53 protein-coding genes, 1 tRNA gene and 1 other RNA gene are annotated in these 55150 nt (G+C 48.4%); 11 read left to right on the top strand and 44 right to left on the bottom strand.

Going from position 1 to position 55150, the window contains the following annotated elements; all coding sequences use genetic code 11:
- Positions 1-295: 295 nt before the first annotated feature.
- Both ACFPYJ_RS23335 and ACFPYJ_RS23330 read right to left on the bottom strand, forming a co-directional pair.
- Entirely contained in the window at positions 296-1657 is a 1362-nt protein-coding gene (locus ACFPYJ_RS23335; protein ID WP_379190632.1) for a sensor histidine kinase, read from the bottom strand.
- Positions 1635-2375 carry a response regulator transcription factor gene (locus ACFPYJ_RS23330; protein ID WP_379190631.1) on the bottom strand — a complete coding sequence of 247 codons (741 nt, stop codon included), beginning with the start codon at positions 2373-2375 and terminating at the stop codon, positions 1635-1637. The genes ACFPYJ_RS23335 and ACFPYJ_RS23330 overlap by 23 nt, the downstream gene beginning before the upstream one ends.
- A gap of 154 nt (positions 2376-2529) precedes the next feature.
- Here ACFPYJ_RS23330 and ACFPYJ_RS23325 point away from each other — a divergent pair, with 154 nt between their 5' ends.
- Positions 2530-3213, top strand: a complete 684-nt coding sequence (locus ACFPYJ_RS23325; RefSeq protein WP_379190630.1) for a hypothetical protein — start codon at positions 2530-2532, stop codon at positions 3211-3213.
- Between the two features lie 280 nt (positions 3214-3493).
- Here ACFPYJ_RS23325 and ACFPYJ_RS23320 read toward each other — a convergent pair whose 3' ends face one another.
- The 4 genes from ACFPYJ_RS23320 to ACFPYJ_RS23305 form a co-directional block, all read right to left on the bottom strand.
- Positions 3494-4495, bottom strand: a complete 1002-nt coding sequence (locus tag ACFPYJ_RS23320; RefSeq protein WP_379190629.1) for a type I glyceraldehyde-3-phosphate dehydrogenase — start codon at positions 4493-4495, stop codon at positions 3494-3496.
- 117 nt (positions 4496-4612) lie between these two features.
- Positions 4613-5176: an NADPH-dependent FMN reductase gene (locus ACFPYJ_RS23315; protein WP_379190628.1), complete on the bottom strand. Its 564-nt coding sequence runs from the start codon at positions 5174-5176 to the stop codon at positions 4613-4615.
- Positions 5177-5928: 752 nt separating this feature from the next.
- Positions 5929-6984: a hypothetical protein gene (locus ACFPYJ_RS23310; protein WP_379190627.1), complete on the bottom strand. Its 1056-nt coding sequence runs from the start codon at positions 6982-6984 to the stop codon at positions 5929-5931.
- A complete protein-coding gene (locus tag ACFPYJ_RS23305) occupies positions 6974-7549 on the bottom strand; it encodes a sigma-70 family RNA polymerase sigma factor (protein ID WP_379190626.1) in 576 nt (191 codons plus the stop codon). The genes ACFPYJ_RS23310 and ACFPYJ_RS23305 overlap by 11 nt, the downstream gene beginning before the upstream one ends.
- Positions 7550-8019: 470 nt before the next feature.
- Between ACFPYJ_RS23305 and ACFPYJ_RS23300 the strand changes: the two genes are divergently transcribed.
- The 3 genes from ACFPYJ_RS23300 to ACFPYJ_RS23290 all read left to right on the top strand — a co-directional run bounded on the left by ACFPYJ_RS23300 (position 8020) and on the right by ACFPYJ_RS23290 (position 11283).
- On the top strand, positions 8020-8937 hold the full coding sequence (locus tag ACFPYJ_RS23300; protein ID WP_379190625.1) for an aldo/keto reductase: 918 nt from the start codon (positions 8020-8022) through the stop codon (positions 8935-8937).
- Between the two features lie 152 nt (positions 8938-9089).
- Entirely contained in the window at positions 9090-10037 is a 948-nt protein-coding gene (locus ACFPYJ_RS23295; RefSeq protein ID WP_379190624.1) for a DNA-primase RepB domain-containing protein, read from the top strand.
- Between the two features lie 178 nt (positions 10038-10215).
- Positions 10216-11283, top strand: coding sequence for a CapA family protein (locus tag ACFPYJ_RS23290; RefSeq protein ID WP_379190623.1), 1068 nt, complete (start codon positions 10216-10218; stop codon positions 11281-11283).
- A gap of 137 nt (positions 11284-11420) precedes the next feature.
- Here the strand turns inward: ACFPYJ_RS23290 and hflX are convergent, their stop codons facing one another.
- From hflX to ACFPYJ_RS23270, 4 genes are all read right to left on the bottom strand, one after another.
- Positions 11421-12698, bottom strand: coding sequence for a GTPase HflX (hflX, locus tag ACFPYJ_RS23285; protein WP_379190622.1), 1278 nt, complete (start codon positions 12696-12698; stop codon positions 11421-11423).
- Between the two features lie 517 nt (positions 12699-13215).
- The gene (locus tag ACFPYJ_RS23280; protein WP_379190621.1) at positions 13216-13626 is read right to left on the bottom strand and encodes an ester cyclase; all 411 of its coding nucleotides are present in this window, start codon (positions 13624-13626) and stop codon (positions 13216-13218) included.
- Positions 13627-13682: 56 nt separating this feature from the next.
- The gene (locus ACFPYJ_RS23275) at positions 13683-14030 is read right to left on the bottom strand and encodes an ester cyclase (RefSeq protein ID WP_379190620.1); all 348 of its coding nucleotides are present in this window, start codon (positions 14028-14030) and stop codon (positions 13683-13685) included.
- Between the two features lie 154 nt (positions 14031-14184).
- Entirely contained in the window at positions 14185-14739 is a 555-nt protein-coding gene (locus tag ACFPYJ_RS23270; RefSeq protein WP_379190619.1) for an NADPH-dependent FMN reductase, read from the bottom strand.
- A gap of 294 nt (positions 14740-15033) precedes the next feature.
- Here ACFPYJ_RS23270 and ACFPYJ_RS23265 point away from each other — a divergent pair, with 294 nt between their 5' ends.
- The 3 genes from ACFPYJ_RS23265 to ACFPYJ_RS23255 all read left to right on the top strand — a co-directional run bounded on the left by ACFPYJ_RS23265 (position 15034) and on the right by ACFPYJ_RS23255 (position 16722).
- Positions 15034-15801, top strand: a complete 768-nt coding sequence (locus ACFPYJ_RS23265; RefSeq protein WP_379190618.1) for an ArsR/SmtB family transcription factor — start codon at positions 15034-15036, stop codon at positions 15799-15801.
- A gap of 254 nt (positions 15802-16055) precedes the next feature.
- Positions 16056-16319, top strand: coding sequence for an AbrB/MazE/SpoVT family DNA-binding domain-containing protein (locus tag ACFPYJ_RS23260; protein WP_379190617.1), 264 nt, complete (start codon positions 16056-16058; stop codon positions 16317-16319).
- A 1-nt stretch (position 16320) separates the two neighbouring features.
- Positions 16321-16722, top strand: a complete 402-nt coding sequence (locus tag ACFPYJ_RS23255) for a type II toxin-antitoxin system death-on-curing family toxin (protein ID WP_379190616.1) — start codon at positions 16321-16323, stop codon at positions 16720-16722.
- A 35-nt stretch (positions 16723-16757) separates the two neighbouring features.
- On the opposite strand, the gene ssrA is transcribed toward ACFPYJ_RS23255, so the two are convergent.
- The 11 genes from ssrA to ACFPYJ_RS23200 all read right to left on the bottom strand — a co-directional run bounded on the left by ssrA (position 16758) and on the right by ACFPYJ_RS23200 (position 30203).
- Positions 16758-17122: a transfer-messenger RNA gene (gene ssrA / locus ACFPYJ_RS23250) on the bottom strand.
- 195 nt (positions 17123-17317) lie between these two features.
- On the bottom strand, positions 17318-17797 hold the full coding sequence (smpB, locus tag ACFPYJ_RS23245) for an SsrA-binding protein SmpB (RefSeq protein WP_379190615.1): 480 nt from the start codon (positions 17795-17797) through the stop codon (positions 17318-17320).
- Between the two features lie 217 nt (positions 17798-18014).
- Positions 18015-21134, bottom strand: a complete 3120-nt coding sequence (rnr, locus tag ACFPYJ_RS23240; RefSeq protein ID WP_379190614.1) for a ribonuclease R — start codon at positions 21132-21134, stop codon at positions 18015-18017.
- A gap of 236 nt (positions 21135-21370) precedes the next feature.
- The gene (gene secG, locus ACFPYJ_RS23235) at positions 21371-21607 is read right to left on the bottom strand and encodes a preprotein translocase subunit SecG (RefSeq protein WP_379190613.1); all 237 of its coding nucleotides are present in this window, start codon (positions 21605-21607) and stop codon (positions 21371-21373) included.
- A gap of 122 nt (positions 21608-21729) precedes the next feature.
- Positions 21730-22503 carry a sugar phosphate isomerase/epimerase family protein gene (locus ACFPYJ_RS23230; RefSeq protein ID WP_379190612.1) on the bottom strand — a complete coding sequence of 258 codons (774 nt, stop codon included), beginning with the start codon at positions 22501-22503 and terminating at the stop codon, positions 21730-21732.
- A gap of 209 nt (positions 22504-22712) precedes the next feature.
- Positions 22713-24008, bottom strand: coding sequence for a phosphopyruvate hydratase (gene eno, locus ACFPYJ_RS23225; protein ID WP_379190611.1), 1296 nt, complete (start codon positions 24006-24008; stop codon positions 22713-22715).
- Positions 24009-24112: 104 nt separating this feature from the next.
- Complete coding sequence (gene gpmI, locus ACFPYJ_RS23220; protein ID WP_379190610.1) at positions 24113-25651, bottom strand: 2,3-bisphosphoglycerate-independent phosphoglycerate mutase; 1539 nt, start codon at positions 25649-25651, stop codon at positions 24113-24115.
- Positions 25652-26404 (bottom strand): triose-phosphate isomerase, encoded by a 753-nt coding sequence (gene tpiA, locus ACFPYJ_RS23215; RefSeq protein ID WP_379190609.1) that lies wholly within the window; start codon positions 26402-26404, stop codon positions 25652-25654.
- 33 nt (positions 26405-26437) lie between these two features.
- The gene (locus tag ACFPYJ_RS23210) at positions 26438-27619 is read right to left on the bottom strand and encodes a phosphoglycerate kinase (protein WP_379190608.1); all 1182 of its coding nucleotides are present in this window, start codon (positions 27617-27619) and stop codon (positions 26438-26440) included.
- A 436-nt stretch (positions 27620-28055) separates the two neighbouring features.
- Positions 28056-29060 carry a type I glyceraldehyde-3-phosphate dehydrogenase gene (gap, locus tag ACFPYJ_RS23205; RefSeq protein WP_379190607.1) on the bottom strand — a complete coding sequence of 335 codons (1005 nt, stop codon included), beginning with the start codon at positions 29058-29060 and terminating at the stop codon, positions 28056-28058.
- Positions 29061-29153: 93 nt separating this feature from the next.
- Positions 29154-30203, bottom strand: a complete 1050-nt coding sequence (locus ACFPYJ_RS23200) for a sugar-binding transcriptional regulator (protein WP_379190605.1) — start codon at positions 30201-30203, stop codon at positions 29154-29156.
- A 226-nt stretch (positions 30204-30429) separates the two neighbouring features.
- Here ACFPYJ_RS23200 and ACFPYJ_RS23195 point away from each other — a divergent pair.
- The 3 genes from ACFPYJ_RS23195 (at position 30430) to sda (ending at position 32010) form a co-directional block, all read left to right on the top strand.
- Positions 30430-30504 (top strand) — tRNA-Arg (locus ACFPYJ_RS23195).
- Positions 30505-30866: 362 nt separating this feature from the next.
- The gene (gene clpP, locus ACFPYJ_RS23190; protein WP_379190634.1) at positions 30867-31448 is read left to right on the top strand and encodes an ATP-dependent Clp endopeptidase proteolytic subunit ClpP; all 582 of its coding nucleotides are present in this window, start codon (positions 30867-30869) and stop codon (positions 31446-31448) included.
- Between the two features lie 241 nt (positions 31449-31689).
- Positions 31690-32010 (top strand): sporulation histidine kinase inhibitor Sda, encoded by a 321-nt coding sequence (gene sda / locus ACFPYJ_RS23185; RefSeq protein ID WP_379190604.1) that lies wholly within the window; start codon positions 31690-31692, stop codon positions 32008-32010.
- 64 nt (positions 32011-32074) lie between these two features.
- Here sda and ACFPYJ_RS23180 read toward each other — a convergent pair whose 3' ends face one another.
- The 9 genes from ACFPYJ_RS23180 to ACFPYJ_RS23140 form a co-directional block, all read right to left on the bottom strand.
- Complete coding sequence (locus ACFPYJ_RS23180) at positions 32075-32857, bottom strand: SIMPL domain-containing protein (RefSeq protein WP_379190603.1); 783 nt, start codon at positions 32855-32857, stop codon at positions 32075-32077.
- A gap of 162 nt (positions 32858-33019) precedes the next feature.
- Positions 33020-33289, bottom strand: a complete 270-nt coding sequence (locus ACFPYJ_RS23175) for an HPr family phosphocarrier protein (protein WP_379190602.1) — start codon at positions 33287-33289, stop codon at positions 33020-33022.
- Between the two features lie 103 nt (positions 33290-33392).
- Positions 33393-34322, bottom strand: a complete 930-nt coding sequence (gene whiA, locus ACFPYJ_RS23170) for a DNA-binding protein WhiA (RefSeq protein ID WP_379190601.1) — start codon at positions 34320-34322, stop codon at positions 33393-33395.
- Between the two features lie 7 nt (positions 34323-34329).
- Positions 34330-35316, bottom strand: coding sequence for a gluconeogenesis factor YvcK family protein (locus tag ACFPYJ_RS23165; protein ID WP_379190633.1), 987 nt, complete (start codon positions 35314-35316; stop codon positions 34330-34332).
- Between the two features lie 5 nt (positions 35317-35321).
- Entirely contained in the window at positions 35322-36209 is an 888-nt protein-coding gene (gene rapZ / locus ACFPYJ_RS23160) for an RNase adapter RapZ (protein WP_379190600.1), read from the bottom strand.
- Between the two features lie 89 nt (positions 36210-36298).
- Positions 36299-37249, bottom strand: a complete 951-nt coding sequence (locus ACFPYJ_RS23155) for an ROK family glucokinase (RefSeq protein WP_379190599.1) — start codon at positions 37247-37249, stop codon at positions 36299-36301.
- A 192-nt stretch (positions 37250-37441) separates the two neighbouring features.
- The gene (gene trxB, locus ACFPYJ_RS23150) at positions 37442-38389 is read right to left on the bottom strand and encodes a thioredoxin-disulfide reductase (RefSeq protein WP_379190598.1); all 948 of its coding nucleotides are present in this window, start codon (positions 38387-38389) and stop codon (positions 37442-37444) included.
- A 36-nt stretch (positions 38390-38425) separates the two neighbouring features.
- A complete protein-coding gene (locus ACFPYJ_RS23145; protein WP_379190597.1) occupies positions 38426-40168 on the bottom strand; it encodes a tetratricopeptide repeat protein in 1743 nt (580 codons plus the stop codon).
- Positions 40169-40454: 286 nt separating this feature from the next.
- The gene (locus tag ACFPYJ_RS23140) at positions 40455-41405 is read right to left on the bottom strand and encodes a ribose-phosphate diphosphokinase (protein WP_379190596.1); all 951 of its coding nucleotides are present in this window, start codon (positions 41403-41405) and stop codon (positions 40455-40457) included.
- A gap of 81 nt (positions 41406-41486) precedes the next feature.
- Between ACFPYJ_RS23140 and ACFPYJ_RS23135 the strand changes: the two genes are divergently transcribed.
- On the top strand, positions 41487-41732 hold the full coding sequence (locus ACFPYJ_RS23135; RefSeq protein ID WP_379190595.1) for a hypothetical protein: 246 nt from the start codon (positions 41487-41489) through the stop codon (positions 41730-41732).
- Positions 41733-41743: 11 nt separating this feature from the next.
- Here ACFPYJ_RS23135 and hisIE read toward each other — a convergent pair whose 3' ends face one another.
- The 14 genes from hisIE to ACFPYJ_RS23065 form a co-directional block, all read right to left on the bottom strand.
- Positions 41744-42445, bottom strand: coding sequence for a bifunctional phosphoribosyl-AMP cyclohydrolase/phosphoribosyl-ATP diphosphatase HisIE (gene hisIE, locus ACFPYJ_RS23130; RefSeq protein WP_379190594.1), 702 nt, complete (start codon positions 42443-42445; stop codon positions 41744-41746).
- Positions 42442-43200: an imidazole glycerol phosphate synthase subunit HisF gene (gene hisF, locus ACFPYJ_RS23125; protein WP_379190593.1), complete on the bottom strand. Its 759-nt coding sequence runs from the start codon at positions 43198-43200 to the stop codon at positions 42442-42444. Before hisF ends, hisIE begins: the two co-directional genes overlap by 4 nt.
- A 28-nt stretch (positions 43201-43228) precedes the next feature.
- Complete coding sequence (hisH, locus tag ACFPYJ_RS23120) at positions 43229-43849, bottom strand: imidazole glycerol phosphate synthase subunit HisH (RefSeq protein WP_379190592.1); 621 nt, start codon at positions 43847-43849, stop codon at positions 43229-43231.
- Position 43850: 1 nt separating this feature from the next.
- Positions 43851-44450 (bottom strand): imidazoleglycerol-phosphate dehydratase HisB, encoded by a 600-nt coding sequence (gene hisB / locus ACFPYJ_RS23115; RefSeq protein WP_379190591.1) that lies wholly within the window; start codon positions 44448-44450, stop codon positions 43851-43853.
- 35 nt (positions 44451-44485) lie between these two features.
- Positions 44486-45772: a histidinol dehydrogenase gene (gene hisD, locus ACFPYJ_RS23110; RefSeq protein ID WP_379190590.1), complete on the bottom strand. Its 1287-nt coding sequence runs from the start codon at positions 45770-45772 to the stop codon at positions 44486-44488.
- A gap of 85 nt (positions 45773-45857) precedes the next feature.
- Positions 45858-46535, bottom strand: coding sequence for an ATP phosphoribosyltransferase (gene hisG, locus ACFPYJ_RS23105; protein ID WP_379190589.1), 678 nt, complete (start codon positions 46533-46535; stop codon positions 45858-45860).
- On the bottom strand, positions 46532-47797 hold the full coding sequence (locus tag ACFPYJ_RS23100) for an ATP phosphoribosyltransferase regulatory subunit (RefSeq protein ID WP_379190588.1): 1266 nt from the start codon (positions 47795-47797) through the stop codon (positions 46532-46534). The genes hisG and ACFPYJ_RS23100 overlap by 4 nt, the downstream gene beginning before the upstream one ends.
- A gap of 242 nt (positions 47798-48039) precedes the next feature.
- The gene (locus tag ACFPYJ_RS23095) at positions 48040-48522 is read right to left on the bottom strand and encodes an acyltransferase (RefSeq protein ID WP_379190587.1); all 483 of its coding nucleotides are present in this window, start codon (positions 48520-48522) and stop codon (positions 48040-48042) included.
- Positions 48523-48529: 7 nt separating this feature from the next.
- A complete protein-coding gene (gene ppaX / locus ACFPYJ_RS23090) occupies positions 48530-49186 on the bottom strand; it encodes a pyrophosphatase PpaX (RefSeq protein ID WP_379190586.1) in 657 nt (218 codons plus the stop codon).
- A gap of 9 nt (positions 49187-49195) precedes the next feature.
- Entirely contained in the window at positions 49196-50221 is a 1026-nt protein-coding gene (gene lgt, locus ACFPYJ_RS23085) for a prolipoprotein diacylglyceryl transferase (protein WP_379190585.1), read from the bottom strand.
- Between the two features lie 81 nt (positions 50222-50302).
- A complete protein-coding gene (gene hprK, locus ACFPYJ_RS23080; protein ID WP_379190584.1) occupies positions 50303-51241 on the bottom strand; it encodes an HPr(Ser) kinase/phosphatase in 939 nt (312 codons plus the stop codon).
- Between the two features lie 283 nt (positions 51242-51524).
- A complete protein-coding gene (locus ACFPYJ_RS23075) occupies positions 51525-52646 on the bottom strand; it encodes an ABC transporter ATP-binding protein (protein ID WP_379190583.1) in 1122 nt (373 codons plus the stop codon).
- A gap of 99 nt (positions 52647-52745) precedes the next feature.
- Positions 52746-53891: a PucR family transcriptional regulator gene (locus ACFPYJ_RS23070; RefSeq protein ID WP_379190582.1), complete on the bottom strand. Its 1146-nt coding sequence runs from the start codon at positions 53889-53891 to the stop codon at positions 52746-52748.
- A 126-nt stretch (positions 53892-54017) separates the two neighbouring features.
- Positions 54018-54959, bottom strand: coding sequence for an MraY family glycosyltransferase (locus ACFPYJ_RS23065; protein WP_379190581.1), 942 nt, complete (start codon positions 54957-54959; stop codon positions 54018-54020).
- Between the last annotated feature and the right edge of the window lie 191 nt (positions 54960-55150).

The following is a 55150-nucleotide window of genomic DNA, read 5'->3' as shown; positions in this document are numbered from 1 at the left end:
TCGACCTTTTTATTTTTAAGTATACAGGTCTTCCATTAAGGCGTGTCTACTAAATAGTCTAACTGCAAAATGAGCCTTATTGAGCTCAAAGCAGGCATTTATAACTGGAAATTTCCAGTATAGCACTCGTTTGAGCATCTGAAGCCCGAAATAGCTGTAAAAAATCCAGTATAGCGCAGCCTCTCCCCTTATTAAAGGAAAAGGGTCAGCTGTGAAGAATGGTTAATAGGGTTAATTCTACATGGTGGAAGTCAGGATGCGCCTGCTCTGCAAAACCGCCCTTCCCTGTCTCCATTCATACTGCTGCGGGAAATCCAAGCGAGAAGATCGCTCCTCCCTCCTTGCGGTTGCCTGCTTGAATCCGGCCTCCGCATCGTTCAACGATCGCCCGCGATATGGCGAGCCCAAGCCCGGTCTCGCCGTCCTTACCCTTCACAAAACGATGAAAGAGATGAGGAAGCAGTTCCTCCGATATTCCGCTCCCATCATCGGACACCATGATTTCAATTCGGCCTTTGCTGATGCCGGCATGAATATAAATATGATTATTCGCATGCCGGATGGCGTTGGAGGCAAGATTAAGCAGCGCTTGAAGCAGCTTGTCCCGGTCTGCGTGAATCGTCAGCGGTTCATGCTCATTATAGTGGGGATGCAGCTTTATTTCTTTTTTGACGAGCATAGGATTGATACGTTCAATCGTCTCCATCAACAATTCCTTCAAACTGATAACAGACGGCTGATAAATATCTTCCTCGCTGTCGAGCTTTGCTAACAAAGTTATTTCCGTTACAATATTTTTCAGCCGGCCGCTTTCGCTTAGAATAATATCCAGACCTTTGCGGATTTGCTCCCCCTCAAAAACACCGTCCCTGATCCCTTCCGCGTATCCTGAAATGGACATTAACGGCGATTTCAGCTCATGCGAGGCATTTTGGAAAAATTGCTTCTGCGCATGGTTGAACCGGTTCAGCTCCCCCGCCATTTCATAAACCGTTTGAGCTACGGAACCGATCTCTCCTCCTGCTTTTACGAGGTTCACGTTCGAGAATTGGCGTCCTTTTACTTTCGTTAATTCTTCTTTTAATTTCATTAACGGTTTGATCAGCTTTCTCGTTATCACATGGCTGAGCACAAGCATTAGTACGCCGCCGACACCGAATACAAGCAGCAGCCGGTCAAGCAGCGCCCGCTCGATTTCTCTGATTTTACTGACCGGCGTGAGGAGCGTTAAAGTCCCTTGAGGCACAGCGCTCACATTGACTAGGAACCGCTGATCTGTGCCATTCCATATTTGCTGCAGATCTGTTGTTTGGACTGCATCTGCTCGAGAAGATACTTTAATCGCTGCAGCATGGAGTGATATGGCTTCGCCCGTCTTCACATCATTGCCCTTGGGATCGGTAACAATGGCAGACATGCCTACGGCAGCAGGCGTTACAGCCGCCGTAATTGTGGGCAGTACTGCACCCGTTGCAGGACGGATTGTCGCCTCCTGCTCCAATGTAGCCGTAAGCGCAGCTCCCATCTTCTTCATATCTTCCTTCTGCGTACCCATGAAGTGGTCAAGCAGGACAAAGTGGATGAGGACCGCGGTGATGGATAGGACAAGCACCAGGGCCGCGCCGAATGCCAGATTAATTTGATGGACGAGTTTCATCTTCATGCACGCTCCGTTCCATTCTCATTCGATAACCATGACCCCATACGGACTCAATCGGCAGATGATCGATTTTTTTGCGTATCCGTTTAATCAGATGATCCACAGCACGGTCGCTTCCGAAATAATCATCGCCCCAGACAAGCGTCAGCAGATCCGATCGGGTAAACGCCCGATTCGGCTGCTCGATAAAAACTTTAAGCATGGCAAATTCCTTGCTCGTCATGTCCACTTCTTCGCCCTGCCAAAATACACGCCGCTCCTCAGGTATCAATTGCAGCTCGCCGATTTCAATCCGGGATAAATGCACAGCCGGATCCGGAACAACGTCTTCCGGCTGATTATATTTATACCAACGCTGAAGCTGCCGTTTGATGCGTGCCACCAGCTCGCGTGGACTGAACGGCTTTACCAAATAATCATCGCTCCCCAGCTCCAAACCTAATATTTTATCCACTTCCGTATCTTTGGCAGAAATCATGATGATCGGCACCTCGGCTTCATTCCGAATCCGTCTGCACAGCTCATAACCGTCCATTCCAGGCAGCATAATATCAAGCACCCATAAGTCAGGGGGATGGGTCTTCCATAACTCCCATGCTTCCTCAGCACTCTCCATGCCGATCGTTTGATAGCTCTCCTTCTGCAAATAAACCTCGACCAAATTACGTATATGCTGATCATCGTCCACAATGGCGATGCGATAATTACTGTTCACCCGGGCTACCTCCTGATTAGATCTGCTCTAAGTATATCAATCCGCCGATTGCTATGGGGCTATGCCATTGTTTTTCCACAAATACACCAATGTTCTGCCATACCCGTGCTGTACTGTTAATCAGGCAAGACAAACCCATTAGGAGAGTGATACCATGAACCACAAGCTGATTATCTCTAGAGTTGCCCTGTCGTCCGCGTTGTTAATGTCCGCCGTTGCCGCCCCGGCAGTTTCAAATGCTGCAAGTACAGCGCCAATGGCCAAATATGAATTGGCTCCCAAGCTAATATCCGCTCAAGCTGGTGCAGCGGCTCCGACTAGAGCCATACCTCTTGTTAACAGCTTTACTAACCCGCTTGAACTAGCTGAGAAATATGCTCCTGACACCGTGGACGACTGGAAACAAACCTTAGATCAATATGAGAAAGCAATCGGGCCAGTCATGAGCGGCGTCTATACAGCCGTCGAAGCGAAGCCTGTTCATCCGGCCGATCCGTCGATCTCCACGTCCGCCGCCTCGTCGATATCGATATCCGCTGCCCCAATCAGAGCTTCAATCATTAAAGCAGCTCCAGCAGCCGAAGTGTCAGCCATAAAGATAAAGGCCGTTCCTATCACGTCCGGCACACAGCAGCAGCTTCAAACACTCAGCAAGACTGACCAAGTAACAACAGCGGTAGTCCGTGCAGCCGATGATTCGGAGCTGGCCTTTATCCGGGCGGAAATCGGGCTGGCAAAGGCCGTTGAATCCAAGGATGCCGCAATTATCAAACAATCGCTGGGCAAGCTGCTGGTGCAGTACAAGCAGCAAATCGCCGAATGGGAAGCGGCTGAATAACCCTGCGGACAGCGTATGATGTTCAATTTCAAGCAATAAGAAAATAATAAAGGGAAACAGGTCCATCGCCTTTTTACGGCTGTGGGCTTGTTTCCCTTTTGTCGAATCGCTTATCTGCTGCGGGCTCACGAACAAATCGGCTCGAAAACATCCCGAATGAGGTTTGAATGGAGTCCGATCCCCCGATAGCGGAGCCCCGCTTCCGATCTCTCGTGCTGCAGCCGGCGCTGCACAAAAAAAATGTCTATCAGCGAAACACCCGCTTGATAGTCCTTTGTCATTAGGATTGGTTAGCCAGATAGGCCGCAACCTCAGCCAGCCGCGAAGCATAGCCCCATTCGTTATCATACCAGGCGGCGACAGATAAGATCTCGCCCTGCACTTGGGTTAGAGGAAGGTCGATTATTGAGGAATGGGAATCGCCTACGATACGCGAAGACGCCCACTCGCCTTCTAAGACGTCCAGCACTCCCTTCAACTCTCCTTCTTTAGCCGCACTGCGGAATAAATCGTTTACCTGCTGGATAGAACACGGCTGTTCCGTAATCAGGTTGAGCTCTGCAATGCTTCCGGTGCGGGTCGGAATCCGGTATGCCTTGCCCGTTATCTGCAGATCGTTCCAGATGAATTTGAGGGCCTTGGCCGCCCCCGAGGACGAAGGAATAATGTTCTCCGCCGCAGCCCATGAATCCCGGCGGTCCTTCATCGGCTGGTCCGTCAGTGACTGCGTGTTGGTATACGAATGAACGGTTGAGAACAACCCGTATTTGATTCCGAAGTTCTCTTTAATTAATTTCACTACAGGAGCCAAAGCATTGGTCGTACAGCTCGCCATGCTGATGATTTTATGCTTATCCGGATCAAAACTGTCCAGGTTGATGCCTTTGAGCAATACCGCATCACAATCTTCAAGACTCTTGCTCGGTCCGCTGACAAGCACCCTCTTGGCACCGCGGTCCAAATGAATTTGAGCAACCGGGCGGGTAACGGCTCTGCCGGTACAGTCGATGACCAAATCCACGCCTAGAGCCTTCCAATCGGGGACTTCCTTGGACGAATTGATGTACCGAATTTCACGGCCGCCAATGACCATAGCACCCTCTTGTCCGGAGACCTCTTCGTGCCATCGCTTATAGTTCGTATCTACTTCGAATAATGCCGCAAGCGTTGCTTCGTCTTTAATATCCGATATCGATACCGGGACAAAGAGATTGTCCTGCAAGGCAACCCTGAGCAGCTGCCTGCCAATACGCCCAAATCCAAAAACCGCAATTTTGCCCATAGTTACCCTCCGTCGTAAGATGTGTGATGAAGCTTCAACAGGTTTAGTCTACTAAATATATCCATATCCGTCTATGATTCTTCCCTTCTACTCTTGAATCCTTTCTACTCTTGAACTTTACCCCTCCAAAGCAGGAACCTGATCGATCCAGTGGATGAACTGCTGCACATAACGCTGCAAATACTTGCGGGTTGTCTCGTCCGTCAGTTCACGGCGTTCCGCGTCCACCTTGTCCATCACTTGTGAAATGTACATTTTTTGAAAAGGCAGCACATACGCCTGTGCAGCCTCCAACGTTTGTCTGATCTGCTGCTGCGACAAGATCGTGCCTTTGACTCCCGGAGTGGCTCCTACCAGCCCGGCCGGCTTTCTGAGCAGTGCTGCGGTTTTGGTTGGGGTCGATGCCCAGTCCAGAGCATTCTTCAATACACCGGGAATGCCCGAGTTATACTCAGGGCTAACAATGAGGATGCCGTCAACACGCTGAATCGCTTCACGGAATAAACGGACGGGCTCAGGACCATCCCCTCTGTCCAAATCTCCGTTGTACAGGGGAAGTTCCGCTATTGATATCTGCTCATATTCAACAGAAGCCTCAAGCTCGGGTATAGCCTCTGCAATCATGCGATTAAATGAGTGTTCTCTTAAGCTTCCTACAATCAGTCCAATCTTCTTCGTCATTGCCCTTCCTCCATTTCTAAATAGGTTTTGATCTAATTAAGATCGGATGAAATAATCATAAATCTCTAGGTATAATCCTATTAATATCTTTAATTAAAGACAAGTCGGTAAAAAAACGATGATGCTTCAGAATAAACTTGTTAAGCAAGCCCGCTCAGACACTCCCTTGACTTCATTTTATTATCTTTATTTTAAGATAAACAATATTGAGATATATGTCAACATCAATATTCCACTTTTCTGACCTTTTCTTTTTCAAGCTTCCAAGGGATTTTATAAATGCCGTTAATAATTGCCATCATACATACACAAGGGAAGAAAAAAAGTTTGAAGAACTTCATGCGCGCCAAACGTTCTGGGTTCGGAAAGATTTTGTTGAGTTAATCGAACAGGAGAGTGATGGAGCTCGAGGCGAAAAGACAAGGGTAATGGTACGGTGAACCGTATTACAAATAGTGGTAAAGCGGAGCGGAAATATTGGTAGAAACATGTATGTTAAACAAAGGTGCTGTAACTCATGGACTTACCTAAAAAGAAAGTGAAGTATTGAAAACAAAGGAGTAATCTGTTATTGAGTGACATAAAAAAGAGGGGATGCAGTGCATCTCCTCTTGCCAGATCTAGTACGTTTTATTGGGTCAATTGCTTCAATCGAAATGTAGCCAGTTTTGTTTTTTTGAAGGTGTGCTTATTACGCATATCTACAACTTTTGCTTCGGCGTATCTCTTCAAAATGCATGCGCCTTGACTTGTTATTTCTTCGATGGTGTTTCAGTTTTGTGTTCAATAACTCGTAATACTTTTGGTTCAATAGCTTTTGACAATTGTTCATGTGAACGATTGTTTTTAGGAACATCACCATTATTTTCACCTTGAATTTGTAAATCAGCCTGTGTTTTTGCAATGACATCGATCACTTGTTGTTTAGAGATATTTTTAGATGCTGCAATCTCCACAACAGATTTACCTTTTGCTAATTCTTGTTTTAATTCTGTTGGGCTAATTTTTAGTAAAGAAAACAGTTCTGCATTATTTAAATAGGCATCAGCAAAATAATCAGGCTTACCATCTCTAGAGAAAAAACCTTCTACTTTAATGTTTGAAGGTGTAGTCTCACCTCCGATCAGAGAAACACTGATTGTATTGCCCTGAACAAATACCTGGTAGAACGGCGTTTTTGATCCCTTTTTGGTGTAATTCAACATAAACGTTTTTTGATCCGGGTTCTCCATTTGCTCCATAGCAAACTCGTACTCTTCGATGTTGCCATACATTTTATCAATGAGATAATCTACCTTTGCCTTGATTTCCTGATCGGTTAAAGCAATGAGCGGCTTCACCTTAGGCTCCCAATTCTCTTGAATCACGTGTTCAATCACACCCGTAATACTGTTTGTATGAAGGGTGAACTTTTTACCGGTTCCTCCTTTTTCCTGCAGTATGATGCTTGTTTGGACACCTTGAACGTTACTTGCATCGATAATCTCAAACGATTTTGTATCTGGAAATGCGCTATACAGCTTCTCAAGTGCTGCATTGCCAACCTTATCCTCTTTGACTTGTTCAGCAGTCATTGGTGTTCTGGTAAGCATTTCAATCAGGGTGGGGGCAGCAAATGCTGCGGTTGGAATCAAAAGCGCAGCAGCAACTATTCCACCAATTAATCGTTTTTTCATGTTTTTTTCGCTCCTTTTTGGCTGCAAATATTGAGAATAGGAATGTTCTATACGTTTGGAAATGGCCGGAGGGCACTCCATAGTTTCTGCCTCTTTGTGCAGATGTTCACGGATTTTGCGTTCAATAGTCATTGATCTTTTTCATCCTTTCCGTGGGGGAGATTCCATGAGTTTTTCGAAGCGCCTGGAGGCCAGCGTGATATCTGGACTTGACTGTACCCAGCGGAATATCGAGCAAAGTCGCAATTTCCTCAAGAGTATAGTCGTGAAAAAAGCGGAAGATAATCACTATCCGCTGTTTGTCGGTCAGTTTTCGTATTGACTGTGATATCATTTGGTTCGTCTCATCCATCAAAGCAGTATGTAGATCCCAATGAGACTCTTCCCGAGAGAAGGCACGGATGCGTTCAAAAATTCGGAATCTCCTCCAGCTCTTGACCCGAAATCGCTGAACTTGACGAATTACCAAGCCGTGTAACCAGAAGTGGAAAGGACGGTTCGTATCGTAGTTAGCAAGTGAGGTCCACATTTGCATATAGATCTCATTCATGACATCTTCCCGATCCTGCTGATGATCCACCAGAAAGGAGACTGTCCGGTAGATGTCCTGGTAGGTGGCATCATACATCGTATGAAACGCCTGTTGATCACCATCTTTCATTTTTTTGAGTAATTGGTACATATATTCATTTTGCATTCAGAGGGCCCTCCTGAGTAAGCAGCTTACACACTATATTGTCCCTCTATCAAAAAAAGGTTCGGTTCTTTATTTTTTTTTTTCAAAACGCGTATCTCTGAAACGGGCACCATAAGTAAAGCAGAAAATGGGCCATGTAATGGTTGAAAGAAAATCATTGGAAGGAACAAGAAGAAGATTATCGGTCACGCGTACGATGTAAGGCCTAACGTCTCCATCTTTAATGGCTTCTAGGATGTCTTCTTGTCGAAAACATTAGCCGGACTTACAAAATAAGTTCACACAGCGTCTATTACGATAACAATGACTAAATCCGATAATAAATCCCCAGGTTTCGTATCTTGTAAACTACCGCACATGTGTGTCACAATCAGTATGGATACACCGAACATCCATGTGACGTTTACATATCATGTGTCCAATTGTTACATCAAGTGACCCCATTAACAAAAATTAGGAGGACATAAACCATGAAAACGATGAAACTTGGAAGCAGCACCTTAGAAGTGCCGGTTCTTGCAGTTGGCTGCATGCGCATTAATTCGCTGGACAAAGTCGAGGCGGAGCGTTTTGTTCAGACCTCATTGGAAGAAGGTTTGAATTTCTTCGACCATGCCGATATTTACGGCGGTGGAAAATGCGAGGAAATATTCTCGGATGCCATCCAAATGAATGCGAATATTCGCGAGAAGATCATTCTGCAATCCAAATGCGGCATTCGCAATGGCATGTTCGACTTTTCCAAAGAACATATATTAGAGTCGGTTAACGCAATCTTGAAGCGTCTGAAAACCGATTATCTCGACATTCTGCTTCTGCACCGCCCGGATGCGCTCGTAGAGCCGGATGAAGTCGCTGCAGCATTCGACCTGCTTGAAACCTCTGGAAAAGTTCGGCATTTCGGCGTTTCCAATCAAAATCCGACCCAAATCCAGCTGCTGAAAAAGTCGGTCAAGCAGCCGCTCGTCGCAAATCAGCTGCAATTAAGCATTACGAATGCCACCATGATTTCGAGTGGCATTAATGTCAATATGGAGAATAATCCCGCCGTGAACCGGGATGGCAGCGTGCTTGATTATTGCAGACTGAACGATATTACCATTCAGCCTTGGTCGCCTTTCCAATACGGTTTCTTCGAAGGCGTATTCCTCGGCAGTGATAAGTTCCCGGATTTGAATGAAAAAATTGATGAAATCGCCAAGAAATATGAAGTCAGCAACACCACTATTGCCATCGCGTGGCTCTTGCGCCATCCTGCACACATGCAGCCGGTCACCGGTACGATGAATATAGAACGATTAAAGGATTGCTGTAAAGCAAGCGACATTTATCTGACACGTGAAGAATGGTACGGCATCTATCGTGCGGCAGGCAACGTGCTTCCATAAACGCTTCCGTTCATTCGGATGTCTTCCTTTAACGTGTACACATGAAATAAAGCAGCGCATATAGGCCGCAATAAGCAACCTCCAGTCTTCATTGACCGGAGGTTGCTTTATTTTGTAACCGTGATCGGTTCAGGGCAGTGAAGCTTTTAAAAATGGGTACCCTGGATTACACTTGTGACTTCTCTCCAGAATATGATTGTGTAGCAAACAAACCAATGCGTGACGCTAGACTAGAAGAAGGATGTGGTTTCATGGAACAACGTTTGACCAAATATTCCAGCCTGATGCGACGGAGTTCTAGCCAAGCACACTATTTTATCAAAAAACTGGGCTGCAGGGAGAACGAACATCTCCATTTTATTTTAGTTAATGACGCTAAACACACTAATAACAGCTCCAGCACATCTTCTAATCACAAACAAGCGATGACGCTGCAAAAGCCTCTTAACCTCATGGAAAAACTGGTGCCTCAAATCAAGCTCATTTCCAACAACAACAACAAACCTGTCCATTTGCTCAGTCAAAATGCAAGAGGTTATGCTGTTTTTATGGAGATTAATTACCGGGAAACGAAGGATAGCGATTTCAAAAACATCCGGGCACAGTTTATCGATGTCGATCTGAACAAAATTTCAGCATATGCAGCCACCAGAGAACAAGCCAAGCAGACCCTCAAATCACTCCAATCCAACCCTTCCGAGCAGATCCTATCGACTACAATTAAACGAAATAAACAAGGACAATTCCACCTTCTGGCTCATCGAACCGAACAGCGAGTCGCACAATTGAAGCAGCAATTCCTTAAGAAGCATTGGAGCCGCATCAAGAATGCGATGATTATCGAAACCAAAAACGGATATCACATTTATTGGCCCATTCAAAACGGATCCATAAGCAAATTCGTTCCTATTCAGAAAGCATTAGCCCAAAAATTCGGTTCCGATCCCATGATCACAAATCTATCCAGAGTCATGCGCATACCTGGCTTTTACCATATGAAAAATCCTGAAAAGCCCTTTTTGGTCCGGGTTAGCCAATGGGGAAGGAAAAAACCGTTCACGCAGCAGGAACTAATAACTGCACTTGCTTTAAAGCCCTGACTTATGCTTGTATCATTTACATCATCCCTGCTGTCAGGAAGAGCATATGAAAACCCGTGCCGCATGCGGCCGGGTTTCCATATCGTCACCAGTGATGTCCTCGTTCAGCGCTGTTCCAATCCCGTAGCCGGTTATGCACCAGGTACATCCGCACAACATACCATGAGGTAAAAACTTTTTGTCCGGAAAGGATACAGGTAAATTGTCCATGGAATTCAAGCTGGCTGCGACAGGAGATATCTTAATGATCGGCCCCCTCCTAATGTCAGCCAAACAATCAAATGAAAACAACTTTGCCTTTGAATCCATATTTCATAATGTCGCTCCCTTGTTTAAAGAGGCCGATTTGGTGATTGGCAATCTGGAGACGCCGCTCGCAGGGAGAGAGGCTCATTACACGCAGGCGAACCCCCGTACAGGCTTCTCGATGTTCAATTGCCCGGACGAATTGGCTTCCGCTTTAAAAGAATCAGGTTTCCACGTCCTGACTACAGCCAATAATCACTGCATGGACCGCGGCACGAAGGGTCTGGCCCGCACGCTGCAGGTCCTCGACGAACACGGGCTTGCGCATACCGGTACGTATGCATCCGATCCGGGAGACGAGAACCATCTGATTTTGGATATTAAAGGCATCCAGGTCGGAATAGCCAGCTATTCGAAGGGAACAAACAAAAACCCCCTGCCTTCCGATATACGATGGATGGTAAACCAAATCGATCCCGCCAATCACAGGAAAACCGCCGATCATATACGCAGGCTGGCCAGCAAGGTCGATGTTGTCGTGGTTTGCCTCCATATTGGAAAGGAATGCCGTCATGTTCCCTTGACGCAATCGCGGCGGTTGGTTAACTTGCTGCTGGCTAGCGGAGCGCATATTATTTTGGGACACCATCCTCACGTCATCCAACCGGCCTTCATCACCAAGGACAACCGCTTTGCCATTTACTCGCTTGGCAATTTCATCTCCACCCGCCTGTACCGTAATCCAGCTACCAACTGCGGTGTCATCGCCCAGTTAACGGTCAAAAAAGAAACAGACGGAAAGGTTACCGTTGAATCCAGCTTTACCCCTACCTGGTCAACCCGGCTTAAAACAGCCAGCGGGGTGAAATATCGCATTTTGCAGATTCATCAAACGCTGTTGAACCCGGAACCAGGCCAATCCCCCTCCGATCGGAAATTGATGCGGAAAGTATGGAAACAAATCAAACCGCTCTTAGCGCTCAGGCGCTCCTCGTCTTGAAGAGACATCCAGAACCCGGCCCCTGCGGCCGGTTCTTCCAGACTTGGCGAAGGCACACCTTAAACGTACCCCACACACAGCCGGTTCGTCATCTTGGCCATCACATTTCAGCCCGATCTGGAGCGCTGTCGCTTGAATTACTCAATCTCCGCGGGCTCTGCGAACAAATGCTGGTATTTCTCATAGTCCGCTTTCTTGCATTCCATCATTAGCCGGGTTCCGTTTGGCTCATAGTTCGTTGCCTGGACATGCCCGTTGGCGTTGAAATAGGAGACTAAACGGCCTTCTGTGAAGGGAATGACGACCTCGCACTGCACATAATCCTGAAAGATCCGATCCTTCACAAGCGTAATCAGCTCTTCCACCCCCGTATCTTGCTTAACCGAGAGATACACCTTGTCTTCATCCACCAGCGGGTATCGTTCGCCGGTCAGATCGGTCTTGTTGTATGCATAAATCATAGGAATATGATCGGCGCCCAGCTCCTTAAGCGTCGCATTGGTCACTTCGATGAGACGCTCGTATTCCAGATTGGAATAGTCGACCACCTGTACCAGAAGATCGGCCTCCGCTACCTCTTCCAGGGTTGAACGGAATGCTTTGACCAGATGATGCGGCAGCTTGCTGACGAAGCCGACTGTATCGGTAAGCAGAAACGACTTGTTGTCCGGCAGCTCAATACTGCGAACCGATGTCTCTAACGTGGCGAAGAGCATATCCTTGGCCAACACCTGTTTGTTTGAATCAGGCATGTAGTGGTTCAGAATCGCGTTCATGAGACTCGATTTGCCCGCATTGGTGTAACCGACGAGACAGACAACAGGCACGCCGGTTTTTAGCCGCTGTTTACGCTGAACCTGACGCCGTGCAACGAGCTTCTCGAGCTCGGTCTGCAGGGCGGAGATTCTCTCCTCGATGCGCCGGCGGTCGAGCTCCAGCTTCGTTTCGCCCGTTCCTTTGTTTTTCATGCCGGAACCGCCGCCTTGACGGCCGAGCGATTCGCGCAGGCCGACGAGCCGCGGGAGCATATATTGCAGCTGCGCGACTTCCACTTGCAGCTGAGCTTCGCGCGTTTGGGCCCGATCGGCAAAGATATCGAGGATCAGAATCGTTCGGTCAATGACCTTTTTCTGCAGCGCGCTCTCCAAATTGCGGATTTGGGAAGGGGACAGCTCATCGTTGAATATGACAGTCGAAGCGTCTACCCCCTGCACAAGCGCAGACAATTCCTCGATTTTACCGCTTCCAAGGTAATGAGGACCATTGATTTTGGCTGCCTTTTGGGTCAATTCCCCAACCACCTCAATGCGGCAGGCATCAGCAAGATTACGCAGTTCCTCCATTGAGTAGGCAAAATCAGGCCGATCCTGTAAGTTAACGCCGACGATAACGGCTTTGTTGTTCACGTGTTCCATATAAGAATTCCTCCTTCGATTGTGGCACAATCATTAAAATCACAAAAAAACGCACTGGCGCTCTGGCCTGTGCGTCTCGTTTACGAATAGAGGAGCCTGGATCATACCCAAATGGAAGCCGAAGCTTCCCGCTTAACGGGCAAGGAGGTCATCTCGGGCAGCGATGAGGAAAGAAACCCGCCATGTCGGCGAGTAACATCGATGCGCATCCGAAGTTATTATCCCTAAAGGCACCGCGAGACCGGAACCTGCATCCCGGTTCATCTCGCGAGTTATCATGCATATGGGTTACCTTTAATGGGACAGACCTATCCTGAGTCCTCTGCACACAGGCAGAGCCTTGGCGCTATTCAATTAGCCGCGCAAAGTTCTAACTCGGATAAAATCTATCACATGTAACCCTCCGTTCCGGTATAAGTAAAGTCATTCTAACATAGGTCTTATCGAAATTGCAATCAACTGGAAAATCCATTCCCGGTTTTATGGATAACGATTGGATTCTGCAAATCCTCAGGAGTTATTTGGCTAGAATTTGGCTCCACATCGTCACCAAATCGATCCAACCACGGTGTTCGGCAATCCTGCCATCGACTACGCGATATTGACGGTACAGCGTGACATCAATGGTATTGCCCGTAGGCGCGCTCCCAAAAAACATGCCTTCGTGCGTACCTTTCCCAGTCATTCGTACAAGCACCTTCTCCCCTTGGGCGATAACCTCTTCCACGGCGTAGCGTTTATCGGGGAATGCCTCCAATATTTTTCCGGCAAACTGTTTCAGGCCTTCTTTGGATTGGTACGAGTGCTCCTGATAATCGGCTGACAGAAATTGATCGATAACATCCATATCGCTTTGGTTCCAAAAGCTTCGATAAACGCGGTTACCGTCTCCGTATTTTGCTGCTCCGTCATTTTCATGATCAAACATCTCCTTCGTTTTGGCGGTTGTTTGGCTGTTTGGCCGTTGTGCGTACCTGATTGAAATTACCTAGCCTGAATTTGTGGCAAAAGCGTTCCTGTATCAAACCAGCCGTGATGTCCGGCAATCTTACCGTCGACTACGTGAAATTCGCGGAATTGAGTGATCTTCACGGATTTGCCCGTAGGTGCATGGCCTGCAAACATACCGGTATGTGTCCCTGTTATCATGACTCTTGCGACTACCTTCTCCCCTTGAGCTAAAATCTCGTCCACGGCGTAATGGCGATCCGTAAATGCCTCCGCGATTTGTTCGGCAAAAAATTGATCGGTACGATCCAAATCGCCCTGATTCCATAAAACCTCGATAAACGCGGTCACCGCTTCAACATTCTTCTGTTCCACCGTTTTCATTCAATACAACTCCTCTGTTGGTTGTCTATTTGGCGATGCTTCTCGCCCGCTTGTCGGCATACAAACCGTAATCATTCATACTTAGAGGCGCCGATTAAGCTTATAAGTTACTATTAGGTCACATATAGGAGAAAAAAAACGACTATTCACGCTTTCATTTCGCTGCCGCGGCTGCACCGATAGCAAGCATCCGGGTCAGTTCCACGAAATTGCCAACCGCACCTTCGATCCTTCCTCTCATTCCCCCAGCTAACGGAGCACCATCAGGACCAAAACTATTGGATCCATATCCGATGGAAATCCACTCCGGACAGTTAACGCCATGCAGATTGCGCACAATACTCTGGAGATGCAAGAGCGAGCTTACTCCCATCGGGCCGCCTGCGGAACTGACGGAAAGCACCGATTTACCCGAAACCTGGCCTGCGCTTATATAATCCAAGGCGTTTTTCAACACGCCCGAAACGGAGCCGTGATATTCAGGTGTCGCAAGGACCAAACCATCTGCGTCTGCGACCGTATCCAGTAAATGCTGGACGTTCGGATGAAGCTCCTGGTTATCGGGCGTAAAAAAAGGCAGCGGCAGCTCCTGCAAATCGACGAAAGTGACCGATAAGGATTGGGCTTTCAACAGACTTTCAACATAACGAAGAAGGATTGTACTCGTAGCGGCTTTGCGGTTACTGCCAGCGATCAATGTCATTTTCATGGTAACATCACCTTTCACTCTACTAATATTGGATGGGCCTTGTGGTCTTTCCAGAATGATCCTCATGCAGCTCTTCCATAAGCTGACCTCGTGAAAACATGTCAAGGACACATGACAAATCCTCGCACCCTCGGACGGACAGATCTATAAGTCGCCGGCTGACAAACAAATCTGTTTGTGATAACATGTGACTATATTGTCACTCTTACTGTTTTTATAATATGTTACCTATTGGTAACATGTCAAGGGGCAAAAGAAAATTTCCAATCATGCTGGTAGAAGGAGGTGTTCCGATTGGAAAATGAAATATTCAAGGCACTGGCCGACCCTAGCCGCCGCACGCTTTTGGATCTGCTTCACGCATCAGATGGTCGAACGCTGAACGATCTATGCGCTCCTTTGCAAATGTCAAGATTCGGCGTCATGAAGCATCTTAACCTGCTGGAGGAAGCCGGCCTCATTACCACGAGAAAAGTAGGCAGGGAAAAGCTGCATTACCTGAATGCCGTACCCATACGCCAAATCTACGACCGTTGGGTGAGCAAATACGCCGAGCCCTGGGCGATCGAATTAACATCCATCAAAAATGAACTGGAGCGTGAAACGAATATGGAGAATAAACCTCGTCATGTACACCGGATTGCCATTAAAGCAACACCCGAGCAGGTGTGGCAGGCCCTCACAGATCCGGCCAAGACGTCGAAGTTTTGGTTCAATTGCTCGATCCGATCCATCTGGGAAATCGGCTCCCCTTTCGAACTATGGAATCAGGAGGGGAAGAAACAAGCGGAAGGCATCATTCTCGCCATGGATCCTCCGCATAAGCTGGTGATGAGCTGGAACCTCCTCTCCCACCCAAACACGGCCGGCGAGTCCGCCTCACGCATTACTTGGGAGATCGATACTCATGCCGAGCTTCACGGCGTAACCCTCGTAACTGTCGTGCATGATGAATTCGAACAGGCGCTTAATACCGCAAAGGTTCTTGAAAATGGTTTGCCGATTATTCTATCGGGAATGAAGACATTCCTTGAAACCGGGACGACGCTCGCTGGCAGTTAGATATTGTTGAACGGGAAAAAGGCGCTTCTGCAGAGAAGCGCCTCTTCGCGTTATTTTAATCAAGAGCAGCCGGGGATCTGACAGTCCATGGTCAATCACCATTACACCTTGAAGAACGCTCCACCATTGGTGTAGTCACAGTTTTGATGTCACCCGAGCAGACGCCCTGTCCTACTTGAAACAAGCTTTATTATTCTTCAAAGCATATGTATAATTGTTATAACAGTTGAATAGTATAATAAGGAGTGAATCAAATGGGTAAGGTGATAGAGATGGAACGTAAAGTAACAAAGTTCGGCAATAGCCTTGGTATCACGATGACAGAAGCATTAAAGCAAATCGGCCTTGAACTTGGTGACACTGTGCATATTGATGTAAAAGAAACAGATGGAGAAATTATCATTCGCAAAGCAAATAAAATCGAGTTACCTGCTGGTATTAGCCCCGACTTCTTAGAAACCCTCTCACAAGTCATGGAACAATATGACGATACTTTAAAAGGGCTGAAGGATCGCTAGGATGGAGATCCGTTATTTATCTGTACAAGAAGTTATTGCGATTAATGTAGCTATGATTCAAAAATATAGTCCTGGTGAACACGTTGGAGTCAAAGAAAGCGGCTTACTGGAATCAGCTGTTCTACGTCCACGTTCATCCGCCTTTGGTGATGATGCCTATCCTTCATTATTCGATAAAGCCACTGCTTTTTTTGAATCGTTAGGAATGAATCATCCCTTCCAAAATGCTAATAAGAGAACGGCCTTTGCATCTCTTGTTATCTTCCTACAATTGAATGGATATCGATTTATCATGAATCAGAAAGACGCTGAAGATATGACGGTTGATATGGTGAATCACAAATATTCTTTTCAAGAACTCTCTACTCTCATAAAAGAACACTGCGTGGGTAGAAAGGAATAGTAAAAACCCGACCTCATGCGGTCGGGTTTCTCATTTGGTGGAGGCGAGGGGATTTGAACCCCTGTCCGAAGACAACGCCACACAGGCTTCTACGGGTGTAGTCACAGTTTTGATGTCACCCGAGCAGCGCCCCGTAACCGGCTATGCGTTGGGTCAGCCTGATTATCTTCTTCAGCTAGCCTCAGGCGGAGACTAGACAGCGTATCCCACTATAGTTGAGCCCCTATCCCAGTCACATGGGCGATGCTGAGGAGGAGCACGCTAACAGGTTATTAAGCTGCTAAAGCGTAGGTTTGTTGTTGTTTGCCGTTTAATAGGCTTTAGCGTTGATGAAGTGGACGCGTCCCCACTACCCGCAACCCATGCTCGTACTATCCCCGTCGAATCCATAAACGCCCCCAATATCGCATAAACAGGCAAGTATTGCATCCCGTTTAGCAGTCAGACGCTCTGTCGACTTAACCAGCCTAATGAAGCAATTGCCGGTTGAAATGGATCGAGCACTAAGTTGTACTGCTTGTTCTTTACTGCTTCATAAGTATAGCACAAGATCCGCTGCTATAGCCTACTATCTTGTTGGAAGCGATGGCACCGATTACCGTGCAACCTTCTGCTTCTCACGAAGAGCACGCTGAATGTCACGCTGAGCATCCTTCTTGGCTGCACTCTCGCGTTTATCAAATTGCTTCTTCCCTTTACCGAGTCCGATCAACAGTTTTGCATACCCATTCTTCACATAGATCTTCAGGGGAACAATGGAGTATCCTTCTTGCTTGGACAAGCCGAGAAGCTTATGTATCTGAGCGCGATGCATCAGCAGCTTGCGAGTACGTGTAGGGTCCGCCGGATTACTGCGGTTACCTTGTTCAAACGGACTAATATGCATGTTATGGATGAAAATTTCACCGTTTCGAATCGTGGCGAAAGCGTCGCCTATATTCGCTTTACCCATTCGAACCGACTTAATTTCACTGCCCATCAGCACCATACCCGCTTCGAACGTATCTTCGATGAAATAGTCATGGGAAGCTTTCTTGTTCTGGGCTAGCTGTTTCCCTTCACTCTTCTTAGCCATGCTAAATCACCTCTTATCCTTTGTAGATTAAACGCGTCGGCAATAGCCATTAATCACTATTCCCGTACCTGTAAAAAAAGCAATGGACTCCTAACAGGTTACGTCAGGAATCCATTGTAACAACTTTGTGAAGCGAAATCAAGATTTCTAGAGAGGATACGGCATAAGCCAAAAATCCATGGCTCAGTGTAAACATCTTCTAGGCGTTACCTGACTCTTAAGTCCGTTTCTTTCTGACAAAAGCAGCTGTCGAATTACCGCCGCTCTTCTTCTTTTTGCGGGCTACAGAGCTTCCGCCCGTTTGACCCGAATTAGCTGCACTCGCAGCGCTGCTCTCAGAGGTTTTTTTGGATCCGGAGGAGCCTCCATTACCTGTATTGCCGGACTGTCCTCCACGGCTGGAACCGCTGCGTCCTGACCCTCCTGAACTGCTGCCGCCAATACCGCCGCGTCCGCCGCCGGAGCGCCCGCGACCACTGCCGCCGCTTCGATTACGACCGCTTGAACGATCCGGATCTTCGCCGTCATCGATAATGCCGCCTGTTCCGAGAATCGGAAGTCCCCACATATCTTTACGAACCCGAGGGGTAGCCGCAGGTTGTGTCTCACCTGGATTCGCACCGGATTCTCCACCAGAACCTTCGCTTTCATTGCCAAGCAATCGGTTCAAATTGTAATCATCCTCCGGCTTCCATGCACGGGCATCGCGGGCACTGCGTTCCGAACCCGCTTCGCCTCCGCGGGTTCCCGTGTTAGGCGTACCGCCATTTTGGCTCGGCTTATCGCCTTTGCGCCTGCGCGTGCCTTTGCTTGGCTCGCTGCCGCGTCCGCGCGGCCCTGTCGCAGCGGCGATCCCGCTGCCGCCTTGCTCACCGCCGCTGCGCACCGCACCGCCGGCTGCGCCGCTGCCGCCGCGCTGGCCTCTGCGGCGTCCCGCGCGCTCGCCTCCGCTGCCCTGCTCGCCGCTCTTCGCTCCGCGCTCGCCGCCGGCGCCCGGCGATCCGCCGCTTCGCCCGCCGCGCGCTGCGCTGCCTGCGCGCTCACCGCGGCCGCCTCGCGCACTGCCGCCGCTCCGCTCACCGCGCCCGCTGGCGCTACGCTCGCCGCGTCCGCTGCGGCCTCCGCTCCGCTCCCCGCGGCCCGCTCGCGCAAGCCCCAGCTCGCGACCGCGCTTTGCGCGCTCCACGCTTTGCGCCTTCGTCTCCGCAATCGCAAAATCAATCGTATGCTCATCCATGTTCACGCGCTCCACGCGGATTCGCAGCTCATCGCCGATGCGATACGCCTTCGACGTCCGCTCGCCAAGCAGCAGCATATGCTGCTCATGGAAATGGTAATAATCATCCGCAAGCTCGCTCAGGCGAATAAGCCCCTCGACGGTGTTCTCGAGCTCAACGAAAATACCGAAGCCCGTTACACTGCTGATAATGCCTTCGAATTCCTCGCCGACCTTATCCAGCATGTACTCACATTTCTTCAGCTTCTCCGTATCGCGCTCAGCTTCAACCGCTACACGCTCGCGCTCGGAGGATTGCTGCGCAATATCCGGCATCCTGGCTGCCAAAGCTTCGATGCGCGCCTCAGACAGCGTCCCGCCATTCTCAAACACCTCGCGCATAACGCGGTGAATGACCAAATCGGGATAACGCCGGATCGGCGAAGTAAAGTGAGAGTAGAACTCAGCGGCAAGTCCGAAATGTCCAAGACTTTGCGCATCGTACTTCGCCTGCTTCATGGAACGCAGCATGACCGTAGAGATAACCGTCTGCTCCTTCGAGCCGCGAATATCCTCCAGCAGAGTCTGGAGGGCTTTCGGATGAATTTCCATTCCGCCTTTGCCTTTAATCTTATAGCCGAAATTAGCGGCAAACTGCACGAAATGAAGCAGCTTCTCCTGATCAGGGTTTTCGTGAATCCGGTACAGGAACGGCACCTTCAGCCAGAAGAAATGCTCAGCTACCGTTTCATTCGCCGCCAGCATGAACTCTTCGATAATTTGCTCTGCTACCGACCTCTCCCGCTTCACGATATCGACTGCTTTGCCTTCAGCATCGACGATAACCTTGGATTCCACAAAATCAAAATCAATCGCGCCCCGCTTCATCCGGTGCGAACGAAGACGCATCGCAAGCTCTTCCATCAGATTGAACGTATCCACCAATTCGGCGTATCGTTCCATAACCTCCGGGTCTTTATCGGCTACGATTTTACGGACGTTCGTATAGGTCATACGCTCTTTGGTCCGAATAACGCTCGTAAATACATCATGCCGCACACGCTTCAATGTCGCTCCGTCAAATTCCATCTCGCAGGACATGGTCAAGCGGTCTACCTGCGGATTAAGCGAGCAAATTCCGTTCGACAGCCGGTGGGGCAGCATCGGAATAACCCGGTCAACCAGGTAGACGCTGCAGCCGCGGCGGTATGCTTCTTGATCAAGCGCCGAATTCTCCCGCACATAATAGCCTACATCGGCAATATGTACGCCAAGCACGTAGTTGCCGTTCTCCAGCCGCTCGATATTGACGGCATCATCGAGGTCCTTGGCATCCTCGCCATCGATCGTCACAATTACTTTACCGCGCAGATCACGGCGCCCCTGGCGGATAATCTCATCCTCCGTGATCGCGTCCGGCGCAGCTTCCGCTTCCGCCATCACATCGTCAGGGAAGCCCTCCGGAAGCTGATGCTTGCGGATAATGGACAGGATATCGATCCCCGGATCATCCTTATGACCGAGTACCTCAACGATTTCTCCTTCTGCCGCAGCATTTCCCTCCGGATACGTCACAATGCGCACGACGACCTTTTGACCGGAGACGGCGCCTTTAAATTGCGCCTGGGGAATAAAGATGTCGCGGTTAATCCGTTTATCATCCGGCAGCACGAAAGCATATGTCTCATGATTATCGAATGTTCCGACGATTTGCGTGACAGCACGCTGAACGATACGGACAACCTCGCCTTCCATCCGCCCTCCCGCTTCACTCCTTGATGTAACCTTCACGAGCACAATATCACCGTTCATCGCGCTCTTCAGATCATGCGCTCCCAAATACACATCCGGATGCTCTTTATCTTCCGGAAGCAAGAAGGCGAAGCCTTTTGCATGCGCCTGGACACGCCCGCGGAGCAGATTCATTTTCTCAGGCACGCCATATCGGTCATTGGGGGTGCGAAGGATTTTCCCTTCATCCTCAAGTGTGTTCAATAGAATTAAAAATGCCTTATATGATTCGGCATTGCCCCCGCCAAGCTTTTTATCGAGCTCCTGATATGTCATTGGCTTGTACGCCGAATCACGCATAAACTCGAGCAGCTGCTGCTCTGTTACCATTACCTCTCACCTCATGTACCGCGTTGCCGTCTTTATATGTCTGATGCAGCAGTCGGTTGATAGATTACTATATACCATATAGTATACACGAAACTGACGGCCACCATCCGCAGACGCCCCTTAAAATCGTAAAAACACATCTTTCCTTAAAAATCCGCTCTTAGTCATATTATTCCAACTTTGATGAGCATAAAAAAAAGCGGGACTCAGCCCGCTTTCATTCCGAACGTTTCGATTTAAGTTTTTACCAGGTATGCAACAATCAGAGCAGTCACGAAAAAGCCAATAGCGACACCGATTGTCAGACGCTGCAAAAATAAATCCAATCCGCGTGCTTTCTGTTTACCGAACAAGTGTTCAGCACCGCCGGAGATAGCACCCGACAACCCCGCGCTCTTTCCTTTTTGAAGAAGAACAACAGAGATCAAGCCCAACGCGAAAATGATAAGCAAAATTTTAAATGCAATTGCCATAGTTCCACCTCCTGCACAAGGAGCAAAGTTATCGTTCGCCGCTGCCTTGTCAAGAGAGGACAAGACCTAAAAACAGCATTTTTATTGTATCATAGCTTCCATCCAATTACAAGATAACTCCATTAGATGAAGCCATTCTCACGGAAGAACTCCAGGCAGATCTTCGCGCTCTCAAGCGACGAAGTCGGGAACTCCTCCTGCTCGACGATGAAATATTGAACACCCGCCTGCTCTGCAACTTTAAGCACGCTCTTCAAGTCAACGACACCTTTGCCAACTTCCGTATCGCGGCGGCCATTGCCAAAGTCCTTAAAGTGCGCAAGCGGCACACGGCCTGCATACCGGGTAATGTAGTCAACCGGCTTTTGTCCACCCATATGAATCCAGCCCAGATCAAACTCCGCGAACAGATATTCAGGCGAGACACGTTCAAGCAGCAGGTCCAGTGCAGGCTTGCCGTTCACAAGCTTAAGCTCAAAATCATGGTTGTGGTAGCCATATTGAAAGCCGGCTGCCTGTACTTGTTTGCCAGCAGCCTCCAGCGTGCGTGCCAGTTTATTGATATCTTCATCCGTTGGGTTCTCCGGCAGCGGAGCCCATGGCGTAACGATGTATTTCAAACCAAGCTCCTGCGCAAATTCAATTTCTTTGGCAAAATCAGAAGCCATCTTGTCCTGGTCACCGAAATTAAGACCCACATGAGCGGAAGGCGCTTCAAGCCCGAGCTCATCTAACAGCGCTTTCAACTCTTTGGCCGGTGTACCATAATATCCGGCGAATTCAACCGCTTTATAGCCCATCTCAGCTACTTTACGAATCGCGCCTATGAAGTCCTTCTCCGCTTGATCGCGCAGTGTATACAGTTGCAAACCAACAATCGGTTTAGCCAATGACATTCACTCCTAACAGGTTTTTAGCAAATAGGTTACTAAAAAAAGGGAGACATCGGGTCTTGCGCCCCGTTCTCTCCCCTTATTATATCGAACGCCCAACCGGAAACTACCTCCACTTTTGGGACATTCTTTTGTCATTTTGGCGTTCGAACGGTTAGCTTCCTGTATATGACGATACATTTGCTGCCTGTTCATTTGCCAAAATTGTGCTCTTACTTGCTGAAGTTTTTCAGGTTGTAGAATGCGCTTTTGCCTGCATAGATTGCAGTGGAACCCAATTCATCTTCGATGCGAAGCAATTGGTTGTATTTTGCAACGCGGTCCGTACGGGATGGAGCGCCTGTTTTGATTTGACCTGCATTAGTAGCAACTGCGATATCGGCAATTGTGCTGTCTTCGGACTCACCGGAACGGTGGGAGATAACAGCTGTGTAACCAGCGCGTTTAGCCATTTCGATTGCATCAAATGTTTCAGTAAGCGAACCGATTTGGTTTACTTTTACCAAGATGGAGTTACCAACGCCTTTATCGATACCATCAGCCAGCCGCTCAGTGTTTGTAACGAACAGATCGTCACCAACGAGCTGTACTTTGCCGCCTAGGCGGTCAGTGAGCAGTTTCCAGCCTTCCCAGTCATCTTCGGAGCAGCCGTCTTCAATCGTGATGATCGGGTATTTGTCAGCCCATGATGCAAGCAGGTCAACGAATTCAGCGGAAGTGAACGATCTGCCTTCGCCTTCAAGGTGGTATTTGCCGTCTTTATAGAACTCAGTGGAAGCAACGTCCATGCCGAGGAATACGTCAACGCCTGGTTTGTATCCCGCGCGCTCGATAGCGGAGATGATTGTCGTGATTGCTTCTTCATTGGAACCAAGGTTAGGTGCAAAACCGCCTTCGTCGCCAACTGCCGTGTTCAGGCCTTTGTCTTTCAGAACCGATTTCAGGTTGTGGAAGATTTCAGCGCCGATACGAAGCGCTTCTTTGAAGCTTTCTGCGCCAACCGGCAGAACCATGAACTCTTGAACATCAATGTTGTTGTCTGCGTGCTCGCCGCCGTTTACGATGTTCATCATCGGTACAGGAAGCGTCTTAGCGTTGAATCCGCCAAGGTATGTGTAAAGCGGTACATCCAGTGCGTCAGCAGCTGCGCGTGCAGTTGCCATGGATACCGCCAGAATTGCGTTAGCGCCCAATTTACCTTTGTTGTGCGTGCCATCAAGCTGGATCATTGTGCGGTCGATCAATACTTGGTCAAGGGAATCAAGACCAATGATTTCCGGTGCGATTACCGTGTTTACGTTGTCAACGGCTTGAAGAACGCCTTTACCGAGGTAACGGCCTTTGTCGCCGTCACGAAGCTCAACTGCTTCGTACGCACCAGTGGATGCGCCGGATGGAACGATTGCACGGCCTTTGCCGCCGGACTCCAAAATGACTTCTACTTCTACAGTCGGGTTACCGCGGGAATCAAGCACTTCGCGTGCATAAACATCAGTAATGATAGACATGTAAGAAACACTCCTTCGATTATAGTTTATCGGTATATAGCAAGCGTTAACGGCATTAACCGTTTAGCGCATGAATCATTCATGAGATACAAGTTCAGCTTTAGTTATTCAGCAATGAGCGTTGTGCCCGTCATTTCTGCCGGTTTTGTAAGCTCCATCAGGGAAAGAATCGTCGGTGCGATATCGGCAAGAATGCCGCCTTCACGCAGTTCTGCACCCTGTTTGGTTACGATAAAAGGAACGGGATTCGTCGTATGAGCCGTGAATGGACGGCCCTGCTCGTCGATGACCATATCAGCATTACCATGATCGGCTGTAATCAGACATACGCCGCCTTTGGCAAGCACAGCTTCTACGACTTTTCCGAGACACTCGTCAGTCGCTTCTACCGCCTTGATCGTTGGCAGCAGCATGCCGGAATGCCCAACCATATCCGGGTTCGCAAAGTTCAGGATTATCGTATCCTGCGTTCCAGCTTCGATCTCTTTCACAGCTGCAGCCGCTACTTCATACGCACTCATCTCAGGCTTCAAATCATAGGTAGCCACCTTCGGTGAAGGGATCAGAATACGGGTTTCGCCTGGCAGCTCCACATCACGTCCGCCGCTGAAGAAGAACGTTACATGCGGGTATTTCTCTGTTTCAGCAATACGAAGCTGTTTCTTGCCGTTCTGCACGAGAACCTCGCCAAGCGTGTTGTCCAGGTTCTTCGGCTTGTAGGCTACATAGCCGCCAACCGTCTCGCTAAAGAGAGTAAGACATACGAAGTACAAGCCCTTGGGCGCCTTCGGTCCACGGTCAAAGCCGCGGAAATCTTCATTCGTGAACACTTGCGACAGCTGGATGGAACGGTCCGGACGGAAGTTGAAGAAGATAACAGCATCTTCGGATTCAACGACTCCGACAGGCTCGCCGTCTTCTTTCACAATAACAGTCGGCATTACAAACTCGTCAAATACCGATTGCTTGTAGGATTCAACAACGGCTTCAATCGGATCCTTATATTGCGGGCCTTCGCCATAAACCATAGCGCGGTACGATTTCTCCGTACGCTCCCAACGTTTATCGCGGTCCATCGCATAATAACGCCCTTGAACCGTTGCGATTTTACCAACGCCGACCTCAGCTATTTTCGCCGTAAGCTGCTCCAGATATCCCTTTGCGCTGTCCGGTGAAACGTCGCGGCCATCGAGGAAAGCATGAATATAAACTTCGCTCAGCTCTTCCTTCTTAGCCAGATCAAGCAAAGCGAACAGATGTCCAATGTGGCTGTGAACACCGCCATCGGATAGAAGTCCGTAGAGGTGAAGCTTCTTGCCGTTTGCTTTGGCGTGACGAACGGCGCCAACCAGTGTTTCATTGTCATAAAATTCACCGTCGCGAATCGATTTGCTGATGCGCGTCAGATCCTGATATACAATACGGCCGGCACCGATGTTCAAATGGCCAACCTCGGAGTTGCCCATTTGACCTTCCGGCAAACCTACCGCTTCACCGCAAGCGGTGAGCGTTGTATGCGGATAAGCAGCCCAATAACGGTCATAGTTCGGTTTGCTGGCTTGCGCTACCGCATTGCCCGTTACATCGTTACGAAGACCAAAGCCATCCAAAATAATCAGTGCGACCGGTTTTGGAACTGACATTTACTTCGCCCCCTCGACCAGCTGAATAAAGGAAGCAGCTTCTAAGCTCGCTCCGCCTACCAAAGCACCGTCGATGTTAGGTTGACCTAAGTATTCTGCAACATTATTCGGTTTAACACTGCCGCCGTATTGAATACGAACCGCTTCAGCCGTTGCTGCATCATACAAACCGGCAACTACGCTGCGGATGTAAGCAATAACGTCTTCTGCATCAGCAGATGTCGAGGATTTACCTGTACCGATTGCCCAGATTGGCTCATACGCGATAACCACTTGAACTGCTTGTGCTGCGGAGATGCCTTGGAAAGCAGCTTCTGTCTGCACTTTGCAAACATCCTTCGTTTGATCCGCTTCGCGCTCTTCAAGCTTCTCGCCTACGCATACGATTGGAGTCAAGCCATGCTTGAAGGCCGCATGAACTTTCTTGTTCACGATCTCATCCGATTCCGCGAAGTAAGCGCGGCGCTCGGAGTGACCGATAATTACATATTGCACGCCGAGATCCTTCAGCATAACGCCGCTGATCTCACCTGTGAACGCACCGTTATCTTCAAAATGAAGATTTTGCGCGCCAATTGCAATCGTTGTTCCTTTAGCTGCTTCCACAAGCGCTGGAAGTGTAGTGAATGGAGCACAGATGACCGCTTCTACTCCGTCAATCTCTGCTTTGCCTTTTACATCAGCGAAGAAAGCTGCCGCTTCGGAAACGGTTTTAAACATTTTCCAGTTACCCGCAATAATCGGTTTACGCATGTTCATAGCCTCCTAAAAACTTTGTGCTAAAGCCTACTTATCGTTCAGTGCAACAACGCCCGGAAGCGCTTTGCCTTCCATGAATTCAAGGGATGCGCCGCCGCCTGTGGAGATGTGGTCCATTTGGTCAGCAAGGCCGAATTTCTCAGCTGCTGCTGCAGAATCGCCGCCGCCAATAACCGTATAACCGGAAGTTTCTGCACAAGCTTGTGCAACCGCACGTGTTCCGTGTGAGAAAGGCTCAATTTCGAATACGCCCATCGGCCCGTTCCAAACAACCAGTTTGGAGTTCTTGATAACGTCTGCATAAAGCTCACGGGTTTTCGGTCCGATGTCGATACCTTCCCAGTCAGCAGGAATGCCATCTACGTCTACGATCTTCGTGTTCGCGTTCGCACTGAAATCATCAGAAACGACAATATCAACCGGAATCAGGAAGTTTTTGCCGAGCTTCTTTGCTTTCTCGATGAATTCAAGAGCCAGATCAAGCTTGCTGTTATCTACAAGGGATTGACCGATTTCATGGCCCTGCGCTTTGAAGAAGGTATAGGACAGCCCGCCGCCGATCAGGATGTTATCCGCGATTTCGATCATTTTATTGATAACGTCGATTTTGTCCTTTACTTTGGATCCGCCGACAATTGCTGTGAACGGGCGCTCTGGGTTCAGAAGTGCGCGGCCCAGCACGTCAAGCTCTTTCTCCATCAGCAAGCCGGATACGGCTGGGAGGAAATGCGCAATGCCTTCTGTCGAAGCATGCGCACGGTGAGCGGCACCGAAGGCATCATTGACGAACAGATCAGCAAGCTCAGCGAATGCTTTGGCAAGTGCCGGATCATTAATCTCTTCGCCTTCATTAAAACGAACGTTCTCAAGCAGAAGCACGTCGCCTTCGTTCAAGGTAGCAACCTGTGCTTTTACAGCGTCTCCAACGACTTCATCGGCCTTTGTAACCGGTTTGCCAAGCAGCTCAGCAAGACGGGCAGCAGCGGCGGTCAAACGAAGCTCTTCAACAACTTGTCCTTTTGGACGGCCCATGTGGCTCGCCAAAATAACCTTAGCACCATTTTCGATCAAATGTTTGATCGTTGGCAAGGTTTCGCGGATACGAGTATCATCCGTAATTGAGCCGTTCTCCATCGGTACGTTAAAGTCTACACGCACAAAAACACGTTTCCCGGATACTTCAACGTCACGTACACTCTTCTTGTTCATTAGTGCAGCCTCCCAGTGTAGACGACCTTCCAAGCGTCCAAAGGTCTTCCTATATTAAAAGCTCTTCAACCTATCCTTACCCGCCATTCCGTGCAGTTTCAACCAACTCACGCCAGCGGGTTTATATGTTTTTGTTGGCGCTCTTGTTTTTTGCTCTTGTACTAGGTTTTGTTCTAGGTTTTGCACTAGATCTTGCACTTAAAAGGTTGCTCTTTTTCGATACGCCACGTCTCGAAAAGAGAGTCTTTCCAGCATTTGCGCCGCATTAAAGCCTTGTCCTGGTGCAGCCAAAGGCGGAGCCGGGACAAAAGCGTGCCATGCGCAAACTGCCGCGAAGGAGCTACCACAAGTAGCTCCTTCGACGAATATTGGGTGTCCAGAGGGGAACCCCCTAAGTCCCCCTTTGCAAGGGGGACTTAGGGGGTTAGCTTTTATTTTACAGGCCTTTACCTGCGATAAATCCGCAAAGATCTACCACACGGTTGGAGTAGCCCCACTCGTTGTCATACCAAGAAATAACTTTAACCATGTTGCCTTCAACAACCATAGTCGACAAAGCATCGATTGTGGAGGAAGCTGGGTCGCCGTTGTAGTCGCTTGATACAAGCGGCTCATCGGAGTAGTTAAGGATGCCTTTCAAAGGACCTTCGGAAGCTTCTTTGAATGCTGCGTTAATTTCTTCAACCGTAACGCTGGATTTCAATTCAGCAACAAGATCAGTTACGGAAACGTTAGGTGTAGGTACACGCATTGCCATACCGTTCAATTTGCCTTTAAGCTCAGGCAATACCAGGGATACCGCTTTTGCTGCGCCAGTGGATGAAGGAATGATGTTTTCTGCGGCAGCACGAGCACGGCGCAGGTCTTTATGTGGAACGTCAAGTACGGATTGATCGTTTGTGTAGGAGTGAATTGTAGTCATCATACCTTTAACGATTCCGAATTTGTCGTTAAGAACTTTTGCGAAAGGAGCAAGACAGTTTGTCGTACATGAAGCGTTGGAGATGATTGTGTGAGCGGAAGCATCGTATTTGTCTTCGTTAACGCCCATTACGATTGTGATATCTTCATTAGTTGCAGGAGCGGAGATGATAACTTTTTTAGCTCCGCCTTTAAGGTGAAGTTCAGCTTTTTCTTTCGCTGTGAAAATACCTGTGGATTCGATTACGATTTCTACGCCTTCTTGTCCCCAAGGAAGATTTTCCGGGTTGCGTTCAGCAAATACTTTGATTTCACGGCCGTTTACGATCAACGCGCCTTCTTTAGCTTCAACTGTTGCATCCAGTTGACCATGAGTTGTGTCATATTTAAGCAGGTGAGCCAGCGTGTTTGTGTCTGTCAAATCGTTAACAGCCACCACTTGTACGTCTTTGTTGTTCAGAGCTGCGCGGAATACGTTACGGCCGATACGTCCAAAACCATTAATACCAACTTTTACCATTTTATTCTTCCTCCTAGGCATGATTTCTCTTACATTTATCTCAAGACGGGATATGTAAGGCATATAGCCCCTAATATCCGTCATGATCACCAATTATGTGGGATTTGAACCCTGTTCTTTATCCATTATTGCAGCCAGTTCCATTGCGGCGGCTTCATCTGTAACCAGCACGTCGTCATGACCGAAACGCATGACTGCGGCGATAGCCTCCGCTTTATCTTGACCGCCTGCTATGGCAATAACGACTTCTGTTTCCATGATGTCTTCCAGCCGTAAGCCTGCAGTAAGCATCTTGTGTACAACGGCACCTTTTCTGTCAAAATAATAACCAAAGGATTCCGCCAGCGCACCTTCTGCTTTCATCGCTTCAATAACAGTGGCATCCACACGTCTTCGCCTTGCCATAACCATAGCGTCCCCGATCCCGTGGATGACGATGCGGGCTTTGCGGATGACTTCCACAATTTCCCTGACATTCGGCTCCTGCATGAGCGATGTGTAAGCTTCTTCCCCCAGATGATCCGGAACATGCAGCATTCTGTATTGAGCGCCTGTCCGTTTCGCCATTGTAGAGGCTATTGTGTTTGCCTGGTAATCCAAGCTCTCTCCGAGTCCGCCTCTTGCCGGAACAAACCAGTTTCCCTTAAGCGGCGTTTGCGACGTCAATTGATTCGCTACCTGGGCGATCGTAGAACCGCCTGTTACTGCGACTACATCATCTTTGCCCATCACCTTGCGCAGTACAGCACAGCCTGCTCTGCCGAGCTCCCGCTTCGAGTGAAGGGAATTCTCGGAGTCGCCAGCGACGATGACCACCTGCTTCAAGCCGTAATATTTGCGTATGCGCTCCTCAAGCTCAGAGAGACCGAACATAATTTTGTATAGCGGCTCCATTTCCTCAATCAGCCGTTTTCCCGAGTCACTGATCCGCATTCCTGCAGCATCAATGATGAGAAGTTCCTGCGACTTGAGAAAATCCGTTTCTGCCCGCAGTACGCGCTCCGTCATATCAAGCGAAGCGGCAAGCGACCGGCGTCCTATTGATTCCGACAGCATGACCTGACGGAGAATGAGGTACCGTTTTCTCATGACAACGAGCAAATCTGGCAGAAGTTGCTGTTGTATTTCGATGAGAGACTGCATCTTTCAACATCAACTCCAATTGCCGAACGAGCTGCCATTTCGTTGGACTAATAATGTCCCACATGCGCTTTTTAAGTCCCACATTTATTGTAACCCAAACTTCCGGCAGGAGCAAGCCGGGTTTTGCTAATGGAATCGCTTACCGTCACGATTTACACAAATTTTTCTTTTCCAAACCGCTTGCTTTTCTCAGTTCTATCACATATAATTATCTTCGCTGTCACTTGCGCCCGTGGTCCAATGGATATGACGTAGGCCTCCGGAGCCTGAGATCGAGGTTCAATTCCTCGCGGGCGCGCCAAAATAACAATAATAGCTTACCCAATAGGAGAACCGTTCGATGAAATTGAATGGTTTTTTTTTTGCCGTTTAGAGGCACTGCAGCGCTATAATAATTTGTGTTTGACCTTCTTTGACTTTTAAATCCGAATCCGTTATGATGTGGTTACAAGGCCAATTCATCCATTCTTGTTGTTCAAGAAGCTATAGCACAAAAAGCCCAGAACATGCTTTTGAAGCAAGCTTTTTGTCTGCAAGGTCATGTTTCAAGCAGCAACACCACAAAAAGCTTAGCTTATGCTTACGTTGCTAGCTTTTTGCCGGCAATGAAGGTTTTCAAGCAGCAACACCACAAAAAGCTCTTAGGAGGGACTTACAATGGAAATGAATTTCGTACCTATGGTTATTGAGCAGAGCAACCGCGGAGAACGTGCTTACGATATCTACTCCCGTTTGCTGAAGGATCGGATTGTTTTTCTTGGAACGCCGGTTAACGATATGGTTGCCAATTCCATTATCGCTCAGTTCTTGTTCCTTGCAGCTGATGATCCGGAGAAAGATATTTCCCTTTACATCAATAGCCCTGGCGGTTCCGTTTCAGCGGGTCTCGCCATTTTTGATACGATGCAATTCATTAAACCGGATGTATCGACGATCTGTGTCGGTATGGCCGCTTCTATGGGCGCATTCCTGCTCGCAGCTGGTGCCAAAGGCAAACGCTATGCACTGCCAAACAGTGAAGTTATGATTCACCAACCGCTCGGCGGCGCGCAAGGCCAAGCAAGTGATATTGAAATTCGCGCGAAACACATCTTAAAAACACGCGATACACTCAATAACATCTTGGCAGAACGCACAGGTCAGCCGCTTGAGAAAATCGAACGAGATACAGACCGCGATTACTTCATGTCTGCAGCGGATGCAGCAGCTTACGGACTCGTTGATAAAGTCATCGAGAAACTATAATATAGCTTTCTACTTAACAAAAGAGCGTCATCCCTAAACGGGATGACGCTCTTTTGTCATATTTTACCGACCATCTTTTACCATATTATTTTCGTAATGTCAAGCATAATTCAGCAAGCTGAATCGATAAGGACGGTCACCAATATTCATGTTAATATGTACTAAATGATTCCATATTCACCGTCCCTTAGGTTAGAAATCATGTTCTCCTTTAAATCTAATAAAACGGAGTTGCACACGCATGAAACTATCGAATCCTTTCGCAAGCGTGCGAAATTTCATTCGTTCCAGTGAACCCGGTACGATTTATACTTCCTACGCACCTACATATGAGCCAACTTTCGAGCAAACGAAACAAATCAATAATGACACTCACAATTTGTTCCTGCCAATGCAGGACAAATCTCTTCTATTGCGTCCACTCAGTGATACTCATCTAGTTGAAGTTTACTACGAAGCCATCGCTATGCATCTTTCAGAAGAGTTTATTTCTCTGATCAAGCATGCTATTCAACAACGCGGTCTTTCGACTACCGATAATCAGACACCAATTGCGCAATAGCAAGCAGCCAATCTACATCAAATAAGGCAGACAATCTCCGATTTGGAGAAAGTCTGCCTTTTTTTTACTTCATTTCGTAGGTCACTGTTATATCAGCTGACAATGTAATTTCCCCAGTCTCAACTGTTGTCTGAGCACTGTCAGCAGCCTTCGATTCCATCATTATATTTCGTCCATTATTAACCGGTACGACGTTAATGCTGTTTTGCGTAATCGTAATTACGTCCTGCAGCTCTTTGCCCGCAGCTTTCGCTAAGGTTTGAGCCTTTGCTTTGGCGTTCGCCATTGCTTTATCAAGGGTTTGTAATTCATATTGATCTGCCTTCTCCGTGTCGAACTGAACACCATCCACACGGTTGACACCGCTTGCCGATAGATCATCAAGCAGCTTGCCAACCCCATTCAGATCCCGTGTTGTAATTTGCAGGCTATGCGCTGCCAGATACCCCTTTACCTTGCTCGTTCCATCATTGTTATTGTAGGTGTACTCCGGCTGCACGTTAAAGCTTGTTGTTTTGACATCTTTCGCAGCCATCTTATAGGTATCGTAGAGAAGCTTGGTCAAGCCGGCGAATTGAGTTGCATTTTTGGATTGAGCTTCTTTCGCTGTTAATGCACGCGTTTCGACCGCAACATTCACATAAGCTACATCCGGTGCAGCTTTGAGCTCTCCCTTTCCTGAAACCGTAATCGTAGATCTTTCCGCAGCGCTGCCAGACTCAAGAGCATAAACATTATTCTTCCCGTTCCCGATCGTGCCAAATAATGCCCCAACTCCAATTGCGATAGCTAAAACGGGCACAAATACCATCAGTGAACGCCGCCGAACACTCCACTTGTCATTCATGAACACAACCTCCTCATTTATAGGAACCTAAGATGCTTGTATCTCTATAACGTGTTAATATCGTTCAATGTTGCTGTTAATGACCCCAAAAATAGAAAAAAACTCCCGAAGGAGCTTCTCTAATGCCTTTGTATGAGCTGGAAATAAAGGTTGCTTTTGCAACTATTGGTTTTCCAATTCTTCCTTGCTGACCAAATTGACTAAAGCGGTTACAGCCTGGTCGGCATCCGAACCTTCCGCGCTGATGGTTACCTCTGTACCCGAACTAATCGCAAGGCTCATGATGCCCATAATCGATTTTGCATTAACCTTTTTATCGTCTTTCTCGACGAACACTTCGGAAGAAAACTTATTTGCTTCCTGTACGAAAAGTGCGGCCGGTCTTGCATGGAGACCCGTTTTCAGCCGAACGATAACCGGATGCCTAGTCATGGAAACCTTACCCCCTATAAGAAATTCAATCGTGCGATTGACAGTGTAAATGTTAGTTTATTCACTATTATACCACTTTTGTAAGAACTGCACTAGCCTTATGCTAACCGTTCCTCAATTTTTCCGCAAGTTCATCGATTTTACGCAATCGATGGTTGACGCCCGACTTGCTGACTTTACCCTTCAACATTTCTCCGACTTCAGTTAAATTCATGTCTGGATGCAGAAGGCGAACCTCTGCTACCTCACGCAATCGATCCGGCAATGATTCAAGACCCACCTCACGCTGCAGCAGCTTGATATTATCAATCTGCCGAACAGCAGCACCGATCGTTTTGTTCAAATTCGCTGTCTCACAATTCACGATTCGATTGACCGAATTGCGCATATCGCGCATGATCCGGACGTCTTCGAATTTGAACAAAGCCTGATGGGCGCCGATGATGCTCAGGAGCTCGATAATCTTCTCGCCTTCCTTCATGTAGAAGATGAATCCTTTCTTCCGCTCGATGCAGCGCGCATTCAAGTCGAAGCGATTGGCGAGATCTACAAGCGATTTACAGTGCTCTTCATACATAGTCGAGATCTCCAAATGGTAAGAGGATCCCTCAGGATTGTTAACAGACCCGCCTGCAAGAAAAGCACCGCGCAGATAGGAACGTTTACAGCATGGTTTGCGGATCATATCTTTATCAATGCCCTGATTAAACATAAATCCTTCGGATACGATTTTGAGCTCGCTCAATATTTCCTGTACTTTAGCCGGAATTCGAACGATGTAGACATTGTTTTTCTTAAGCCGCATTTTTTTGCGAACAAGCAGTTCGGTGTGCACATCAAAACGCTTCTTAATCAACGAGTAAATCCGTCTTGCGATCGCTGCATTTTCGGTTGAGATATCAAGAATGATTTTGCGGCTAGACACCGAAACAGAGCCGTTCATTCGAATAAGCGCAGACAATTCCGCTTTCTCACAGCATGAGTCCGACTCAATGAGCGTCAATTCTTTTTTGGTTTGCCCCGCAAAAGACATTTTTATCTCACCTCTTTCGTTCCATCCAGCTTTCAACGAGCTGATAAATGTGATGGCTTAGTCTTGCTGCATCATGTCGCAGATAGGTCTTGAACAAAACCAGTCGATCTGCAATGACCTTGTATCCGCGACGAGTAACTTCTTCTAGATCCAAGTGTACGGCTTTTGCGCCGAGCTCGGCATATTTGGACTGCACCTGCGGTGGAATCTCTCCATCATTTACAATTACATAATCAAACAGATGATGGCCAATATGAGCATGAACAGCTGCTAAATGATCGCTTACACTATAATTATCCGTTTCTCCCGGCTGCGTCATTACATTGCAGACAAACATTTTGACTGCGTCAGAATCAACAATGCTCTGTGCAAGCTTTGGTACAAGAAGATTAGGAATAATGCTCGTATATAAACTGCCCGGACCGATAAGTATCGCATCCGCTTCGCGAATAGCTTGAACCGCCTCTTCGAGAGGTTCAACATCTGCCGGTTCGATAAAAACACGTTTAATCGCTTGACCTGCTTTAGGAATATTGGATTCGCCGGAAACAATCATCCCGTCGGCCATCTCCGCGTGAAGAACAATTGCTTGACCTGCTGCGGGCAGCACTCTGCCTCTAACGGCAAGCACCTTACTTAACATCCGTACGCCTGAAACAAAATCACCGGTTATATCCGTCATAGCAGCTAACATAAGATTCCCCAAGCTGTGTCCTGTAAGTCCAGTACCTGCATTAAAACGGTACTGAAGCATATCAGAGAGGAGAGGCTCAACATCTGCAAGTGCAATCAGCACGTTTCGAATATCGCCTGGAGGCGGCATTTGAAGCTCACTGCGAAGAATACCAGAACTTCCCCCATCATCGGCAACCGTTACAATCGCTGTAATATCAAGGGGTTTTTCCTTCAGTCCGCGAAGCATGACGGATAAACCTGTCCCACCGCCTATAACGACAATTCTTGGCTGCTTATTGCTGCGCTGTTCTGTCCTCATAGGCATTAGGGCCGATCGCGATCAGAATCGCGATGGCTGACACGGACAATCTCGGTATCGCTGCTGCCGAGCATACGGCCCAGATATTCAGCAATCGCTACCGAACGATGCTTACCGCCGGTACAGCCAATACCGATAACAACTTGACTCTTTCCTTCTTTCCGATAAAGAGGAATAAGAAATTGCAGCATATCAAGCAGCTTGGAGAGGAAGGTCTGGGTTTCCGGCCATTTCATGACGTACTCGTAAACTTCCGGATCTTGGCCTGTATTCGGACGCAAATGGTCGATATAATGAGGATTTGGAAGAAAGCGAACATCATAAATCAGGTCAGCATCAATCGGAATCCCATATTTGAAGCCGAAGGAGGTCACATTAACCGATATCGTACTAAAATCGGTATTGGCAAACCTAGACATAATCCGCTCTTTGAGCTGCCCAGGCTTCAGATTGCTCGTATCGATAACCTGTGTAGCCCAGCCCTTCAAATCCTCCAGCATCCGCCGTTCGTTCTTTATGCCTTCAAGAGGCAGACCTTCCGGTGCCAGAGGATGACGGCGTCTGCTCTCCTTATAACGCTGAACAAGTACAGCGTCTGTTGCATCCAGGAATAAGATTTCATAGCCGATCGTATAATGATCCTTCACGTAGATGAGAGATTCAGATAATGCAGTAAAAAACTCTCGTCCCCGAAGGTCAATCACGAGCGCGACTTTCCCGATTTTGCCGTTTGACTGCTCAATGAGCTCAGCGAATTTCGGAATGAGAACCGGCGGCAAGTTATCGACACAGAAGAAGCCCAAATCCTCTAAGCTCTGTACCGCAATCGTCTTACCTGCCCCAGACATCCCCGTGATGATGACCAGCTTTGCCATAGCTGTTCCTGCATCCATCTCTTCCCCTCCTTACTCACTGCAACCTGTAATCAAACTAATAACGATTCGGTTGTCAGTGCCCTGCAGCCTTCAATCGGCTAAACGCATTAGGAACGAATAATAAGACCCGCAGCACCAACAATTCCCGCATTATTACCAAGAATAGCCGGTACGATTTCTACGCCTTCTTGTGCGATTTCCGGCGTCATTTTTTGGAACACTTCACGAATTTGCTCAAATAGGAACTCTCCTGCTTTGGAAACGCCGCCTCCGATAATAAAACGCTGCGGGTTCAGTACGACAGCTACTGCAGCCATCGACTTTCCAAGGTAGAAGGCTGCCCGGTTCACGATACGAATCGCTACTTCATCGCCGGCTTTGGCCGCGTCAAACACTTCCTTAGCCATAATATCAGGGACAAAAGATAAGGACGTACGGTCACCGCGTTCAACAGCGTCTTTGGCCATGCGAATAATGCCCGTTGCGGATGAAACCGATTCTAGACATCCCATTTTGCCGCAGCCGCATTGGATGGCTTCAAGATCAGGTACGATGGACATATGTCCAAGCTCCCCTGCCATTCCGCGGGATCCTTCAACTATTTTACCATTTATGATTACGCCTCCGCCAACACCTGTTCCAAGCGTGTAGCATACACAGTCGGATATTCCGCGTCCTGCACCTGCCCAAGCCTCTCCAAGTGCTGCAACGTTTGCATCGTTGTTCACAAGCACTTTCTTCTGAAGCTTTTCTTCCAAGATCGCCTTCAATGGAACATTGTGGAAGTGCAGGTTAGGCGAGAATTTAACGATCCCTTGAGCCATATCCAGAAAGCCTGCGATTCCGATACCTACCCCTTCAACCTGATCCCAGGCAAAAGAGGATTGCTCCACGATCAATCTGGCATAATCCGCTATATTTTTACATACCTCATCTGAACCTTTCTCAACGCCTGTCGGTCCTTCATAAGTATGCAGTAATTCGCCTTCCATGCTGCAAATACCTACTTTAATCGCTGTACCGCCAATATCTACTCCAATAACTATCTTCTCAGACATGAATGGGCCACCTCGTAATAGGATATGGGGTGTTTCTGTTCCAACTATAATCGAAACGCTTCCAACTGGTCAACAATCCTTTAACATTCCGGACTTTGGAATTCCTTCGCTTTACGCGAAGCGACGCTGCCCAGGCAACCTGCTGGACAGCGTCACTACCTATCATTCGTTACTCAGGGCTGCATCTTTACTTTACAGCGTTTGACTCCAGTCATGAACCGGATGGCCCTCAAGGAACTTCTCGCAATCCAGAGCCGCCATACAGCCGCTGCCTGCTGCTGTAATCGCTTGGCGGTACTTGTGATCCTGTACGTCTCCGCAAGCAAATATGCCTTCGATATTCGTTTCAGATGTGCCGGGCTTTACAATCAAATAACCGGTTTCATCCGTTTCTAGCTGCCCACCCAGGAATTTCGTGTTTGGCGTATGGCCAATTGCCACGAAAAGACCGTTGGTTTCAATCACTTCTTCTTCCCCCGTTGCGTTATTAAGGACTTTAAGCCCAGTAACGCCCATAGGACCTGCTACAACTTCAACCGGAGTACGACCTAATGCCCAGCCGATTTTGCTGTTCTCGCGCGCACGATCCTGCATGATTTTGGAAGCACGCATTTCTTCGCGGCGATGTACCAGCACAACTTCAGAAGCAAAACGAGTCAGGAAGCTGGCTTCCTCCATCGCGGAGTCTCCGCCGCCTACCACAATAATCTTTTTACCGCGGAAGAAGAAACCGTCGCAAGTAGCACAAGTGCTCACTCCGCGCCCGATATTCTCACGCTCATTCGGAATACCCAGGTATTTGGCCGAAGCACCTGTGGAGATAATGAGGGATTCTGCTTGCAGCTCACCTTGACCCTCCACTTGAAGGGTAAATGGCCGCTTCGATGTATCTACCGAGTTTACCCAGCCTGTTCGAAATTCAGCGCCGAAACGCTCTGCTTGCTTACGCATGTTAGCCATCAAATCAGGACCCATAATACCATCAGGGAAGCCTGGGAAGTTCTCAACTTCCGTCGTTGTTGTCAGCTGTCCGCCTGGCTCCGGTCCTTCAATAATGAGCGGATTCATGTTGGCGCGAGCCAAATAAATCGCTGCGGTTAAACCCGCTGGTCCTGTTCCGATAATGATTGCTTTGTACATAATTGTTGCTGCCTCCCTCACAGTGCGTTTTCCCTCTTATTCGCGATGCTCCGCAAGCGCGGGGAAAATCATTTTCATTTTTTCTTTGATACCGCATATTTCATCAATACGCTTGGCGCATTTACTTACGGTTGCGATCGAAGTCTCATAACGCTGAGAAACCTCATGATACGAAATCGCACGGCGGTGCATCTTAGCCGTCAAGTACTCCAGAGCGGCTGCCCAGCCCTCGATCTTACCCAGCTTAGGTACATCCGGATAGATCCGTGACAGAAATTCAATCCACAGCGTAAGAAGATCATGCTGCTGCACCAAGTCGTAATGCTTGTTCATTCGTAAAAGCGCCGCATCAAGAACAGCTTGCCATTTGTCTTCCCATATCGGTAAGCGAGACGGCATCCGGCTGTGCTCGATAACCGTTTCTTTGCCCTCTAGAACCGCCTTCAGTGACTCATGCACCCCGATAGAGCGAAGTACAAAAATAGCAATCCGCTTCAAGTAATCGTCCTCTTGAGGCTCCACGATAAACTCACGCAGCGCATCCTTCACCTCATTATCAGCAATCAAACCAAGTGCTTGAATGACCTGAAGCTTCGTATTCCGGTCACCATGACGAAGTGCCCAGAAGAAGGACGAGCGAACGAGGGGATCCCGCTTCATATGATCCGGCAGCGCATCGCTTGATTTCTCCCAAAGTTTGAACTGCTCTTCGAAGGGAAGATGGTAGTGGTAACTCGTCGGCGCCGGATTATGACCCTTGCGGATAAGCTCCAGCTGTTCCAGGTAATAGCCAGACACATTGGACTTCGGATCCAGCTTGCTTGCCTGAAGCCACATCTTCTGTGCTTCCTCATGCCTTCCCATATTGCAGGCCGCAACCGCTGTATAGTGGTAGAGGCAAGGATCGTCCCGTAAGGAGCTGTCCTTAAGCAGCCGGACGAAGTGCCGGTGCGCCTCTCCGTGTTCACCTAGAATACCCATTGTCGTTGCTAATTTAAACACATGCTCCTGATGAAAAGGAACGGTCTTCGCCAGCAGCGCCACAAGCGGCTTCAGCTGCTCCTGATCGCCCGAATGCTGATGAAAAATAGCTAAGTTGCACAAAGCGTGCAAATTGCCGGATTCAATATCCAAAACCTCGTGAATGGTTGTCATCGCCTTATCGAACATGCCCATATAATAATAGGCCAATGCCAAATTATTGCGAGCGGCAAGAAACTGGCCATTCTTCTCGACAATGCTCTCCAGCAGCCTGACGGCTTCTACGAATTTACCTTCTTCAAGCAGCGAACGCGCTTGATCATGCTCATAAAAGCCTTCACGGGCCTTGATAAATGCCAGCTTCGTCGGACGCTCAAGCTCAAAGTGCAGCAGCTCCAGCATCTCTTCGGCTTCCTCAAGGAATTGTCCGTCGCTATCCAATTCAAGATAACGAACGAGCGCGTCCTCGGCCGCTTCATATTGCTCCATATTGGCGAAGTTATTCGCCATATAAAAGTGACATTCCGTCATTTCCGAATCCAGTTCATCCACAATAGATTGGAGAATGCGGTTTGACTCCTCGTAATTGCCCATTTCCGACAGGATACCGGCCATATTGCAATGGTTAACCGGGTTATCCGGCTCGTATTCGGCAGCGCGCCGGAAATACTTCAGTGCCTTGTCATAATGATAGCGATCCAGAGAGCGCACGGCTCGCTCGAAGAAGAAAGTCGCGTCCCATTGTATCGGTATAACTTTTGTTTTATGGCTGATAGCCGCTATTTTCTTTTCTTTCATCCGAAAGGCACCTCCCCGGTACATCAAAGTTGCTACGATTATACCATAGCGCGCCCTATCCTTACACGAAAGAATATGTGGCAAATCGCGGACATTCCGCGTAACGGCTGCACCATCCATACAAGGATAGGCAATTGTTGACGCAGCGAATGCCCGCGATTTCTGGTAAAATGCCGCTTGCAGCAGCTTATTCAGTTTCATCTAGTTCTTCTTTACGAGCGTCAGGACCATGACCTTATAGGTATAATCCTTAACAGGGATTGGTCCCGCCAAGACACTGCAGAAGCTAAACGCCTGCGTTCTTGAACAAGGTGCTGATGGAGCCGCCTTGCATAATGATTCTAGTCGCTTCCGCAAGCATCGGCGCTACCGATAGTACGGTAAAGCGGTCCGAACGATTGTCAGGGAGAGAAATCGAATCCGTCACGATGACTTCTTTAATATTCGGATGGTCCAATCTCTGCAGGGCCGGGCCGGAGAACAACGGGTGTGTCGCGCAGACATAAACATCTTCCGCTCCGCGTTCCTTAAGGCCTTCTACGACATTAACAATCGTCGTACCTGTATCGATCAAATCCTCAATGATGATTGGTGTCTGACCGGTAACATCACCGATTACATGAGTGATAACCGACTCATTATGCGCTGGCCGCTTCTTGATCATAATTGCAAACGGCGAATCTAAGTAATTCGCCAGTTTCTCTGCTGTAGAAGCACGACCGGCATCCGGAGAAACGACAACCGGGTTCTTGATGTCTTTGCGTTTCAAATAGTCGCTGATCAAATCAAGCCCCGTCAAGTGATCCACAGGGATGTTGAAGAACCCTTGAATCGCCGGTGCATGCAGATCAATCGTAATTACGCGGTTTGCGCCGACTGTCGTCAAGACATCCGCAAGCATTTTGGCCGAAATCGGCTCACGCGGAGCAGCTTTACGCTCTTGGCGTGCATATCCGTAATACGGCATGATAATGTTGACGGTTCTTGCGGAAGCACGTTTTGCCGCATCGATCATCACGAGCAATTCAACTAAATGATCGTTAATCGGATGGGAAAACGACTGTACGAGGAAAACGTCACAATTTCGGATCGTCTCTTCGTAGTGGACATAAATCTCACCGCTTTTGAAACGAGACAATTTAATCTTACCGAGCGGAAGTCCGAGCTCTTCGCTGATCCGATCGGCGAGTTTGGGATTCGATGAACCCGAGAAAATACGCAGCTTGTCGCTAAACATGATACCCTCCTGAGCGATTAAACCACTAAATTTGCATTCTTATGGCCGCTTATTTCGACAACTTACATTATACATGGATTCATGAATAATTCAAAAAGCGATCCTGTGACGGTTATCACCTGCAGCCGCGGAAAAGGACTGGTTTTCAGCTTCTTCCGTGAGCGCACGCGGTTCATCAACATTTTGCATCAACGATATCGCTATACTAGTTATACGTCTTATCCGATCATTCGTCTCAATTTCTGCCATGCAATTATTGGCATGTACCGGAACGTTTCTCTTGGACACGATGAAACCGAGCGCCGCTGCTGCGTGCTCGGTCCCTGATTGAAGCCTTCCTAGGAAGACTGCTTTGATTTATTATGGCGGTGACCAAGCTCCGTCATCAGATCATCAAGCGGCAGTCCGCGCTCGCGCAGCAGCACCATCAAGTGAAAGATCAGATCGCTCGCTTCACAGCGCAGCTCGTCATTATCCTGATTTTTGGCTGCGATGATAACTTCAGCCGATTCCTCGCCGACTTTTTTCAAAATTTTGTCGACGCCCTTCTCGAACAAATACGTCGTATACGCGCCTTCCGGACGCTCTGCATAGCGCTGGGCGATAACCGCCTCAAGCTGATTCAGCATCGCGAAGCGGTCGCTGGACAACGCCGCCGCGCCAGCATTGCTGTCTCCGGCAGAAGCCGTTCCTGCAATCCCCTCCACTTGGTTGGAGAAGCAGCTGTACGAACCGGTGTGGCATGCCGCGCCGGTCTGTTCTGCACGAACGAGGATCGTATCTCCGTCACAGTCATAATGCATGGAGACAATCCGCTGAACATGACCGCTTGTTGCTCCTTTATGCCATAACTCATTACGAGAGCGGCTCCAGAACCAGGTTTCGCCCGTTTCCACGGATTTTGCGAGTGAATCGCGGTTCATATAAGCCATCATAAGTACTTCCTTGCTGATTGCATCCTGAACGATAACAGGCACTAAACCCGCTTCATTCCATTTGATATCCGCTAATGCTGCTTCAAACCCTTTGCTTGCGCTCATCGAATTTCAATTCCTTTCTGCCGGAGATCATCTTTGACTTCCTTGATCGTTAATTCTTTATAATGAAAAATCGTGGCCGCAAGTCCTGCATCCGCGCGCCCCTGCTCGAATACGTCGTGAAAATCACTGATTTTGCCTGCACCGCCTGAAGCAATGACAGGAATGCCCAGCGCATCCGATACCGCTCGGGTTAGCTTTAAATCAAAGCCATCCTTCGTACCGTCCGCATCCATGCTTGTAAGCAGAATCTCACCTGCGCCAAGCTGTTCGACTTCCTTCGCCCATGCCAGGGCACGAATACCGGTTGCATTGCGTCCTCCGTGAGTGAAGACTTCCCATTCTCCCCAAGCCGCGTTGAACTTCGCATCAATAGCTACAACGATGCACTGGGATCCGAACTTCCGTGCGCCATCCTTCACAAGCGCAGGGTTCTTAATGGCAGCTGTATTGATCCCGATCTTGTCAGCGCCTGCGCGCAGCAGCCGTTTCATATCATCAACATGCGAGATGCCGCCGCCGACGGTGAACGGAATCGTTATCTCGCCCGCTGTCCGCTTGACTACTTCCACCATTGTCGCCCGGCCTTCAATGGATGCCGAGATATCAAGGAAGACGAGCTCGTCCGCGCCTTCTTTATCATAAGTTGCCGCGAGTTCAACAGGATCGCCAGCATCGCGTAAATTGACGAAGTTGACACCCTTCACCACCCGGCCGTCTTTTACATCCAGACAAGGGATAATTCGTTTGGCTAGCATAGAGATGCCGCCCTCCTTCAATTTCTTACTAACCGGTAACTGCGCGGGAGTTGGCAAGCGCGAGGAAATTCCTCAGCAGGCTCATGCCAAGCTCCCCGCTTTTCTCCGGATGGAACTGCATGCCGTATACATTGCCGCGGCCTACAATGGCTGTTACCTGCTGATTGTAGTCTGTCGTGGCCAAGAGATCACTTTGCTGTTCTGGCTTGGCATGAAAGGAGTGGACGAAATAAACATGGCCTCCCTCCAGTCCCTCAAACAGCGGGCTGTTCTGCAGGAAGTTCAGCTTGTTCCAGCCCATGTGAGGCACTTTGTAATCGCCTCTGAAGCGGATTACCTTGCCTGGAAGAAGGTTAAGTCCTTCGTGGCGGCCATATTCCTCGCTCTCACTGAATAGGAGCTGCATACCCAGACAGATGCCAAGGAGCGGCTTGCCTGAAGCAGCATAGAACTTCGCCACCTCTTCAAGGCCGGTGTTCTTCAAATTCTGCATTGCATCGCCAAAAGCACCGACGCCCGGCAAAATCGCACCGTCCGCGTCCATGATTTCTTTTGCATCAGCCGTCACGATCACTTCATAGCCAAGCCGCTCCACGGCTTTGCTGACGCTGTGCAAATTGCCCATGCCGTAATCGATGATAGCAATCATCTTACAGCACTCCTTTCGTCGAAGGCACTCCTTGTACACGCGGATCAATGCTCGTCGCCTCATCGAGTGCGCGCCCGAGTGCCTTGAATACCGCTTCAATCATATGATGCGTATTGACGCCGTAGTGAACGATAACATGAAGCGTCATCCGGGCTTCCAGGGCAAGCTTCCACAGAAATTCATGGACAAGCTCCGTCGAGAAGCTGCCTACCTGAGAGGATGGATACTGCGCGCGATACTCAAAATGCGGACGGTTGCTCAGATCGATAATAACCTGTGCCAATGCCTCGTCCATCGGTACGAACACCGATGCATAACGTTTAATGCCGCGTTTATCTCCAAGCGCTTCTTGAATCGTCTGGCCCAGACAGATTCCGATGTCCTCCACTGTATGGTGGTCATCGATATCCACATCGCCGCGTGCTTCAACCGTAAGGTCGAATTGGCCGTGCTTCGTAAACAGATCCAGCATATGATTCAAGAAAGGCACATCCGTTTCAATCTTTGCGCTTCCCGTGCCATCAATGGCAAAAGCCAGCTTAATATCCGTTTCATTCGTTTTTCGCGCTACATCAGCTGCGCGGTTACCTTGATCCGCCATCCTATCCCCTTCTTCCTTCACCAAATGTAAATGTTCTATCCGCGTTCCCGCTCAAGCCTTATCTCAATAGCTCGTGCATGCGCTTCAAGCCCTTCATGGCGGGCAAGCGTCATGATTTTGTCGCCATTTGCGAATAAAGCTTCTTTACTGTAATAAATCAAGCTCGATTTCTTCACAAAATCATCCACATTCACCGGTGAGGAGAATCGGGCAGTCCCGTTCGTCGGCAAAATATGATTCGGGCCTGCAAAATAATCGCCAACCGGCTCCGAGCTGTACGGACCTACAAAAATCGCACCTGCGTTCTCGATCTGCCCAAGCATCGACATCGGTTCAGCCACCATGATCTCCAAATGCTCGGGAGCCATTCGATTAATCGCCGCAATGGCTTCAGCCATCGTATCCGCTAATAAAACGGCACCATGGTTATCTATGGAATGACGCGCAATCGTTTCACGAGGGAGCGTCGCAAGCTGACGCGCTACTTCTACCGAAACAGCATCAGCAAGCTTCGTTGAAGTTGTCACAAGAATTGCCGACGCCATCTCGTCATGCTCCGCCTGTGACAGTAGATCTGCTGCGATGTAGGCTGCATCAGCAGTATCGTCTGCCAGCACTACGATTTCACTTGGACCGGCAATGCTGTCGATATCCACCGCGCCAAACACAGCGCGCTTAGCTAGAGCAACATAAATATTGCCGGGCCCGCAGATCTTGTCTACCGGCGGAATGGACGCCGTACCGTATGCAAGAGCCGCTACAGCCTGCGCACCGCCAACACGGTACATCTCTTTGACGCCTGCTTCAGCGGCTGCAACGAGAATATAAGGATCAATGCCTGCTTTGCCGCCTGTTGCTGGAGGCGTGACCATGACGATCTCCGGTACGCCGGCTACCTGTGCCGGAATCACGTTCATCAGCACAGAAGACGGATAGGCTGCTTTACCGCCCGGCACATATACACCTACCCGCTTCAAAGGACGCAGAAGCTGGCCCAGCATCGTGCCATCCGGCTCTACATCCACCCAAGACTGGCGCAGCTGTTTCTCATGAAACTTACGAATGTTAACAGCTGCTTCACGAATAGCGCTCAAGAAGGCATCGTCTACATTCTTGTACGCCGATTGAATCTCCTCATCAGTCACGCGCAGTGAGCCGGCATCCAGTTTGACCCGGTCATGCTGCTCTGTATATCGCAGCAGCGCCTCATCGCCCTCAATCCGGACCGCCTCAACGATCTGCTTGACCGCTTCGTTCTGCTCCGGTGTCCCGTACTCCACCTCGCGTGTTAAACCAAACTGCTCCGCACGCAGCTTACGCATACTGCCCCGCCACCTTTCCTCACCGCCAACAATTGATGAGCGGCACTATATATCAATCCAGTGCTGTTTTCGCTGAACCAAATGGTTATACGCTAACCTTTGCCGCAATTGCGTTCTGCAGCTTATCGCACAAGGTCTGGATTGCTTCATTTTTCATTCGATAGCTAACGCGGTTAGCGATTAACCGGCTCGTAATGCCGAAGATCGTCTCCATCTCAACAAGTCCATTTTCCCTCAGCGTTTGACCGGTCTCCACCATATCAACGATTCGATCAGCCAGTCCGATCAGCGGCGCCAGCTCAATTGAGCCGTTGAGTTTAATCACCTCAACCTGCTGACCTTGCTCGCGAAAATACTGCGAGGCTACGCTCGGGTATTTGGTCGCTACTCTCGGGTTAATCGCAGGCTTCCAATCCGGCAAGCCAATGACCGACATCCGGCATTTCGCGATACCCAAATCCAGCAGCTCATAAACGTCCTTGTTCTCTTCCATGAGCACGTCTTTACCCACAATACCGATATCCGCCACACCATACTCCACGTAAGTAGGTACATCAACGGGCTTCGCCATAATGAATGACATGCCTAGCTCAGGAAGCTCAATGATCAGCTTACGGGTATCGTCAAAGTCACTGGGAATCGGAACGCCCGCTTCCCGGAACAGCTTCGAGGCTACTTTATAAATGCGTCCCTTCGGCATCGCTACCTTTAGCAGCTCACTACCGGATGATTCCGGTACATATAATTGACTATTCAAGCTCATTTTGCCGCACCATCCTGTTCACCATTATCCGTGAAGAAAGTCAGCAGCTTCGTAAAGGCAACGCCTTTATAAAGAACCTTCCCGCTTTCCCCTGCACCTGCATTTGCAGCTGCGGCCGCGGAGCGAAGAGCTGTAAGCTGAGCCGCTGCGTCCATCTTTTCCGTTACAATTACTGCTGCTTCTGAATCACGCAGCCGCTGTGCTTCGGTAAGCGCTGCTGCACGTCCGCTTACGTCGTAGCCGATCAGGATCCGCTCCTGCTCCGGTTTATCACCCGCACCATCGCCGATAAGTTCCAAGATTCGAGTCGTCTTGATGGCAAAACCCGTCGCAGGCGCCGGACGTCCAAATTGCTTCAGCAAGTTATCATAACGCCCTCCGCTTGCAACCGGGAATCCTAAATCTGCTGCGTAACCCTCAAAGGTCATACCGGTGTAATATTGGAAATCACCAATCATCGTCAAATCGATCAGCACATGCTCGCATACCCCGTATGCCGCCAGTACATCCCACATCTCGCACAGATGCCTTATGGAAGACTGAGCAGTAGCATCCGAGCTCAGCTGAAGCGCCTGCTCACAGATCTCCTGACCGCCGCGCAAACGCAGAATACCTTCGAGCTCACGTTGGACAGGCGCCTCCAGCGATAGAGTGCGCAGCTTCTCCCGGTATCCGACGTAGTCACGTCCAAGCAGGCAGCCTTTCAGTTCTTCTTGTTCCTCTGAACGCCCCGCCAGCGTCTCCCCGAACAAACCGTTTAAGAAACCTACATGGCCGATGGCGATTTTGAAGCGCTCAACACCGGCTGCCTTAAGCGAAGCAATGGCCAGGGCCACAACCTCAGCATCCGCTTCAGCCGAAGCATCACCTACAAGCTCAACGCCCGTTTGGAAGAACTCAGCCTCACGTCCAGCTTCCTCTTCAATAGCTCGGAATACATTTGAGTGATACGAAAGCCGCACCGGGAACTGCGATTCTTTGAGCAGTGAGGAAACCACGCGTGCGATAGGTGCGGTCATATCCGAACGCAGCACGAGGGTGGTACCCCGGTTATTCAGCAGCTTAAACAGCTTCTGATCCGACGTAGCGCTTGCTACACCTACCGTATCGTAATATTCCATCGTTGGAGTCATAATTTGCTCATAGCCCCATGAAGCCATGCAAGCAAGCACTTGATTTTCAATTTGGCGGAGCTTCGTAACCGCATGCGGCAAATAATCTTTCAAGCCGATCGGTTTTTCAAACACTTTTGGTTTCGACATTATATATTCACCCGCGCTTTAGTTTATTAACGTGTTACCATGTTACCATACTGCCAAAATAAAGGATTAGACGTAATAATACCATGCGGTTCCTCATCCGTCAATATGGCACATTCATACGGTTTGAAGGCTGCACCGAGGCCTACAGGAAAGGGACGGCTCTGGTGTCAATGACAACCATCCGTCCCTATACTTGGACACACTTGATTTTCTTCTGAAAATTAAACCTTACTGCGAAATGATTATGTTCGCTTAATTTCCCTGATCGGGTTACCGCCTACAAACATGCCGGCCTGAACATCTTTATGAACGACAGAACCCGCCGCTATGACGGCTCCATCGCCAATAGAAACTCCCGGAAGAATAGTCGTATTTGCACCAATCATCACGTTGGAGCCAATATGCACGTTACCCAGCCGGTATTCCTTGATCAAATACTCATGCGTCAAAATCGTAGTGTTATAGCCGATTATCGAATTATCTCCAACCTTTATCCGTTCCGGAAAAAAAACGTCGACCATGACCATCAGTGCAAACGCGCAGTGGCGCCCTACCTCCATCCCCAGCACATGCCGATAGATCCAATTCTTCACCGGCAGGGAAGGACAATAACGCGCCACTTGTATGAATATGAAATTGCGTACCGCCTTAATGCGGCTGACCGTGCGGTACATTTGCCAAAGGGCATTCGGCCCTTCAACCGGATAGCGCTCCACATTCCTCAAGCGGCTCCTACTCCAATCCGATAATCGCGTATAAATCGCGCATGTCGTGAATGATATGGCGCGCTCCGCTCTCACGCAGCTTCGCCTCGCCCTTTAATGACCATGCAACACCAACTGAAATTACGCCAGCCGATTCAGCCGATAAAATATCAACTCCGCTGTCTCCGACCATCAGTGTTGTGGCTGGATCAGCATCCAGAAGCTGTACTGCCTTTTGAACAGGCTCTGGATGAGGCTTCGGATGGACGACATCCTCAATAGTGACAATCGCATTTGGCACGATGTACTCATATAAACCTACATAACGCAACCCACGCTCCGTCGTCAGCCTCATTTTGGTCGTTACGATCCCGATTTGAATGCCTTCCGCATGCAATCTCGCCATAACTTCCTGCACATAAGGGAAGGCCGACACATAATCATCGTGAAGCCGTAAATTCACTTCCCGGTAAGCTGCAACCAGATCGGTCACATCTTCTATTCCCGAGAACAGCTTCATCTGATCGGACAGCGGTAGCCCCATGCTGGGAATAATATGCTCACGCCCAAAATCCACAGGAACAAGCCCCTTCAGCGCATACAGAAATGATTGAATGATCAGCTCATTCGTATCTATAATCGTGCCGTCTAAATCAAAAAGCACCGTTCTAATCTTCGTTGTCATCCTGCTCTCTTACTCCTTCATGGACGAATCCGTTGTATCTCGGGGCTGATTCACATTACCGCGTGAGGAAACATCATCCGATTTCTCAATGGTTTGTTCAGATGCCCCTGCCGGCAGCCCCGTCTTATAATTAATAATCGGATCCGAGTAATGTTCCTTGGCTGCTCCAGTCTTACGGCGAACGATGATGAGTGTGACCGCCACAATAATTAACGCAATGGAAATAAGCTGAGAGATCCGGACATTCCCTTCCGCCGGGTTCAAGTATCCATGCTCGAACAATATCGTCATTGGCGACCACAGCCCGTTCATTAACGATTCTACCCATGATGCGCCATGAAATGCCAGGCTGTCCGTTCTGAGACCCTCGATAAAGAACCTTCCGATCGAATACCAGATAAAATACGCCATCAGCACTTCACCTGCACGTACGAATGAACGACGGCGAAGGACGAGCAGCAGAATCAGACCAACCACATTCCAAAGCGACTCGTAGAGAAATGTCGGATGGTGAAAGACACCCTCTACATTCATCTGATTCACAATCCAGCCCGGGAGGTGGAGCGTATTTCTCAGGAAGTCTTCCTCGACCGGTCCCCCATAAGCCTCTTGATTGACAAAGTTGCCCCAGCGTCCGATTAATTGACCTATGATAAGACCGGGCGCACAAATATCAGCGATCCGCCAGAAACTGTATCCTTTATGCCTAAAATAAAAATACCCGCATATAAACGCGCCAATCAACGCCCCGAATATGGCAATACCGCCATTCCATATCTTGAAAATATCGGACAAATTATTCTTATATTCATCCCATTTAAAAGCGACAAAATAAATGCGAGCTCCGATTATAGCCGATGGAACACCAAGCAAAAGCATGTCCATAAAAAAGTCCGGCGACAGTCCGAATCGCTTGCCTTCCTGTACAGCCAGCAGCAAACCAACCAGCGCCGCTGTACCTAAGATGATTCCATACCAATGAACATCAATCGGGCCCAGCGAGAATGCGATTGACTCTAAACGTAATCCATACATGCGTCAACGGCTCCTTTATCATTCGTAATCAACCGATTTTCGAAGAATCACCTGTTTAAAAATTCAATGATTCCGTGTCCATCAATCGAAATCATCCGAATCATCTGCAATCGTTTCGGTCAGCTTGTTCGTGAACTGGAGCGCTGCATTATATCCCATCCGTTTGAGCCTGAAATTCATTGCCGCAACTTCGATAATAACAGCCAAATTTCGTCCTGGACGAACTGGTACCGTCACTAGCGGAACATCTGTATCGATAATACGGGTAGTTTCCTCGTCTAGGCCAAGACGATCATATTGCTTGTCGGCCTGCCAGTTCTCCAGCTTTATGACGACGCTAATACGCTTCATCGTGCGAACAGCGCCTGCACCGAATAAAGTCATAACATTAATGATACCTAGCCCGCGAATTTCAAGCAGGTGACGAATAAGCTCAGGCGCGCTTCCATGCAGCTGACCATCGGAGGTTTGACGAATCTCTACCGCATCATCAGCCACAAGGCGATGACTGCGTTTGACAAGCTCAAGCGCCGTCTCGCTCTTACCAATGCCGCTTCCCCCTGTAATAAGCATACCTACTCCATAGACATCAACCAATACGCCATGTATGGTTGCCGAAGGAGCTAGCTTACGTTCAAGGAAATTCGTGATCCGGCTAAGAAAAATCGTTGTTGCCGTATTACTGCGCAGTACAGGAATCTTCTTCAAATTAGATTGATCCAACAGCTCCTGCGGCGCTTCCATTCCCCGCGTAATAATGAAACAAGGTGTCTCATCATCACATAATCGCTCAATTCGGTCGATACGCTCTTCCTTGCTGAGTGTCTCCATGAAGGTGAGCTCGGTTTTTCCCAGAATTTGCACACGCTCTTTCGGGTAATAATGAAAATAACCGGCCATCTCAAGACCTGGTCTTGATAAATCATCAAGTGTGATATTCCGGCGCAGACCATCCTCGCCACTTAATATCTCAAGCTGAAATTGTCCTACTAGCTCAGACACTTTTACTTTTTTAGCCATTGCAGGGCCTCCTCAAAATCATCACCATCTATGCAGTTCCATGTTGATCTTAATTATTTCCAATGTACTCATCCTATAGGAAAAAAGCAATGAAATCAACGTCTACGCTCATCTGAGCAATAAGGACCAGCTGACCCCTTCCCCTTAAGAAGAGTAAAAAGTTCCTTCCTAATAAGATCCTTCTCTTATAAGGAGCAAAAAGAGTTGGCGATACATATATTTGAAAATCAAAAACAGCCGCCCAATGTACGGGCGGCTGTTACAAAAGGCCAATGCCTATGAATTAAACTTCAAACATGTTCAGTTCGCTCTCTTTGTCGAAGATATGAACTTTGTTCATATCGAAAGCAAGCTTAACATTAGTACCTTCTTTAATTCCTGCACGTCCATCAACACGAGCGATAACTGTATCTTTACCAAGTCCATTCAGGTATAAGTACATTTCATGTCCAAGATTCTCAGAAACCTCAACATGTGCGTTAACGATCGTTTGTGGTGAAGCCTCGTGGAATACCGGCTCTTCGTGAAGATCTTCCGGACGAACACCAAGAATGATTTCTTTACCGACAAGGTTTTTGTCGCGAAGCAGTTTAGCTTTGCCGTCTGGAACAAGAAGATCAATATTGTTCGCTTTGAAACGGAGTGAACCAGCTGACTCAGTCAATGTACCTGTAATAAAGTTCATGGATGGAGCGCCGATGAAGCCTGCTACGAAAATGTTTACCGGATGGTTATAAAGCTCTTCCGGAGAAGCTGCTTGCTGAATGATACCGTCTTTCATAACAACGATACGGTCACCCATTGTCATCGCTTCGATTTGGTCATGCGTTACATAGATAACTGTAGTTTCAAGACGTTTTGCAAGCTTAGCGATTTCAGCACGCATTTGTCCACGAAGTTTAGCATCCAAGTTGGAAAGCGGCTCATCCATTAAGAATACTTGCGGCTCACGAACGATTGCACGGCCTAGGGCAACACGCTGACGTTGACCACCGGATAGTGCTTTTGGTTTACGATCAAGCAAATGCTCGATATCAAGAATTTTAGCGGCTTCACGAACACGTTTGTCGATTTCCGCTTTTTTGAATTTACGAAGTTTAAGACCAAATGCCATATTTTGATATACGTTCATATGTGGGTACAAAGCGTACGATTGGAATACCATCGCAATGTCGCGGTCTTTCGGAGCAACGTCATTAACAAGACGCTCACCGATGAACAGTTTACCCTCAGAGATTTCTTCCAGACCTGCGATCATACGAAGCGTTGTGGATTTACCGCAACCCGATGGACCGACGAGAACCAAAAACTCTTTGTCTTTAATGTCAAGGTTGAAATCTTTTACGGAAGCGAGATCAGTTCCCGCATATTTTTTGTAAACATGTTCTAAGCGTACACCTGCCATTTGTATTTCCCCCTAAACGAATATTATTCTTGTGCTTTTCCTTACACTTATCTTATATCAGTACCGCTTACATGACTATGCACATACTTTACAAAAAAACTACTTCCTTTTCGTCACTTTGTACAATAGCAAAATAATTTTAACGAGAACCGCGTCACGAAATTGTCGAACATCTAATTCCGTTTCTTGTTTTAGCTTATCCAAACGGTATAAGAGCGTATTGCGATGAATATACAGTTTCTTGGCTGTTTCACTTACGTTGCAGTCAAGCCCGAAAAAGGTTTCAAGTGTCGTTACGATTTCCGGCTCCAGAAAGACATCCGTTCTTTTTAGTGCCTGTTCGACAAATTTGAGGCGCTGTACTTCAGGAATTGTATTAAGAAGCCTCTCTAGATGCAGTAGCCATGGGAGATGAATGTTGGATCCGACATGAAATGCCCGGCCCAGATGTACGGTTTCACGCAGAAGCGCTGTTGTGCTAACGATGGAATTAATAGGAGACATCGGCTGTGCGACAGCCAAATGACATTCTCCGACCCATTCGCTTGTAAGCATCTCATGTAATCCTGAAGCAATAGAAGCAAGACTTTCTTCATCCGATTCTACATTCTCTTCATCTCGCTCTTCAGATTGCGCGTCATGAATAAGCGATTGAGGGCCAAGCACCAGCCATTCCTGATCCTTGAGCGGAATAATGATAACTTCCTCAGCAAGGAAAGTGCGCAGCAGCTTCTCAAGCTCCGTATAGCTTGAACGGGTTGATTCTGCTTGTTCACAAACCAGCAAGAATGGGATCATACTCGAAAAAAGCTTCCCTTTGCTCTTAAACTGATCCGGCAAGGAAAGCTGAAGTTCATTGGAATCGAGCTGTTCAGTGATCCAATCGCCCAACTCTCTGGCATAGCGCTCGCTCTCCGAGTAGCCGTCATAGCCCTCGACACCTGCAGATCGCATTTGCGAGATCGTCCAAGCTATAAGCCGCATTTCCTTCTCATTGAGCAATCCACGATCGACTTCAAGCACATCTACGCCATTTTGATTGCCATGCAGAGCGAACCATATCGGTCCATCCGGCACTGCCACATAATCACCTGTTGAAACCGCATTCGTTTGTTTTGGCATCTCTGCCGATAAACGTCTGATTTCATCCTTATGGGACTCCCACGTGTGAAAAGGCAGCTGAAGTTGACGGACCGGGCAATCAAGAACGGCTTGCAATTGCACCATCCATTTTGCTTCACTCATCGGCTGTCCCCTATCCTGTCGGCGCGGTAAGCGCTCTGTCTAGATTTCAGAAGATGATGACTTACCACTAGAATATGGCAGGTCTAGTCTTCTTGTAGGACATTGTATCATACATTGTTTTTGAATTCAGCCTCGCAGCAGCAGGAGTACAATGGATAATAATGAGAAAAGCGCAGCGATCAAATAAATAAAAGCTACAGTTTGGATCTGGTTTAACCCCCAACGCATAAGAATATGGTGAGAGTGCAGCTTGTCCGCTCTATGTAATCCTTTACCTGATATAACCCTACGCAGCATGACCACAACGGTATCCAGAATTGGCACACCCAATGCCAGCAGTGGGATCGCCACCGTTGCCAGCGTTGCGCTTTTAAAGGCTCCGTTAACGGCAATGACAGCAAGGACATAACCCAAAAAGGTAGCCCCTGCATCACCCATGAATATTCGTGCCGGGTAGAAATTATAGAGCAGGAACGCAATACAGGCACCAGCAATAATAATCGCCAGAAGTGCCGTATCCGTTTGATTTTTAACTATTGCCACAATAAACAAAGTAATGGAGGACAGCGTCGCAACACCTGATGCAAGTCCATCAACGCCATCAATAAAATTAATCATATTGATTAAGGCAAACACCCATATAATTGAACCAATAACCGAGAGCCAGGAAGGAAATATAACCATCCCGCCCGGACTCGACAGCCCCATAATTCGTATGCCGAAACATAGCGGAATGATCGATACAGCCAAATAGATCAAGACACGCGGCCACACTGGAAAGTCGATTCCTTTGGATTTGGCTGCATCATCTGCAAGTCCAATCATAACCAGGATCAACCCTCCGCTGCTGATCGTTAAGCTCAGAGCAGTAAATCCTTGAAAGATAAATAAAGTAACGACTATTCCTGCATATATAGCTGCTCCGCCCATTAGTGGAATCGGCTTATGATGTATTTTACGCGCTGACGGAAGATCAACGAATCCTTTATGTAAGGCGAATTTTTTCAAGGCTGGAACAAGACCGGCAACAATCAAAAAGCTTACTAAAGCGGATAACAGATATGGCATACGAAGAGCTCCCGTCATCACTATTTGTGATTCAGTTTGCCCCCAGTCATCAGGTTTAGTCCACGCAATTCGTGTTTTATTTCATCAGCCATACAACTGACGTCAGATGTCCCGGAAACATCAAAAAAGGGGCTGTCCCAAAAGCATGTAAATTCACACCAAAGGACAGTCCACTTTCTTAAAAAATGACC

This window comes from Paenibacillus solisilvae, from assembly GCF_042656405.1.
Classification (GTDB): Bacteria; Bacillota; Bacilli; order Paenibacillales; family Paenibacillaceae; genus Paenibacillus_Z; species Paenibacillus_Z solisilvae.
This window is presented reverse-complemented; position numbering and strand designations above follow the sequence as displayed.

What these genes read in the sequence shown, in the direction of transcription:
- smpB (WP_379190615.1), bottom strand. Translation starts at nt 17,797, where the DNA reads ATGGCTAAGAAGAGTGAAGGGAAACAGCTAGCCCAGAACAAGAAAGCT.
- gpmI (WP_379190610.1), bottom strand. Translation starts at nt 25,651, where the DNA reads ATGTCAGTTCCAAAACCGGTCGCACTGATTATTTTGGATGGCTTTGGT.
- lgt (WP_379190585.1), bottom strand. Translation starts at nt 50,221, where the DNA reads ATGTATGGATTACGTTTAGAGTCAATCGCATTCTCGCTGGGCCCGATT.
- ACFPYJ_RS23230 (WP_379190612.1), bottom strand. Translation starts at nt 22,503, where the DNA reads ATGTCATTGGCTAAACCGATTGTTGGTTTGCAACTGTATACACTGCGC.
- ppaX (WP_379190586.1), bottom strand. Translation starts at nt 49,186, where the DNA reads ATGACAACGAAGATTAGAACGGTGCTTTTTGATTTAGACGGCACGATT.
- hisG (WP_379190589.1), bottom strand. Translation starts at nt 46,535, where the DNA reads ATGAGCTTGAATAGTCAATTATATGTACCGGAATCATCCGGTAGTGAG.
- ACFPYJ_RS23075 (WP_379190583.1), bottom strand. Translation starts at nt 52,646, where the DNA reads ATGGCAGGTGTACGCTTAGAACATGTTTACAAAAAATATGCGGGAACT.
- ACFPYJ_RS23280 (WP_379190621.1), bottom strand. Translation starts at nt 13,626, where the DNA reads ATGTTTGATCATGAAAATGACGGAGCAGCAAAATACGGAGACGGTAAC.
- ACFPYJ_RS23315 (WP_379190628.1), bottom strand. Translation starts at nt 5,176, where the DNA reads ATGACGAAGAAGATTGGACTGATTGTAGGAAGCTTAAGAGAACACTCA.
- ACFPYJ_RS23165 (WP_379190633.1), bottom strand. Translation starts at nt 35,316, where the DNA reads ATGAGGACAGAACAGCGCAGCAATAAGCAGCCAAGAATTGTCGTTATA.
- ACFPYJ_RS23335 (WP_379190632.1), bottom strand. Translation starts at nt 1,657, where the DNA reads ATGAAACTCGTCCATCAAATTAATCTGGCATTCGGCGCGGCCCTGGTG.
- gap (WP_379190607.1), bottom strand. Translation starts at nt 29,060, where the DNA reads ATGGTAAAAGTTGGTATTAATGGTTTTGGACGTATCGGCCGTAACGTA.
- ACFPYJ_RS23175 (WP_379190602.1), bottom strand. Translation starts at nt 33,289, where the DNA reads ATGACTAGGCATCCGGTTATCGTTCGGCTGAAAACGGGTCTCCATGCA.
- ACFPYJ_RS23145 (WP_379190597.1), bottom strand. Translation starts at nt 40,168, where the DNA reads ATGAAAGAAAAGAAAATAGCGGCTATCAGCCATAAAACAAAAGTTATA.
- ACFPYJ_RS23155 (WP_379190599.1), bottom strand. Translation starts at nt 37,249, where the DNA reads ATGTCTGAGAAGATAGTTATTGGAGTAGATATTGGCGGTACAGCGATT.
- hisD (WP_379190590.1), bottom strand. Translation starts at nt 45,772, where the DNA reads ATGCGTAAGCTGCGTGCGGAGCAGTTTGGTTTAACACGCGAGGTGGAG.
- clpP (WP_379190634.1), top strand. Translation starts at nt 30,867, where the DNA reads ATGAATTTCGTACCTATGGTTATTGAGCAGAGCAACCGCGGAGAACGT.
- rapZ (WP_379190600.1), bottom strand. Translation starts at nt 36,209, where the DNA reads ATGGATGCAGGAACAGCTATGGCAAAGCTGGTCATCATCACGGGGATG.
- ACFPYJ_RS23320 (WP_379190629.1), bottom strand. Translation starts at nt 4,495, where the DNA reads ATGGGCAAAATTGCGGTTTTTGGATTTGGGCGTATTGGCAGGCAGCTG.
- ACFPYJ_RS23180 (WP_379190603.1), bottom strand. Translation starts at nt 32,857, where the DNA reads ATGAATGACAAGTGGAGTGTTCGGCGGCGTTCACTGATGGTATTTGTG.
- trxB (WP_379190598.1), bottom strand. Translation starts at nt 38,389, where the DNA reads ATGTACAAAGCAATCATTATCGGAACAGGACCAGCGGGTTTAACCGCA.
- hisF (WP_379190593.1), bottom strand. Translation starts at nt 43,200, where the DNA reads ATGCTAGCCAAACGAATTATCCCTTGTCTGGATGTAAAAGACGGCCGG.
- ACFPYJ_RS23325 (WP_379190630.1), top strand. Translation starts at nt 2,530, where the DNA reads ATGAACCACAAGCTGATTATCTCTAGAGTTGCCCTGTCGTCCGCGTTG.
- hflX (WP_379190622.1), bottom strand. Translation starts at nt 12,698, where the DNA reads ATGGAACACGTGAACAACAAAGCCGTTATCGTCGGCGTTAACTTACAG.
- ACFPYJ_RS23200 (WP_379190605.1), bottom strand. Translation starts at nt 30,203, where the DNA reads ATGCAGTCTCTCATCGAAATACAACAGCAACTTCTGCCAGATTTGCTC.
- ACFPYJ_RS23310 (WP_379190627.1), bottom strand. Translation starts at nt 6,984, where the DNA reads ATGACTATTGAACGCAAAATCCGTGAACATCTGCACAAAGAGGCAGAA.
- ACFPYJ_RS23140 (WP_379190596.1), bottom strand. Translation starts at nt 41,405, where the DNA reads ATGTTTAGCGACAAGCTGCGTATTTTCTCGGGTTCATCGAATCCCAAA.
- ACFPYJ_RS23135 (WP_379190595.1), top strand. Translation starts at nt 41,487, where the DNA reads ATGAATAATTCAAAAAGCGATCCTGTGACGGTTATCACCTGCAGCCGC.
- tpiA (WP_379190609.1), bottom strand. Translation starts at nt 26,404, where the DNA reads ATGCGTAAACCGATTATTGCGGGTAACTGGAAAATGTTTAAAACCGTT.
- ACFPYJ_RS23270 (WP_379190619.1), bottom strand. Translation starts at nt 14,739, where the DNA reads ATGAAAATGACATTGATCGCTGGCAGTAACCGCAAAGCCGCTACGAGT.
- ACFPYJ_RS23100 (WP_379190588.1), bottom strand. Translation starts at nt 47,797, where the DNA reads ATGTCGAAACCAAAAGTGTTTGAAAAACCGATCGGCTTGAAAGATTAT.
- rnr (WP_379190614.1), bottom strand. Translation starts at nt 21,134, where the DNA reads ATGGTAACAGAGCAGCAGCTGCTCGAGTTTATGCGTGATTCGGCGTAC.
- ACFPYJ_RS23260 (WP_379190617.1), top strand. Translation starts at nt 16,056, where the DNA reads ATGGGTAAGGTGATAGAGATGGAACGTAAAGTAACAAAGTTCGGCAAT.
- ACFPYJ_RS23305 (WP_379190626.1), bottom strand. Translation starts at nt 7,549, where the DNA reads ATGCAAAATGAATATATGTACCAATTACTCAAAAAAATGAAAGATGGT.
- sda (WP_379190604.1), top strand. Translation starts at nt 31,690, where the DNA reads ATGAAACTATCGAATCCTTTCGCAAGCGTGCGAAATTTCATTCGTTCC.
- ACFPYJ_RS23070 (WP_379190582.1), bottom strand. Translation starts at nt 53,891, where the DNA reads ATGAGTGAAGCAAAATGGATGGTGCAATTGCAAGCCGTTCTTGATTGC.
- hprK (WP_379190584.1), bottom strand. Translation starts at nt 51,241, where the DNA reads ATGGCTAAAAAAGTAAAAGTGTCTGAGCTAGTAGGACAATTTCAGCTT.
- ACFPYJ_RS23275 (WP_379190620.1), bottom strand. Translation starts at nt 14,030, where the DNA reads ATGAAAACGGTGGAACAGAAGAATGTTGAAGCGGTGACCGCGTTTATC.
- hisIE (WP_379190594.1), bottom strand. Translation starts at nt 42,445, where the DNA reads ATGAGCGCAAGCAAAGGGTTTGAAGCAGCATTAGCGGATATCAAATGG.
- ACFPYJ_RS23255 (WP_379190616.1), top strand. Translation starts at nt 16,321, where the DNA reads ATGGAGATCCGTTATTTATCTGTACAAGAAGTTATTGCGATTAATGTA.
- ACFPYJ_RS23300 (WP_379190625.1), top strand. Translation starts at nt 8,020, where the DNA reads ATGAAAACGATGAAACTTGGAAGCAGCACCTTAGAAGTGCCGGTTCTT.
- ACFPYJ_RS23210 (WP_379190608.1), bottom strand. Translation starts at nt 27,619, where the DNA reads ATGAACAAGAAGAGTGTACGTGACGTTGAAGTATCCGGGAAACGTGTT.
- whiA (WP_379190601.1), bottom strand. Translation starts at nt 34,322, where the DNA reads ATGTCTTTTGCGGGGCAAACCAAAAAAGAATTGACGCTCATTGAGTCG.
- ACFPYJ_RS23065 (WP_379190581.1), bottom strand. Translation starts at nt 54,959, where the DNA reads ATGCCATATCTGTTATCCGCTTTAGTAAGCTTTTTGATTGTTGCCGGT.
- ACFPYJ_RS23295 (WP_379190624.1), top strand. Translation starts at nt 9,090, where the DNA reads ATGGGTACCCTGGATTACACTTGTGACTTCTCTCCAGAATATGATTGT.
- hisH (WP_379190592.1), bottom strand. Translation starts at nt 43,849, where the DNA reads ATGATTGCTATCATCGATTACGGCATGGGCAATTTGCACAGCGTCAGC.
- secG (WP_379190613.1), bottom strand. Translation starts at nt 21,607, where the DNA reads ATGGCAATTGCATTTAAAATTTTGCTTATCATTTTCGCGTTGGGCTTG.
- hisB (WP_379190591.1), bottom strand. Translation starts at nt 44,450, where the DNA reads ATGGCGGATCAAGGTAACCGCGCAGCTGATGTAGCGCGAAAAACGAAT.
- eno (WP_379190611.1), bottom strand. Translation starts at nt 24,008, where the DNA reads ATGTCTATCATTACTGATGTTTATGCACGCGAAGTGCTTGATTCCCGC.